This window comes from Mycobacterium sp. NGS57 (assembly GCF_059812405.1).
In genome coordinates this window covers 230687-285622 of record NZ_JCALCP010000008.1, presented here as the reverse complement: position 1 = coordinate 285622, position 54936 = coordinate 230687, and the positions used below count along the sequence as shown (strand labels likewise).

The 54936-nt window shown below is 70.6% G+C and carries 55 protein-coding genes, 3 pseudogenes and 2 riboswitches (2 of these 60 only partly in view); of the genes and pseudogenes, 24 read left to right on the top strand and 34 right to left on the bottom strand.

Translation table 11 applies throughout. The features are described 5' to 3' along the window. The 5 genes in view from AC5Y43_RS17400 to napA are tightly spaced (at most 51 nt apart) and all read right to left on the bottom strand, a layout consistent with a single transcriptional unit that may run on beyond the window. On the bottom strand, positions 1 to 271 hold the beginning of the coding sequence (locus AC5Y43_RS17400; protein WP_499974426.1) for an LON peptidase substrate-binding domain-containing protein. It extends 365 nt beyond the left edge of the window; 271 of the gene's 636 nt are visible here — the first part of the coding sequence; it begins with the start codon at positions 269 to 271; the stop codon falls past the left edge of the window. Next, positions 271 to 1422, bottom strand: coding sequence for a glutamate--cysteine ligase (locus tag AC5Y43_RS17395; protein WP_499974561.1), 1152 nt, complete (start codon positions 1420 to 1422; stop codon positions 271 to 273). Before AC5Y43_RS17395 ends, AC5Y43_RS17400 begins: the two co-directional genes overlap by 1 nt. Then, positions 1403 to 2095 carry a superoxide dismutase[Cu-Zn] gene (gene sodC, locus AC5Y43_RS17390; RefSeq protein WP_499974423.1) on the bottom strand — a complete coding sequence of 231 codons (693 nt, stop codon included), beginning with the start codon at positions 2093 to 2095 and terminating at the stop codon, positions 1403 to 1405. Before sodC ends, AC5Y43_RS17395 begins: the two co-directional genes overlap by 20 nt. 15 nt (positions 2096 to 2110) lie before the next feature. Continuing rightward, the gene (locus AC5Y43_RS17385) at positions 2111 to 2581 is read right to left on the bottom strand and encodes a LytR C-terminal domain-containing protein (RefSeq protein WP_499974421.1); all 471 of its coding nucleotides are present in this window, start codon (positions 2579 to 2581) and stop codon (positions 2111 to 2113) included. 51 nt (positions 2582 to 2632) lie between these two features. Continuing rightward, on the bottom strand, positions 2633 to 2941 hold the full coding sequence (napA, locus tag AC5Y43_RS17380) for a nucleoid-associated protein NapA (protein WP_066917645.1): 309 nt from the start codon (positions 2939 to 2941) through the stop codon (positions 2633 to 2635). 147 nt (positions 2942 to 3088) lie between these two features. Here napA and AC5Y43_RS17375 point away from each other — a divergent pair, with 147 nt between their 5' ends. The 5 genes from AC5Y43_RS17375 to AC5Y43_RS17355 all read left to right on the top strand — a co-directional run bounded on the left by AC5Y43_RS17375 (position 3089) and on the right by AC5Y43_RS17355 (position 10291). Further along, the gene (locus AC5Y43_RS17375) at positions 3089 to 3682 is read left to right on the top strand and encodes a peptide deformylase (RefSeq protein WP_499974418.1); all 594 of its coding nucleotides are present in this window, start codon (positions 3089 to 3091) and stop codon (positions 3680 to 3682) included. Beyond that, on the top strand, positions 3682 to 4443 hold the full coding sequence (locus AC5Y43_RS17370; RefSeq protein WP_499974416.1) for a GNAT family N-acetyltransferase, cg3035/Rv0428c family: 762 nt from the start codon (positions 3682 to 3684) through the stop codon (positions 4441 to 4443). The genes AC5Y43_RS17375 and AC5Y43_RS17370 overlap by 1 nt, the downstream gene beginning before the upstream one ends. 9 nt (positions 4444 to 4452) lie before the next feature. Beyond that, on the top strand, positions 4453 to 5283 hold the full coding sequence (locus tag AC5Y43_RS17365) for an exodeoxyribonuclease III (protein WP_499974413.1): 831 nt from the start codon (positions 4453 to 4455) through the stop codon (positions 5281 to 5283). A gap of 67 nt (positions 5284 to 5350) precedes the next feature. After that, complete coding sequence (locus AC5Y43_RS17360) at positions 5351 to 5806, top strand: hypothetical protein (protein WP_499974409.1); 456 nt, start codon at positions 5351 to 5353, stop codon at positions 5804 to 5806. Between the two features lie 21 nt (positions 5807 to 5827). Continuing rightward, a complete protein-coding gene (locus AC5Y43_RS17355) occupies positions 5828 to 10291 on the top strand; it encodes a cation-translocating P-type ATPase (protein ID WP_499974406.1) in 4464 nt (1487 codons plus the stop codon). Here the strand turns inward: AC5Y43_RS17355 and AC5Y43_RS17350 are convergent. Beyond that, a pseudogene (locus AC5Y43_RS17350) lies at positions 10203 to 10391 on the bottom strand (hypothetical protein); the annotation flags it as partial. The gene AC5Y43_RS17355 and the pseudogene AC5Y43_RS17350 overlap by 89 nt on opposite strands. Between AC5Y43_RS17350 and AC5Y43_RS17345 the strand changes: the two are divergent. After that, positions 10341 to 10616: a hypothetical protein gene (locus tag AC5Y43_RS17345; protein ID WP_499974559.1), complete on the top strand. Its 276-nt coding sequence runs from the start codon at positions 10341 to 10343 to the stop codon at positions 10614 to 10616. The pseudogene AC5Y43_RS17350 and the gene AC5Y43_RS17345 sit on opposite strands and share 51 nt — an antisense overlap. Here the strand turns inward: AC5Y43_RS17345 and AC5Y43_RS17340 are convergent. Genes AC5Y43_RS17340 through AC5Y43_RS17330 form a run of 3 tightly spaced genes read right to left on the bottom strand, consistent with a single transcriptional unit; the run spans position 10613 to position 15516 of the window. Beyond that, positions 10613 to 14431, bottom strand: coding sequence for a SpoIIE family protein phosphatase (locus tag AC5Y43_RS17340; protein WP_499974404.1), 3819 nt, complete (start codon positions 14429 to 14431; stop codon positions 10613 to 10615). The two genes, AC5Y43_RS17345 and AC5Y43_RS17340, sit on opposite strands and share 4 nt — an antisense overlap. Further along, positions 14428 to 14790: an STAS domain-containing protein gene (locus tag AC5Y43_RS17335; RefSeq protein WP_499974402.1), complete on the bottom strand. Its 363-nt coding sequence runs from the start codon at positions 14788 to 14790 to the stop codon at positions 14428 to 14430. Before AC5Y43_RS17335 ends, AC5Y43_RS17340 begins: the two co-directional genes overlap by 4 nt. 57 nt (positions 14791 to 14847) lie before the next feature. Then, on the bottom strand, positions 14848 to 15516 hold the full coding sequence (locus AC5Y43_RS17330; RefSeq protein WP_499974400.1) for a PAS and ANTAR domain-containing protein: 669 nt from the start codon (positions 15514 to 15516) through the stop codon (positions 14848 to 14850). A gap of 129 nt (positions 15517 to 15645) precedes the next feature. Further along, positions 15646 to 15756: riboswitch (TPP riboswitch) on the top strand. Between AC5Y43_RS17330 and thiC the strand changes: the two genes are divergently transcribed. The 5 genes from thiC to AC5Y43_RS17305 all read left to right on the top strand — a co-directional run bounded on the left by thiC (position 15750) and on the right by AC5Y43_RS17305 (position 19475). Continuing rightward, on the top strand, positions 15750 to 17378 hold the full coding sequence (gene thiC, locus AC5Y43_RS17325; RefSeq protein WP_499974399.1) for a phosphomethylpyrimidine synthase ThiC: 1629 nt from the start codon (positions 15750 to 15752) through the stop codon (positions 17376 to 17378). It overlaps the preceding riboswitch by 7 nt. After that, entirely contained in the window at positions 17375 to 18202 is an 828-nt protein-coding gene (gene thiD, locus AC5Y43_RS17320) for a bifunctional hydroxymethylpyrimidine kinase/phosphomethylpyrimidine kinase (protein ID WP_499974397.1), read from the top strand. Before thiC ends, thiD begins: the two co-directional genes overlap by 4 nt. Next, positions 18199 to 18825 carry an alpha/beta hydrolase family protein gene (locus tag AC5Y43_RS17315; RefSeq protein ID WP_499974396.1) on the top strand — a complete coding sequence of 209 codons (627 nt, stop codon included), beginning with the start codon at positions 18199 to 18201 and terminating at the stop codon, positions 18823 to 18825. The genes thiD and AC5Y43_RS17315 overlap by 4 nt, the downstream gene beginning before the upstream one ends. Positions 18826 to 18878: 53 nt before the next feature. Beyond that, entirely contained in the window at positions 18879 to 19103 is a 225-nt protein-coding gene (locus tag AC5Y43_RS17310) for a hypothetical protein (protein ID WP_499974394.1), read from the top strand. A gap of 69 nt (positions 19104 to 19172) precedes the next feature. Further along, on the top strand, positions 19173 to 19475 hold the full coding sequence (locus AC5Y43_RS17305; RefSeq protein ID WP_499974392.1) for a hypothetical protein: 303 nt from the start codon (positions 19173 to 19175) through the stop codon (positions 19473 to 19475). On the opposite strand, the gene AC5Y43_RS17300 is transcribed toward AC5Y43_RS17305, so the two are convergent. Then, positions 19463 to 20941 (bottom strand): neutral zinc metallopeptidase, encoded by a 1479-nt coding sequence (locus AC5Y43_RS17300; protein ID WP_499974391.1) that lies wholly within the window; start codon positions 20939 to 20941, stop codon positions 19463 to 19465. The genes AC5Y43_RS17305 and AC5Y43_RS17300 overlap by 13 nt on opposite strands. Positions 20942 to 21265: 324 nt before the next feature. On the opposite strand from AC5Y43_RS17300, the pseudogene AC5Y43_RS17295 reads away from it, so the two are divergent. Next, positions 21266 to 21473: pseudogene (locus AC5Y43_RS17295) on the top strand (adenylate/guanylate cyclase domain-containing protein); the annotation flags it as partial. Between the two features lie 15 nt (positions 21474 to 21488). On the opposite strand, the gene AC5Y43_RS17290 reads toward AC5Y43_RS17295, so the two are convergent. Genes AC5Y43_RS17290 through AC5Y43_RS17270 form a run of 5 tightly spaced genes read right to left on the bottom strand, consistent with a single transcriptional unit; the run spans position 21489 to position 26746 of the window. After that, a complete protein-coding gene (locus AC5Y43_RS17290) occupies positions 21489 to 23015 on the bottom strand; it encodes an HNH endonuclease signature motif containing protein (protein ID WP_499974389.1) in 1527 nt (508 codons plus the stop codon). Between the two features lie 21 nt (positions 23016 to 23036). Next, positions 23037 to 24506, bottom strand: a complete 1470-nt coding sequence (locus AC5Y43_RS17285) for a M28 family peptidase (RefSeq protein WP_499974387.1) — start codon at positions 24504 to 24506, stop codon at positions 23037 to 23039. Further along, positions 24503 to 26002: a M28 family metallopeptidase gene (locus AC5Y43_RS17280; protein WP_499974385.1), complete on the bottom strand. Its 1500-nt coding sequence runs from the start codon at positions 26000 to 26002 to the stop codon at positions 24503 to 24505. The genes AC5Y43_RS17285 and AC5Y43_RS17280 overlap by 4 nt, the downstream gene beginning before the upstream one ends. An 11-nt stretch (positions 26003 to 26013) precedes the next feature. Beyond that, positions 26014 to 26460, bottom strand: coding sequence for a DUF2752 domain-containing protein (locus AC5Y43_RS17275; protein ID WP_499974384.1), 447 nt, complete (start codon positions 26458 to 26460; stop codon positions 26014 to 26016). Beyond that, entirely contained in the window at positions 26417 to 26746 is a 330-nt protein-coding gene (locus AC5Y43_RS17270; RefSeq protein ID WP_499974382.1) for a CD225/dispanin family protein, read from the bottom strand. Before AC5Y43_RS17270 ends, AC5Y43_RS17275 begins: the two co-directional genes overlap by 44 nt. Positions 26747 to 27060: 314 nt before the next feature. On the opposite strand from AC5Y43_RS17270, the gene AC5Y43_RS17265 reads away from it, so the two are divergent. After that, a complete protein-coding gene (locus AC5Y43_RS17265; RefSeq protein WP_499974381.1) occupies positions 27061 to 27579 on the top strand; it encodes a serine/threonine protein kinase in 519 nt (172 codons plus the stop codon). A gap of 89 nt (positions 27580 to 27668) precedes the next feature. Next, positions 27669 to 28193, top strand: coding sequence for a serine/threonine protein kinase (locus AC5Y43_RS17260; RefSeq protein ID WP_499974379.1), 525 nt, complete (start codon positions 27669 to 27671; stop codon positions 28191 to 28193). 5 nt (positions 28194 to 28198) lie between these two features. On the opposite strand, the gene AC5Y43_RS17255 is transcribed toward AC5Y43_RS17260, so the two are convergent. From AC5Y43_RS17255 to thiO, 4 genes are all read right to left on the bottom strand, one after another. Continuing rightward, entirely contained in the window at positions 28199 to 28966 is a 768-nt protein-coding gene (locus tag AC5Y43_RS17255; RefSeq protein ID WP_499974378.1) for an SGNH/GDSL hydrolase family protein, read from the bottom strand. Continuing rightward, positions 28963 to 29730, bottom strand: coding sequence for a thiazole synthase (locus AC5Y43_RS17250; RefSeq protein ID WP_499974376.1), 768 nt, complete (start codon positions 29728 to 29730; stop codon positions 28963 to 28965). Before AC5Y43_RS17250 ends, AC5Y43_RS17255 begins: the two co-directional genes overlap by 4 nt. Further along, on the bottom strand, positions 29723 to 29920 hold the full coding sequence (gene thiS, locus AC5Y43_RS17245) for a sulfur carrier protein ThiS (protein WP_499974374.1): 198 nt from the start codon (positions 29918 to 29920) through the stop codon (positions 29723 to 29725). Before thiS ends, AC5Y43_RS17250 begins: the two co-directional genes overlap by 8 nt. Further along, positions 29917 to 30933, bottom strand: a complete 1017-nt coding sequence (thiO, locus tag AC5Y43_RS17240) for a glycine oxidase ThiO (protein ID WP_499974372.1) — start codon at positions 30931 to 30933, stop codon at positions 29917 to 29919. The genes thiS and thiO overlap by 4 nt, the downstream gene beginning before the upstream one ends. Beyond that, positions 30924 to 31034: riboswitch (TPP riboswitch) on the bottom strand. (Overlaps the previous gene by 10 nt.) 31 nt (positions 31035 to 31065) lie before the next feature. On the opposite strand from thiO, the gene thiE reads away from it, so the two are divergent. After that, entirely contained in the window at positions 31066 to 31743 is a 678-nt protein-coding gene (gene thiE / locus AC5Y43_RS17235) for a thiamine phosphate synthase (protein WP_499974371.1), read from the top strand. Here thiE and AC5Y43_RS17230 read toward each other — a convergent pair. After that, the gene (locus tag AC5Y43_RS17230; RefSeq protein WP_499974369.1) at positions 31715 to 32350 is read right to left on the bottom strand and encodes an NUDIX hydrolase; all 636 of its coding nucleotides are present in this window, start codon (positions 32348 to 32350) and stop codon (positions 31715 to 31717) included. The two genes, thiE and AC5Y43_RS17230, sit on opposite strands and share 29 nt — an antisense overlap. A 118-nt stretch (positions 32351 to 32468) precedes the next feature. Between AC5Y43_RS17230 and glnX the strand changes: the two genes are divergently transcribed. Genes glnX through AC5Y43_RS17215 form a run of 3 tightly spaced genes read left to right on the top strand, consistent with a single transcriptional unit; the run spans position 32469 to position 37053 of the window. After that, positions 32469 to 33788 carry a protein kinase G-activating protein GlnX gene (glnX, locus tag AC5Y43_RS17225; protein WP_499974367.1) on the top strand — a complete coding sequence of 440 codons (1320 nt, stop codon included), beginning with the start codon at positions 32469 to 32471 and terminating at the stop codon, positions 33786 to 33788. Further along, the gene (locus AC5Y43_RS17220) at positions 33788 to 34756 is read left to right on the top strand and encodes a glutamate ABC transporter substrate-binding protein (protein WP_499974365.1); all 969 of its coding nucleotides are present in this window, start codon (positions 33788 to 33790) and stop codon (positions 34754 to 34756) included. The genes glnX and AC5Y43_RS17220 overlap by 1 nt, the downstream gene beginning before the upstream one ends. An 11-nt stretch (positions 34757 to 34767) precedes the next feature. Next, complete coding sequence (locus AC5Y43_RS17215) at positions 34768 to 37053, top strand: serine/threonine-protein kinase PknG (protein ID WP_499974558.1); 2286 nt, start codon at positions 34768 to 34770, stop codon at positions 37051 to 37053. Between the two features lie 149 nt (positions 37054 to 37202). Here AC5Y43_RS17215 and AC5Y43_RS17210 read toward each other — a convergent pair whose 3' ends face one another. The 4 genes from AC5Y43_RS17210 to fgd all read right to left on the bottom strand — a co-directional run bounded on the left by AC5Y43_RS17210 (position 37203) and on the right by fgd (position 42343). Beyond that, a complete protein-coding gene (locus AC5Y43_RS17210; protein ID WP_499974363.1) occupies positions 37203 to 38054 on the bottom strand; it encodes a hypothetical protein in 852 nt (283 codons plus the stop codon). Positions 38055 to 38115: 61 nt separating this feature from the next. Continuing rightward, entirely contained in the window at positions 38116 to 39261 is a 1146-nt protein-coding gene (locus AC5Y43_RS17205; RefSeq protein WP_499974362.1) for an acetate kinase, read from the bottom strand. Then, positions 39262 to 41340, bottom strand: coding sequence for a phosphate acetyltransferase (gene pta / locus AC5Y43_RS17200; protein ID WP_499974360.1), 2079 nt, complete (start codon positions 41338 to 41340; stop codon positions 39262 to 39264). Beyond that, on the bottom strand, positions 41333 to 42343 hold the full coding sequence (fgd, locus tag AC5Y43_RS17195) for a glucose-6-phosphate dehydrogenase (coenzyme-F420) (RefSeq protein ID WP_499974358.1): 1011 nt from the start codon (positions 42341 to 42343) through the stop codon (positions 41333 to 41335). Before fgd ends, pta begins: the two co-directional genes overlap by 8 nt. A gap of 44 nt (positions 42344 to 42387) precedes the next feature. On the opposite strand from fgd, the gene AC5Y43_RS17190 reads away from it, so the two are divergent. Beyond that, on the top strand, positions 42388 to 43128 hold the full coding sequence (locus AC5Y43_RS17190; protein ID WP_499974357.1) for an MBL fold metallo-hydrolase: 741 nt from the start codon (positions 42388 to 42390) through the stop codon (positions 43126 to 43128). Here the strand turns inward: AC5Y43_RS17190 and AC5Y43_RS17185 are convergent. From AC5Y43_RS17185 to AC5Y43_RS17160, 6 genes are read right to left on the bottom strand one after another with little or no spacing between them, the layout of a single operon-like run. Then, positions 43125 to 44456 carry an NtaA/DmoA family FMN-dependent monooxygenase gene (locus AC5Y43_RS17185; RefSeq protein WP_499974556.1) on the bottom strand — a complete coding sequence of 444 codons (1332 nt, stop codon included), beginning with the start codon at positions 44454 to 44456 and terminating at the stop codon, positions 43125 to 43127. The two genes, AC5Y43_RS17190 and AC5Y43_RS17185, sit on opposite strands and share 4 nt — an antisense overlap. Further along, positions 44453 to 45571, bottom strand: a complete 1119-nt coding sequence (locus tag AC5Y43_RS17180) for an LLM class flavin-dependent oxidoreductase (RefSeq protein WP_499974355.1) — start codon at positions 45569 to 45571, stop codon at positions 44453 to 44455. Before AC5Y43_RS17180 ends, AC5Y43_RS17185 begins: the two co-directional genes overlap by 4 nt. Then, positions 45568 to 46677 (bottom strand): LLM class flavin-dependent oxidoreductase, encoded by a 1110-nt coding sequence (locus AC5Y43_RS17175; RefSeq protein ID WP_499974353.1) that lies wholly within the window; start codon positions 46675 to 46677, stop codon positions 45568 to 45570. Before AC5Y43_RS17175 ends, AC5Y43_RS17180 begins: the two co-directional genes overlap by 4 nt. Beyond that, complete coding sequence (locus tag AC5Y43_RS17170; RefSeq protein ID WP_499974352.1) at positions 46674 to 47162, bottom strand: GNAT family N-acetyltransferase; 489 nt, start codon at positions 47160 to 47162, stop codon at positions 46674 to 46676. The genes AC5Y43_RS17175 and AC5Y43_RS17170 overlap by 4 nt, the downstream gene beginning before the upstream one ends. A gap of 36 nt (positions 47163 to 47198) precedes the next feature. Further along, a complete protein-coding gene (locus AC5Y43_RS17165; protein ID WP_499974350.1) occupies positions 47199 to 48101 on the bottom strand; it encodes a class I SAM-dependent methyltransferase in 903 nt (300 codons plus the stop codon). Between the two features lie 6 nt (positions 48102 to 48107). Beyond that, the gene (locus AC5Y43_RS17160) at positions 48108 to 48479 is read right to left on the bottom strand and encodes a DUF3054 domain-containing protein (RefSeq protein ID WP_499974349.1); all 372 of its coding nucleotides are present in this window, start codon (positions 48477 to 48479) and stop codon (positions 48108 to 48110) included. A 71-nt stretch (positions 48480 to 48550) separates the two neighbouring features. Here AC5Y43_RS17160 and AC5Y43_RS17155 point away from each other — a divergent pair, with 71 nt between their 5' ends. Genes AC5Y43_RS17155 through AC5Y43_RS17135 form a run of 5 tightly spaced genes read left to right on the top strand, consistent with a single transcriptional unit; the run spans position 48551 to position 52925 of the window. Further along, complete coding sequence (locus AC5Y43_RS17155) at positions 48551 to 49297, top strand: SDR family NAD(P)-dependent oxidoreductase (RefSeq protein ID WP_499974348.1); 747 nt, start codon at positions 48551 to 48553, stop codon at positions 49295 to 49297. 16 nt (positions 49298 to 49313) lie between these two features. Beyond that, positions 49314 to 50498 carry an acyl-CoA dehydrogenase family protein gene (locus tag AC5Y43_RS17150; protein WP_499974346.1) on the top strand — a complete coding sequence of 395 codons (1185 nt, stop codon included), beginning with the start codon at positions 49314 to 49316 and terminating at the stop codon, positions 50496 to 50498. After that, positions 50498 to 51643 (top strand): acyl-CoA dehydrogenase family protein, encoded by a 1146-nt coding sequence (locus AC5Y43_RS17145; RefSeq protein ID WP_499974345.1) that lies wholly within the window; start codon positions 50498 to 50500, stop codon positions 51641 to 51643. The genes AC5Y43_RS17150 and AC5Y43_RS17145 overlap by 1 nt, the downstream gene beginning before the upstream one ends. Then, positions 51640 to 52314, top strand: a complete 675-nt coding sequence (locus AC5Y43_RS17140; protein WP_499974344.1) for a TetR/AcrR family transcriptional regulator — start codon at positions 51640 to 51642, stop codon at positions 52312 to 52314. The genes AC5Y43_RS17145 and AC5Y43_RS17140 overlap by 4 nt, the downstream gene beginning before the upstream one ends. Next, the gene (locus AC5Y43_RS17135; RefSeq protein ID WP_499974343.1) at positions 52311 to 52925 is read left to right on the top strand and encodes a hypothetical protein; all 615 of its coding nucleotides are present in this window, start codon (positions 52311 to 52313) and stop codon (positions 52923 to 52925) included. Before AC5Y43_RS17140 ends, AC5Y43_RS17135 begins: the two co-directional genes overlap by 4 nt. Before the next feature lie 85 nt (positions 52926 to 53010). Here AC5Y43_RS17135 and AC5Y43_RS17130 read toward each other — a convergent pair whose 3' ends face one another. The 4 genes and pseudogenes from AC5Y43_RS17130 to AC5Y43_RS17115 form a co-directional block, all read right to left on the bottom strand. Then, entirely contained in the window at positions 53011 to 53388 is a 378-nt protein-coding gene (locus AC5Y43_RS17130; RefSeq protein ID WP_499974341.1) for an STAS domain-containing protein, read from the bottom strand. Continuing rightward, the gene (locus tag AC5Y43_RS17125) at positions 53381 to 53857 is read right to left on the bottom strand and encodes a GreA/GreB family elongation factor (RefSeq protein ID WP_499974340.1); all 477 of its coding nucleotides are present in this window, start codon (positions 53855 to 53857) and stop codon (positions 53381 to 53383) included. The genes AC5Y43_RS17130 and AC5Y43_RS17125 overlap by 8 nt, the downstream gene beginning before the upstream one ends. A gap of 29 nt (positions 53858 to 53886) precedes the next feature. After that, positions 53887 to 54135: pseudogene (locus tag AC5Y43_RS17120) on the bottom strand (GreA/GreB family elongation factor); the annotation flags it as partial. A 26-nt stretch (positions 54136 to 54161) separates the two neighbouring features. Continuing rightward, on the bottom strand, positions 54162 to 54936 hold the 3' portion of the coding sequence (locus AC5Y43_RS17115; RefSeq protein ID WP_499974339.1) for an NAD(P)/FAD-dependent oxidoreductase. Its footprint extends 434 nt past the window's final position; 775 of the gene's 1209 nt are visible here — the last part of the coding sequence; its start codon lies beyond the right edge, outside the window; it ends in the stop codon at positions 54162 to 54164.

Sequence of the window (54936 nt, the reverse complement as noted above, 5' to 3'; positions counted from 1 at the left end):
GCTCGCCGGTCTGGCAGCGCAGCGCGTAGCGGCCCGCGCCGAGGTCGGCGTGCTCGGCGATGCGGGACAGCACGCCGACGTCGCAGCGCGCGTCGCCGCCGCCGACCTCGCGGCCCTGCGCGATCAGCACGACGCCGAACGGCTCGTCGCGCTCCAGGCAGCGTCGCACCAGCGCACCGTAGCGCGGCTCGAAGATGCGCAGCGGCAGCTCCTGGCCGGGCAGCAGCGCCGATTCGAGCGGAAACATCGCCAGCTCAACGGGATCGGTCATCAGGTTTCCAACTCGCCCACCAGCGCGTCGACGACCGCGCGCAGGTCCCCGTCGTGCTCCTCGGCCACCCGCCGCTGCCGCTGGTATGAGGCGCCCAGGCGCGGTATCTCGGCCACCGCGGCCAGCTCGTCGCTGCAGTGCAGCGACTTGGCAACGGGCTCAAGACGATTCAGCAGCTCGTCGAGGTCCTCGGTGACCAATCGCTCGTTGCTGTCGGCGTCCAGGATGATCACCGCGTCCAACCCGTAACGGGCCGCGCGCCACTTGTTCTCCTGGACGTGCCAGGGCGGCATGGTCGGCAGCGTCTCGCCGCCGTCGAGCCTGCGATCCAGGTCCACGATCAGGCAGTGCGTCAACGCGACCAGCGCGCCGAGCTCGCGCAGGTTGGACACGCCGTCGCAGACCCGCACCTCCAGCGTGCCCAGGTGGGGCGAAGGCCTGATGTCCCAACGAATCTCGTCCATGTGGTCGATGATGCCGGTCTTCTTCTGGTCGTAGACGAAGCCTTCGAACTCCGACCAGCGCCGAAAGTGAAACGGCAGTCCGGCGGTGGGCAGCTGCTGGAACATCATCGCCCGGTTGCTGGCGTACCCGGTGTCCTCGCCGCCCCACCACGGCGACGACGCGGACAGCGCCAGCAGGTGCGGGTAGTACTTGAGCAGCGAGGTCATGATCGGCATCACCTTGTTCGCCGAGGAGATCCCGACGTGCACGTGCAACCCCCAGATCAGCATCTGGCGGCCCCACCACTGGGTGCGTTTGATCAGCTCGGCGTAGCGCGGCGCGTCGGTCAGCTGCTGCGCGGACCACTGGGCGAACGGATGGGCCCCGGCGCAGAACAGCTCCATGCCGCGGTCGCGGACGACCTGGCGGGCCGGGCGCAGCGTCTCGCGCAGGTCCTCCATCGCCTCGGCGGTGCAGTCGCAGATGCCGCTGACCACTTCGACGGTGTTGCGCAGCAATTCCTTGTGCACACGCGGGTTTTCGCCGATCTCGGCGATGACCGCGGTGGCCTCGTTGCTCAGGTCGCGGGTCTTCGCGTCGACGAGCGCGAACTCCCACTCCACGCCGATGGTCGGGCGCGGTGAGGGCGCGAAATCGATACGGGCCCCGGGCTTTTTGACGGGCTCGCTAGCCGGCACCGATGACACCGCACGCCACCCGCTTACCGGCGTCACCGGTGGTCATCGTCGTGTGGTCGGGACCCGGCGTTCCGTTGGTCTGGCTGTAGCGCTCCGGCGGGATGTTGGCGAAGTTGTCGGCGCCGGCGTGAATGATGATCGCGGTCTTCTCGCCGGCGGTCAGGTCCTCCAGGGAGAACGCGTCCGTGGTGGTCACCAGCATCCCGACTCCGTCTTTGCGGACCTGCAGCGAGGTCAGGTCGCCGCTGGCGGGCTCGGCGGAATGCCCGGGCGCCTGGAAGTGCCCGCCCGCGGACAGGAAGTCGCCGGGCGCCCCGCCGGTCGGGGCGGTCGAATTGGCCTCGCACTTGCCCACCTTGTGGATGTGCACCCCGTGGAAGCCGGGCGCGAGGTGACCGGCACCGGAAGTCGCGATGGTGATGGTGGCGTAGCCGTTGGAAAAGTCGAACTTGGCGGTCGCGACCTCGACCCCGTCGGGTCCCTTCAGTCGGGTGGTCAGGCTCCGCGCCACGGGCTGCTGCTCGGCACCCTCGGTCCCCGACGCTGCCGTCGGCGCGTTCGACCCGGTCCACACCGCCGGCGTGGTGCCCGGCGACGACGACGCGTGCTGGGGCGACGAGCACGCGCTCACCAGGGTGACGGCGGACAGGGCGGCGGCAGCGACGTTGCGGTGCTTGGACATAACCGAAGCCTAACGTCAGCCGGTCACCAAAACGATGACGCCGGGCGGCTGGTCGTTGAGCGCGGGAATCCGGGGCTGCACGGGCGCGCCCAGCTTCTTGCCCACCGCGTCGGCGGTGGCATGCTCACCGTCGGCGTCGGTGTAGTACACCGTGGTTGCCGTGACATCCGGAACCGTCAGGTTGTCGGTTTTGGTGACGTTGAAACCCGCGGCCGTGAGCTCGTCCTTGGTGCGCGCGGCGACGCCCTCCTGGGACGAGATGTTGTAGACCCGCACCTCGGCCTGGTTCGCCGGCGCCTTCGAGGTGGCCGGCGCGCTGGTGGTGCTGGTCGCGCCCGAGACCGGCGACGCCGACTCGTCGTCGGAGTTTCCCGACGAACCCAGCGCCTGCCAGCCGAGCAGCAGGAAGATGACGCCCAAAAACAGCAGCACCATCACCATGGCCCGCAGTGGGAGGCCGGTGGAGTCGGGAACGCGCTCTTTCATCGAGCCCACTGTAGCCAGGAAAGCGCAAGAGCCGGCACAGGCACGGCCCGGTCAGGTCACCTCGAAGCCGAGGCGGCGCGCCGCGCGCGCCTTTTGCCGGCTGGCGCGCAGCCGCCGCAGCCGCTTCACCAGCATCGGGTCGGCGGCCAGCGCCTCGGGCCGATCGACGAGCGCGTTGAGCACCTGGTAGTAGCGCGTCGCCGACATCGAGAACAGCTCTTTGATGGCGTCTTCTTTGACCCCCGCGTACTTCCACCACTGGCGCTCGAACGCCAGGATGTCGTGTTCACGGCGGGTGAGGCCATCGGCGATGTCAGCGTCGTCCCCCGATCGATTTGCCCGCGCCATGGCGCTGTCCATATCGCTTCCCCTGGACCCTTCCGGCGATTCTCAACGTGCTCGAATGACTTGACTTATGTAGGGGCATGTTTCGGCGAATATTGAACCACGCCGAGAACCCTCAAGCCGTAATCCAGACCCGCGAGTCGGCCGATAAGCTAGCCGACCATGGCAGTCGTACCCATACGCATCGTCGGAGACCCGGTCCTGCACACCCCGACGACGCCGGTGGCCGTCGGCGCCGACGGCTCGCTGCCCGCCGAGCTGCCCGAGTTGATCGCCACCATGTACGACACCATGGACGCCGCGCACGGCGTCGGCCTGGCCGCCAACCAGATCGGGTACTCCCTGCGGCTGTTCGTCTACGACTGCGCCGAAGACCGCGGCCTGACCGACCGCCGCCGCGGCGTCGTCATCAACCCGGTCCTGGAAACCTCCGACATCCCCGAGACGATGCCGGACCCGGGCGCCGACGAGGAGGGCTGCCTGTCGGTACCGGGCGAATCGTTCCCCACCGGCCGCGCGAAGTGGGCGCGGGTCAGCGGGCTCGACGCCGACGGCAGCCCGGTCACCATCGAGGGCACCGACCTGTTCGCGCGGATGCTGCAGCACGAGACGGGTCACCTGGACGGCTTCCTGTACCTCGACCGCCTCATCGGCCGCTACGCGCGCAGCGCCAAACGCGCGGTGAAGTCCCACGGTTGGGGTGTCCCGGGCCTGTCGTGGCAACCGGGCGAGGGGCCGGACCCGTTCGGTCACTGATGGTCTCGTGGCCACCGCTGGGAACGCGGGTGATGGTTCGCTACCGGCGCGCGCAAGGGTCGGTGCCCCCGCTGACCGACGCGATAGGACACCTGCTGGCGGTCGATCCGGCGGTGCGGCTGCGGACCAAAACGGGTGAGGTGTTCGAATGTGCGCTCGCCGACGTCGTGGCGGTGCGGGAACTGACGTACGCGCCGGTGCGCACCTCGGAGATCCGGGCGCTCGAGCGCGCGGCCGCGGCGGCCTGGCCCACCGACGAGCACGCCTGGCTCGACGGCTGGCTGCTGCGGGTCCGCGCAGGTGCGGGCCTGGTCTTCAATTCGGCTATGCCGCTGGATATTTCGGCACGGCCGAGCGCGATCCCGGCGATCATCGCATGGTACGACGCCCGGGGCCTGACCCCGCGGCTGGCCATCGCCGATCGACTGCTGCCGGTCCCCCGGGGGCGGGTCAGCGAACACACCGAACGGGTGACGGTGCGCGACGTGTCGGGCGCGCCGGCGGCACGGCCGGACACCGGCGTGGCGCGGCGGCCGGGCGCGGCGGTGTCGGACGCACCGGACGGCACCCGCTGGGTGGGCCTGTCCCCGCAGGGGCCGCCGGTCACACCGGACGACGGCGAAGCCCTGTTGGCCTGGGGCGCGAGCCTGGGCGCGACCCGGGGCTACCTGCGCGTGCACGACGCCGGCAGCGCTGCGCTGGCCGAGGCGTTGGGGTTTCGGCTGCACCATCACACCCGCTATTTCCCCGCGCCGAGATAAGGAGCAAGCTTGCGGCTCGCCACCTGGAACGTGAACTCCATTCGCAGCCGGCTGACCCGCGTCACCGACTGGCTCGAGCGCGCCGACGTCGACGTGCTGGCCATGCAGGAGACCAAATGCGCCGACGGCCAATTCCCGACGCTGCCGCTCTACGAACTCGGCTACGAGGTGGCACACGTCGGCTTCAACCAATGGAACGGCGTAGCGATCGCCTCGCGCGTCGGCCTCGACGATGTGCAGGTCGGCTTCGAGGGCCAGCCCACCTGGTCGAGTAAGCCGGACGTCGCCGCCTCGGCCGAGGCGCGGGCGCTGGGCGCCACCTGCGGCGGCGTCCGGGTGTGGAGCCTGTATGTCCCCAATGGCCGCGCGCTGGGCGATCCGCACTACTACTACAAACTGGATTGGCTTGCCGCGCTGCGTGATACGGCCGCGGGCTGGCTGCGCGACGACCCGGCGGCGCCGATCGCCATGGTCGGCGATTGGAACATCGCCCCCACCGACGACGACGTCTGGAGCACCGAGTTCTATGCCGGCGCCACGCACGTTTCGGAGCCGGAACGCCGGGCCTTCGAGGCCATCGTCGACGCCCAATTCGCCGACGTGGTAAGGCCTTTCACCCCAGGCCCGGGCGTCTACACCTATTGGGACTACACCCAGCTGCGGTTCCCGAAGAACCGCGGCATGCGCATCGACTTCATCCTCGCCTCGCCGGCGTTGGCCGCGCGCGTGACCGGCGCGCAGATCGTCCGCGACGAACGCAAGGGCAAGACGCCCAGCGACCACGCGCCGGTGGTAGTCGATATCGATATAAAACTATTTGCAATGGATATGAATCCCTGACTTTCACATCGCCGCCGTCTTCCGACCGGCGTACTGTGATTACAGATCACGGGTTCAGGGAGTCATCATGAGTGTCGTTGGCGGAGCAGTCCGCAACGTAGGTCGAACGGTGAATCGCGCGGCGACGGCGACCACCAGCGTCGCCGGCGCCATCGGGGGCGCGGCGGTGAGCGGGGTCGTCGGCGGCGTCAAGGGAGCCGCCGACGGCATTCAGAGTGGGCTCGACTCCGGCAGGAAATCGACGGCGGCCGCCGCGCTGGCTATCAGCGCGCTCGGCGTGACCGGATTGGTCGAGTGGCCGGTGTTGCTCGCGGTCGGCGGTGGGGCCCTGGTGTTGCAGCGGCTGAGCCATCAGGACCGGGGGTCCACGCCACCGCCGAAGGCGAAGCTGACGACCGTGCCGACGCCGCCCGAGGCCCCGGCCAAGGCGCAGAAAGCCCCGGCGCGCAAGGCTCCCGGCAAAGCGGCCAAGAAGACGACCGGCCGCCGTGCCGGCGGTGCCGCGCTGCGCAGCACCAGCTGAGCGGGAACCCCTGATCGACTGTTGAGCATCCCGACTTTCATAAGACGTTCGCTGCCCGCGCGCGCTGTCTCCGCGGGTCTGCAGGTCGCCAGGACCGGCATCGAGATCGCCGCGATACCCGTGCGCGAAGGCGCCCGGGCGCTGTCCGGCGACCTGCCCCACGAAGCGCTGAGCCGGCACTGCTGGCGCGGGCCGAGCCGCGCCTGGATCGAGGTGCGCGGCCTCGCCGACGCCGCCGACGGTGAACTCGGCCGGGCGGTGCTCGACGCGATCCGGGGCCACCCCGGCGTCACATCGGCCAGCCTGAACTATCCGCTGTCGCGTGTCGTCGTCGCCATCGGCGACCCCGACACGTCGCTGCGGGACCTGTGCCGGCTGGTCGGGGAAGCCGAAAGGTCCTGCGGCACAAGCGAAGACAAACCAACACCGGTGGGTAACCTGCCCGGCGACGGCGTCGTGCTGGCGACCAGGGCACTGACGATGGCCGCCAACGCCGCCGGGCTGGGCATCGCGCTCACGGGCCGCGCGTTGCGCCGCCCGCCGCTGCCGCCGGTGGTCGGCGCGAGCCTGACGTTCTTCGACTACCAGCCCTGGCTGCGCCGCCTGCTCGAGGACGCCATCGGCGGGCCGGGCACCGACACCGTGCTCACGCTGGCCCACGCGACCAGCCAGGCCTTCTCCCAGTCGCTGTCGTCGTTGGCGATCGGGCTGACGATGCAGTCGCTCAAGGCCGCCGAGGTCCGCGCCGAGGCGCAGGCCTGGGAGCGCCACGAGCCCGAGCTGGCCCGGCACGCCGACCAACCGCCCGCCCGGCTGTCGCCGCGCCCGCAGCCGTCGCGGGGCATGGAGCGCAGCGTGCGCCGCTTCGCCCTGCTGCAGTCGCTCAGCGCCGGCGCGCTCGGCGCCGGCACCCGCAACCCGAACATGGCGGCCACCGCGGTGGCGGTCACCGCGCCCAAGGCCAACCGGACCACGCCGGAGGCGTTCGCCACCACCCTGGCGCGGGGGCTGGCCGAGCGGCACGCGGTGTTGCCGATGCGCCCGGAAAGCCTGCGCCGGCTGGACAAGGTCGACGCGATCGTCATCGATCCCCGGGTCTTGTGCACCGGCACCCTGCGGGTGGCCCGCATCCGCGGCGCCGCGGACCGCGAGCTGTCCGCGGCGTGGAACCGCGCCCTGCTCATGCTGGAGACAAACGGGCTGTCCCCCGGCTGGCGCCCGGTACCGGGTGGGTCCAACGGGCAGCCGGGTTCGAAGGTCGAGGCGCTCTTGCTTTCCGCGCACGACCCGTTGGCCTCGGCCGTGGTCGCCGAGGCGCACCGCAGCGGGGCGGAGCTGGTGACGGTCGACACCGACTCGCTGGGCGAGCTGCGGCCCGCGTTCGACGACATCCGCCCGCTGCGCGGCGCCACGAACGGGTCCTCGGACAAGGCGCTGGACAAGGCGCTCGCGCGCGCGGTCACCGATCTGCAGCAAGCGGGCCGCAGCGTGGCGGTGCTGTCTTCGGCCGGCGCGCAAGCGCTTTCGTCCGCCAACCTGTCGCTGGGCGTACTGGCCGCCCAGGGCCCGCCGCCCTGGCAGGCCGACCTGCTGCTGCCCGGGCTCGATGCCGCCTGGCGGGTGCTGCACGCGCTGCCGGCGGCGCGGACGGCCGTGCAGCGCGGCATCGGCATCTCGGCCGGCGCCACCGCGATGGGCTCGCTGTTCATGATCCCGGGCGTGCGGGGCAATCTCGGGTCCGAGACGGTCAACGCCGGCGCGGCGGCCGGGCTGGTGTCGGGGTACCTGCTCGCGCGCGGAATCCTCAACGCCGACACCCCACGGCCGGCGGCCACGCACGAATGGCACGCGATGTCCGTCGAGCAGGTCCGCAAAGCCCTGCCCGACCCCCACTCGGCCGCGGCGGCCCCGCAGCCCTACCATCCGGGCGTGCAGCCGGACGAGTCGCTCGCGCAATCGATCTGGCAGCTGGCCAAGGCCGTGCGCGCGGAGCTGTCCGACCCGCTGACGCCGGTGATGGCGCTCGGCTCGGCCGCCAGCGCGATCCTCGGTTCCCCCGTGGACGCCGTGCTGGTGGGCACGGTGCTGACCGGGAACTCGATCCTCGCCGCGGCCCAGCGGCTGCGCGCCGAGAAGCGGCTGAGCCACCTGTTGGCGCTGCAGATTCCGCCGGCCCGCCGGGTGCTCAGCGGCCCGGGCGGCCAACGGTCCTACGCCGACGTCGACGCCGCGCAGCTGCGGCCCGGCGACGTCATCGAGGTGCGCACGCACGAGGTGGTGCCCGCCGACGCCCGCATCATCGAGGAGATCGACGTCGAGGTCGACGAGTCGACGCTCACCGGGGAGTCGCTGTCGGTGGACAAGCAGGTCGAGGCCACGCCCGGCACCCCCCTCGCCGAGCGCCGCTGCATGCTGTTCGCCGGGACCACCGTGGTGGCCGGCACCGCGGTCGCGCTGGTGACCGCGGTGGGCGCCGACACCCAGCAGCGCCGCGCCGCCGACCTCATCTCCGGGGAGCTGTCCTCCGACATCGGCCTGCAGCACCAGCTGGGCCAGCTCACCACGCGGGCGCTACCGGTCAGCATCGCCGGCGGCGCGGCGGTCGGCGCGCTCGGGCTGCTGCGCCGCACCGGGTTGCAGCAGGCGGTGTCCAGCGCGATCGCCATCGCCGTGGCCGCGGTCCCCGAGGGGATGCCGCTGGTGGCGACGCTGGCGCAGGCGGCGTCGGCCCGCCGGTTGACGAAATTCGGTGCGCTGGTTCGCGTTCCGCGTTCGGTCGAGGCGCTCGGCCGCATCGAGGTGGTCTGCTTCGACAAGACCGGGACGCTGTCGGAGAACCGGCTGCGGGTGTCGGAGGTCCGTCCCGCGGCGGGCGTTTCACATGTCTCGGAGGCCGCCGAAGCCGAGGTGCTGCGCTGCGCGGCGCACGCCGCCCCGGCAGCCAACGGCGGCCCGCAGGCCCACGCGACCGACGTCGCCATCGTCGAGGCGGCGGAAAAATCCGGGGTGGCGAACGGCGCCGTTCCCAACGCGCACCTACCGTTCCGCTCCGGCCGGGCGTTCTCGGCCTCGGCGACCGGACCCGAGCTGACCGTCAAGGGTGCGCCCGAGGTGGTGCTGGCCGCGTGCGGCGACACAGCCGAGATGGACGGCACCGTCGCCGGCATGGCCGCCGGCGGGTTGCGGGTGATCGCGGTGGCGCGGCGCCGGCTGAGCCCGCAACAGGCCAGGGCGATCCGGGACGACCCCGACCGCATCGCCGAGTACTGCACAGACGGGCTGACGCTGACGGGATTCCTCGGGTTGTCCGACACCCCGCGCGCGGAATCCGCCGGCCTGATCGGCACCCTGCGCTCCCAGGGCGTGGGCATCAAGCTGATCACCGGCGACCACCCGATCACCGCCAAGGCGATCGCCGAGGAGCTCGGCCTGCCGGTGGCCGCCGGTCAGGTCATCAGCGGCGCGGAATGGGATTCGCTGTCCCGCAAGGAACAGGAGCGCGTGGTGACCGAACGCGTGATCTTCGCGCGAATGACACCCGAGAACAAGGTCCAGGTCGTCCAGACGCTGGAGAGCGCCGGGGTGCGCACCGCGATGGTGGGCGACGGGGCCAACGACGCCGCCGCCATCCGGGCGGCCACGGTCGGCATCGGCGTGGTCGCGCACGGCAGCGACCCCGCCCACCTGGTGGCCGATGTGGTCCTGGTCGACGGCCGCATCGAAGCGCTGCTGGAAGCCGTCGAGGAGGGGCGCCAGCTCTGGCGGCGGGTGCAGGCCGCGGTGTCGGTGCTGCTCGGCGGCAACGCCGGCGAGGTGATCTTCGCGATCATCGGCAGCGCGATCACGGGGACCTCGCCGCTGAACACCCGCCAGCTGCTGCTGGTCAACACGCTCACCGACGCGCTGCCGGCGGCGGCGCTGGCGGTCAGCAAGCCGCGCGGCACCGTGGACCCCAACCTGCGCGGCGCCGATCAGCCCGCGCTGTGGCACGCCGTGGCCGTGCGCGGCGTCACGACCGCGGCGGCGGCGACGGCGGCGTGGGCCATGGCCGGCGTCACCGGGCGCCCGCAGCGCGCGTCCACCGTGGCTCTGGTCGCGCTGGTGGGCACCGAGCTGGGCCAGACGGTGCTGGAGTCGCAGGCCCCGATGGTGGTGCTGACCGCGGCGGGCTCGCTCGCCTTTGTGGGGACGCTGATCAGCATTCCCGGGGTCAGCCAGCTGCTCGGCTGTACGCCGCTTGGCCCGTTCGGGTGGGTTCAGGGCCTGGGAGCCGCCGCTGCGGCGACCGTGGCCGTGGCCGTGGTGGGACCGCGGTTCGAAGCCCGGGATCGATCCGAGCCGCCTGAGCAGGCTCGACGACCTCAACCAGCCCCGCCCGCCAGGCCAGCGCGTAAAGCTCCCGCAGCGGCACGGCCAGCAGGGAGGCTAACGTCGAAACCATCGGATCGGTCAGGGCCTCGGTCCTCGACATACTCCACACGGTGACCGCACGACCCGGCCGAGCGGCAAATCCTGTGTTACCGGAAGGCAAATGATGGCAGAAAAGAAGGCTCGCCGGGGGACGTCCCAGCGCGACGCGGTGCAAAAAATCCGGGAAGGCGAGACCTTCGCCGTGAACCTGCCGGTTTTCGGTCAGCTGGGGATTCCGCGGCCCGAGCAGCTGGCCTACTACGGCGGCCTGGCCGCGCTGGCCGCGCTGGAACTCATCGACTGGCCCGTCGCCCTGGTGATCGCCACCGGGCACCTCCTGGCGAGCAACCACCACAACAAGCTGCTGGAGGAACTCGGCGACGCGATGGAGGAGGCCTAGGGCGCGGCGCGCTCGAACTCCAGCGTCACCCGGGTGCCCGAGGCAGTGCGCGCGGTGTCGACGCGGTCGGCCAGCCCACCGATCATGGTGAGCCCGCGCCCGCGACGCTGGGCGCGCATGCTGGCCGAGGAGTCGCCGACCCATCGGCCGGTGTCGCTGACGGTGACTGCGACGGTCTCGTCGCGCAGGAAGGCCTCGACCGACACGGTTCTGCGGGCTTCGCTGTGGCTGCCGTGTTCTATCGCGTTGGTGACCGCCTCCCCGGTCGCCAGCAGGATGTCGTGCTCGCGGTGCGCGTCGACGGGCACCCGGCCCAGCCAGCCGCGTAGCTGCCGGCGCGCGACGGGGATCTGCGCCGGCGCGGCGGGAAGCACGGTGGTGAAGCTGCGCGCGGCCGCGTGGCTCGGGCGCAGCGCGAGCACCACGACGTCGTCGCTGTAGCCGCCGGGCGGCCTCATTCGCGCCAGCAACTCGGCGCAGACCGATTCGACCGGCAGGTCGGTGCAGCCGGCGGCCGCCGCCTTCAGGCGGGCGAACCCGTCGTCGAGCGTCTCGCCGGCCCGCTCGATGAGTCCGTCGGTGTAGAGCAGGATCAGGCCGCCCGGCGCCAGATCGGCCGTCGCGGTCGCGCCGGCCGTTCCGTCCCCGTTCCCGTCGTGGACCGCGACCGGGGGCCGCCGGCCCGCCTCGAGGTAGACCGGCTCCCCGTCGGGGGGAACCAGCAGCGGGTACGGATGCCCCGCGCAGCTGTAGCTCACGGAGGCGCCGCCGGCACCGGTTCCTATGTCTATGAGGGCGTAGGCCACGGTCGCGCAGCGGGCGCCGGTGACGCTGGCCGCGTACCGGTCCAGCGCGGCCAGCACCGCGGCCGGTTCGGCGGCGGTGAGCGCCGAGGCGGCCACCGCGGCGCGCAGCCTGCTCATCACGATCGCGGCGGCCAGGCCGTGCCCGACGACGTCGCCGACCGATATCCCGATCCGGCCGGCGTGGCCCAGCGGGGTGACGGAATACCAGTCGCCGCCGACCCGCATCGCTTCCCCGGCCGGCTGGTAGACGGCCGCCACCACGCCCGCGGTCGAGCCGCGGTCCAGGTCGAGCAGGTGCTCCTGGAAGTCGACGGCGATCTGGTGTTCGCGCGCCATGACGCGGACCCGGTCCAGGGCCGCCTGGCTGAGCTCGGCCATCCGGGCGAAGGTGTCGAGGTCGCCGGCGCCGAACTGGCGCGGCGTGCGCCATAGGAACAGCAGCGCACCGACGACGCGACCGGTGTTGTCCCGCAACGGATGAGCGATGCAGGCGCGGACGTCGTCCGCGGTGGTGCGCACCGCGTGCTGATAGCGCGGTGGCAGGTCGAAGGTATCGGGAATGACCATCGGCTCGCCGCCGCTGATTACGTCGGCGCCGACCAGCGGCGCGTCCAGCGCGACCACGTGATAGCGGTCGCGCACTTCGGCGGGCAGGTCGCCGGCGTATTCGAACCGGGCGTGCTGCGCGGTGTCCAAGATGCCGATCCCCACCGCGTCGGCGTCGCCCGGTCCGCCTGGGTACTCGAGCAGGGCGGTTAGTATGCCCGCGACCGAGTCGGTGGCCTGCAGCGCCGAGTCGAGGTGCACCAGCTCGAGCTGCGCCTCCCGTCCCTGGCGGTCGCGCTCGCGGGCGACCGCGGACAGCCGTGACGCCACCCGGTCCACCAACTCCTGCGACCGGAACGGCTTCGGCAGGTAGTCGTCGGCCCCGCCGGCGAAGCCCTCGTCGACGGCCTCCGCGCCGGCGCGGGCGGACAACATCAGGACCGGGGTGGCCGCCAGCGCGGGGTCCGCGCGGATCGTCGCCAGCAGGTCGAAACCGTCGAGGCCCGGCATCATCACGTCCGTCACCACCGCGTCCGGGCGCAGCTGCCTGATCGCGGCCAACGCCGTCCGGCCGTCGCCCACCACCACCGTTTCCCACCGGGTCGACAGCACCCGGTCCAGGTGGGTGCGCATGTCGGCGTTGTCCTCGGCGATCAGCACCAACTGACGTCCTGGGTGCGCGGCGGCCGGCTCGGCGACCGGCGTCACCCATTGCCACGCCTCCGCCACGTAGGGGTTGGTCTCGTCGGGCGTCGCCGCGGGAGACGGCTCGACGGCCGGGCCCGCGACCGACAGCGGCAGCCGGACGGTGACCGCGGTGCCGCGATCCGGTTCGCTGTCGATCTCCACCGTTCCGCGTTGCAGCTCGACCAGCCCGCGCACCAGCGACAGCCCGATCCCGGTGCCCTCCACGCTGCGGCCGCGCAGGTTCTCGGCCCGGTAAAAGCGCTCGAACAGGCGGTCCAGGTCCTCCCTGGCGATCCCAACGCCGGTGTCCCGCAAGGTCATTCGGCAATGCGCGGCTTCGGCACGCACCTCGACCGAAATCGAGCCGCGCAGCGTGTATTTGACCGCGTTGGACAGCAGGTTGAGGACGACCGTCTCCCACATGCCCGGGTCGACCTCGGCCTGCGCGGGTCCGCAGTCCAACACGAGCTCGAGCCCCGCCCGCCGGCACAGTTCGGTGAAGGACAACGCGATGTGCTCCGTGAGCGCGCCGACGTCGGTGCGCACCAATTTCGCGTTTGCCCGGCCGGCTTGGAGGCGCGAAAAATCCAGCAGCGAGTCGACCAGCCGGTGCAGGCGACGCGCATTGCGGCCCGCCGTGGTCAGCCGGTCCGCCAGCACGCCGTCCGGCGGCGCATCGGACAGCGCGTCGTCCAGCGGCCCGAGCAGAAGCGTTAGCGGCGTGCGGAATTCGTGGCTGACGTTGGTCAAAAACGCGGTCTTGGCCCGGTCCAGCTCGGCGAGCGCGTCGGCGCGCTGCCGCTGCTGTTCGTAGGAGACGATCTGCGTGAACGCGGACGACAGCTGGTCGGCCAGCAGCCGGCAAAAGCCCCGGTACTGGTCGTCGAGCGGGCAGCGCGGATTGATCCCGACGACCAGCGCCACGGGAGTGCCCTCGCCCAGCGGCAACACCAGCGCCCGCTCGGGGCACCGCTCACCCAGGGCTTCCCCGAGCGCGGGCACCGCCGACGCGATGTCATCGATTTCGTGCGCGTCCGTGCGTGACCACGACGCCGGGTCGGACTCGATCAGCCCGGCGAGCGAGCGCGGCAGAACCGGCCGCGCCTGCGCCGTCGCGCCCCGCAACGTGACGTCGCCGTCCGCGTCGGCGACGTAGACGGCGATGAACGGCAGGTCCGCGCGTTCGGGTCCGCACACCTGCACGGCCGCGTCCACCGCGTCGTCGATGCTCCGGGTTTCCAGGACCGCGGACGCCACCGCGTTCAGCAGATGCAGGCGCCGCTCTCCCAGCACCCGCTCGGTGGTCTCGCTGACCGCACAGAAAATCCCGGAGACGCCGCCCGCGCCGCTGACCAGCGGGCCGTAGGTGAAGGTGAAGAAGCGGTCCCGCCGCCGGCCCTCCACCACCATGGTGAGCAGCAGGTCGTCGGACCAGGTGGCCTTGCCGGTGGCGACGACGCCCTCCAGCATCGGGCTGATCTGATCCCAGATGTCCCACCACACCTCCCGCCCGGGCTTCCCCAGCGCGGCCGGGTGCTTGTCGGCCAGCGCCGAGATGTAGGCGTCGTTGTAGACCAGGAACAGCTTTCGCGCGTCCAGCCAGAGCACGATCGGGAACCGCGATGTCAGCGCCGTCACGACCGCCGCGCGGAATTCGCTGGGCCAGTTTTCCGGCGGGCCCAAAGGATGGGCGGACCAATCGAATTCGGCAAACCGGCGGCCCATCTCCCCGCCCAGCTCGACCGCGGCGGCCAGGTCGGCGGGCAGCGCGCTCATCGCTGTCGGTCGCGCTGCACCGCGTCCGACAGGGTCGGGTACACCTCGAGGATGCGATCCAGCTCGGTCACCTGGATCGGCCGCAGCACCACGTCGTGGTCGGCCACCAGGCGAACCGGCGTATCGGTTGCCTGCCCCGACTCGTGGCAGTCGAGCACCGCGTTCAGGGCGGCGCTGCCGAAGAAGGTCACCGGCGTCAGGTCGACGACCACCAGCCGGGCCGGGTGCTTGGCGGCCACCTGCAGCGCGGCGGCCAGGTGGGGGGTGAGCTGGTCGACGGTGCTGGAGTCGACATCACCCTTGACGCGGACCAGTACGGCGTCCTCACGGGACTCGTGATCAACGGCCAACAATTGCATGCCTTTCACCGCCACGATGCGCAGAATGCCCAGGAAAGAGTGTTTCGAAGCCTATTCCTACCCGGACGGGTCGGGCGGAATCCGTTCGTGCACGGTCAGCAGCAAATGATCGAACTGATTTTGGGTGGCGGCCGTCGGGGCCGTCAGCGTCGAGACTTCGGCGAGTAATTGCTTTGCCAGCGCGCGCAGCTTGACGTTGGCCTCCTGGGACCGCCACTGCAGGACCCGGAAGGCCTGCTGGGCGCTGATCCGGTAGACGTACATCAGCACGCCCTTGGCCTGCTCGATCGCGGCGCGGTTCTCGAACAGCTCCGGCAGGGCCTCGTCGAGCACTTCCTGACGCGTCTCGTCGCGGGCTTCGTCGAAGGTGTGGGTGAGGTCGATGTAGTAACCGGCCGTGCCCACCACCACGCCGGAGTCGTCGAGCATCCGGTCGGCCACCACGATCGCGTCGTGCACGTCGCCCTTGGTGTCGAGGAAACGGTGCCGGCTGGAGAACGATTCCTCCGACTGCAGGGCGTAGTCGAGCAAGTCCTGGACGTGCGCGCGGTCGTCGGGATGTTTGTGCGACAGCAGCAGTTTGGTCGTCGGCACCACGCTTTCCGGTTCGTAGCCGTGCATCCGGGCCACCTCATCGGACCACTCCCAGCGTTGACCGACGAACCAGAACCGGAAGGCGCCGACGTTGGGGAACTCGGCCGGGGTGGGCGGCTGAGGGAGGTTCACGGCCGGTTTCACCGCGCCCCTGCTCGTGGGCTGTGGCACGTTTGCATCCTGCCATCACGCGGGTATTCCGGGCCACCGTCGTTATTCCGGCTTTCTGGGGTAACGTCGCGTGCGGACCATCCGACCAACAAATTCAGACGCGGGAGCGCACGCCGAGTGCGCTGAGAGGACGGCTCGGGGCCGTCGACCGTAGGAACCTGACCGGGTAATGCCGGCGTAGGGAGATGACACAAATGACCGTAACCATCGAGCCGTCGGTAACCACCGGACCGATCGCCGGCAGCAGCAAGGCCTACCTCGAGCTGGGCGGGGGTGCCCGCGTGCCGTTCCGGCGCGTGAACCTGTCCACGGGAGACCACTTCGACCTCTACGACACCTCGGGGCCCTACACCGATCCCGACGCGGTGATCGACCTGACGTCCGGGCTGCCGGCGCGTCCCGGCGTGGTCCGCGACCGCGGCACCCAGTTGCAGCGGGCCCGCGCCGGCGAGATCACCGCCGAGATGGCGTACATCGCCGCCCGCGAGGGCATGCCCGCCGAACTGGTGCGCGACGAGGTCGCCCGGGGCCGCGCGGTGATCCCGGCCAACCACAACCATCCCGAGAGCGAGCCGATGATCATCGGCAAGGCGTTCGCGGTGAAGGTCAACGCCAACATCGGCAACTCGGCGGTGACGAGCTCGATCGCCGAGGAGGTCGACAAGATGGTGTGGGCCACCCGCTGGGGCGCCGACACCATCATGGACCTGTCCACCGGCAAGAACATCCACGAGACCCGCGAATGGATCCTGCGCAACTCGCCGGTTCCGGTCGGCACGGTGCCGATCTATCAGGCGCTGGAGAAGGTCAAGGGTGACCCGACGGAGCTGACGTGGGAGATCTACCGCGACACCGTGATCGAGCAGTGCGAGCAGGGCGTGGACTACATGACCGTGCACGCCGGCGTGCTGCTGCGGTACGTGCCGTTGACCGCCAAGCGAGTCACCGGGATCGTGTCCCGCGGCGGGTCGATCATGGCGGCCTGGTGCCTGGCCCATCACCGGGAGTCGTTCCTGTACACGCACTTTGACGAGCTGGCCGACATCTTCGCGCGCTACGACGTCACCTTCTCGCTCGGCGATGGGCTGCGGCCGGGCTCGATCGCCGACGCCAACGACGCTGCCCAGTTCGCCGAGCTGCGGACCCTGGGCGAGCTGACGGGGATCGCGAAAGCCCATGGCGCACAGGTGATGATCGAGGGGCCCGGGCATGTCCCGATGCACAAGATCGTGGAGAACGTGCGGCTCGAAGAGGAGCTGTGCGAGGAGGCCCCGTTCTACACGCTGGGCCCGCTGGCCACCGACATCGCCCCGGCCTACGACCACATCACCTCCGCGATCGGCGCGGCCATCATCGCCCAGGCCGGCACCGCGATGCTGTGCTACGTGACCCCCAAGGAACACCTCGGGCTGCCCGACCGCAAGGACGTCAAGGACGGGGTGATCGCCTACAAGATCGCCGCCCACGCCGCCGACCTCGCCAAGGGGCACCCCCGCGCCCAGGAGCGCGACGACGCCCTGTCGACCGCGCGCTTCGAGTTCCGCTGGAACGACCAATTCGCGCTGTCGCTGGACCCCGACACCGCGCGGGAATTCCACGACGAGACGCTGCCGGCCGAGCCCGCCAAAACCGCCCACTTCTGCTCGATGTGCGGGCCGAAGTTCTGCTCGATGCGGATCACCCAGGACGTTCGCGATTACGCGGCGGCGCACGGCCTCGACAGCGAGGAGGCGATCGAGGCCGCCATGGCTGAGGGTATGGCGGACAAGTCGCGCGAGTTCGCCGAGCACGGCAACCGGGTGTATCTGCCGCTGACGCAGTGACGTTCCTGCCTGTCCCGCCGGCGGGCAACACGCCGTTGCGCGTGCTGACCATCGCCGGATCGGACTCGGGCGGCGGCGCGGGCATCCAGGCCGACATGCGCACCATGGCGCTGCTGGGCGTGCACGCGTGCGTCGCGGTCACCGCGGTGACCGTGCAGAACACGGTGGGGGTCAAAAGCTTTCACGAGGTGCCTCCCGACGTGGTCGCGGGGCAGATCGAGGCCGTGGTCACCGACATCGGCGTTCAGGCCGCCAAGACCGGGATGCTGGCGTCGGCGACCATCATCGGCGCGGTAGCCGCCGCCTGGAACCGGCTGCAGTTGACGGTCCCGCTGGTCGTCGACCCGGTGTGCGCGTCCATGCACGGCGACCCGCTGCTGGCGGCCTCGGCCCTGGATTCGCTTCGCGGTCAACTGTTTCCGCTGGCGACCCTGGTGACGCCGAACCTCGACGAGGTGCGGCTGCTGGTGGATATCGACGTCGTCGACTCGGCTTCGCAGCGCGCGGCGGCCGAGGCGCTGCACGCGCTGGGCCCCGAGTGGGTGCTGGTGAAGGGCGGGCACCTGCGTTCGTCCGGGCGCAGCTGCGACCTGCTGTATGACGGCGCCTCCTGGCGCGAGTTCGACGCCAAGCGGATCGCCACCGGCAACGACCACGGCGGCGGGGACACGCTGGCGTCGGCGGTCGCCTGCGCGCTGGCGCACGGCTTCTCCGTGCCCGACGCGGTCGGCTTCGGAAAGCGGTGGGTCACCGAATCCCTGCGCGCCGCTTACCCGTTGGGCCACGGCCACGGCCCGGTCTCACCGCTGTTCCGGCTGTCATGAACCTGGACCAGATCGCCGGTGTCGCCCACGAACCGTCCGGCACGCCATCCGGCGTCGTGGTGCTGACCCACGGTGCCGGCGGTGACCGGGAATCGCCGCTGCTGCAACAGGTTTGCGACGAGTGGGCGCGACGCGGGTTTCTCGTGGTGCGCTACAACCTGCCGTACCGGCGGAGCCGGCCCAAGGGTCCGCCGTCCGGCTCGGCGGCCGCCGACCGCGCGGGGATCGTCGAGGCGATCGCGTTGTGCCGCGGCCTCGCCGGCGGCCCGCTGATCGCCGGCGGCCACTCCTACGGCGGGCGCCAGACCTCCATGGTGGTCGCGGGGGGCGAGGCCCCCGTGGATCTGTTGACGCTGTTCTCCTACCCGGTGCATCCGCCGGGCAAGCCGGAGCGCCCCCGCACCGAGCACCTGCCCGACATCACGGTGCCGACCGTGTTCACCCACGGAACGTCGGACCCGTTCGGCACGCCCGGCGAGCTGCGCGACGCCGCCGCCCTGATCAACGCGCCGACCGAGGTCGTCGAGGTCGCCGGCGCTCGCCACGATCTGCGCTCGAAGACCCTCGACGTTCCCGCGCTCGCGGTCGACGCGGCATTGCGACTGGGGCAGAATCTCCATTAACATAATCACCACTTGGCGGGGCCACCCCTTGGCCCGGCCGAGGGGGATTGCACATGTTGGAGAAACTTCGCCAAGTGCTCGAGTTCCGGCTCAGCATCGCCCAGCTGATGGCCATCGGGATCATCCTCGGCACGCCGTACCTGCTGGTGGGGACCATCTGGTCGACGACGCACACCGAGCACCTGCACCAGCTGCACGGGGTCGACCTTGCGGTGTCGTTCCTCGGGTCGATCGTGTCGTGGCCGGTGCTGCTGTTCGCCAACGTCTGCATGACCTGAGACTCGCCTCTAGGGAACATCGACCGTTTACATAACTGGGGGGATGCGACAGCCGTGGACAATCGCCGGATGCTTCTCGGGGTGGCGGGCGTGGTGCTGGCGCTCATCGGGCTGGCAGCGCTGTGGTTCCCGGTCGCCCTCGATCAACACGACGCGTATGGCTTCCCCATCGAGTGCGGCAACGGCTTCACCGCCAAGGTGCCGCAGCTCGACGGCGGTGCGGTGGCCGACAAATGCGAGAACGCGCTGTTGCTGCGTCGCGCCTGGGCGATCCCTTCGGTCGCCATCGGCTGGCTGCTGGTAACCGCGTTCCTGGTCGGCTGGGTGCGCGAGTCACCATCCGCCCGCGCGGATGTGAGCTATCCCGGATAGCGCGAGTAGCAGGCGTCCATGTTGCCGGCCACGCCGCCCCGGAAGGCGGCGATCCGGGTAAAACCGGCCGGCACGCTGGTGCCGTCGGCGTCGCTGGCGACCAGGTGATTGGTGAGCAGCCCGGACACCGCTTCGTCGAGGTCACCAGCGGTCAGCACGAGCTGCTTTTGCGAGGGCAGCTCGATGGGCTCGGCCATCCTGCGGTGCACGACACCGGTCAGGCACGCGGTCCGCAGCGCGGTCCACGGGCTCTGCATCGGCATGCCGCGGTCATGCTGCACGGCCAGCGCGTACCTCGACATCACCATCGACAGGGCGGTGTCGTCGCCCTGGGGCAGCGTGCGCTCGTTCTCCGCGGCGACCTTGCCCGCCTTAGCCAGCGCGGGCAGCTCCACGGCGATGGTGTTGGTGGCCGGGCAGTACGACGCCGGCGGGCTGGGCCGGGCGTCGGGGCAACCGGTCGTCTGGTAGGACAACGTCGGCGGGTTCGCCGGGGAGAAGATCTTCCCGAGGAGCTCCATCAGCGTGGACAACGTGTCTTCGTCGATGGTGACCTCACCGGTCTCCGGGTCGCCGGTCGAATCGATCCGCAGGGCGGTCGGCAGGTCGCCGCGGCGCTGCTCGATTTCCTGCTTGTCGATGCCCGCGCACGCCGAGGCGCCATTGATGAAGCCCATCTGAAAGGCGCTGATCCGATCCAGGGCCGACCCGTGCTCGTCGTCGTTGACGGTATCGGAATCCTCGACCGGGTCGCGCGTGGTGATGATGCCGGCCAGCACGTGGTCGAGGCCGTCGGCGGTGCTCAGCGTGAAGCGCGGTGACTTACCGTCGGCCACCGAGAACAGGTAGACGCCCGCGAAGCAATCGGCCTGCTGTTCGCGGACGATGGTGGGGTCCCTCCTGGTCACCAGCTTCGCCATCTGCTGCAGGGCGTGCCCGAACTCGTGCGCCAACACCCCCGTCACGGACATGTCCCCGAAATAGCGTTGCGCGACGGGCATGAACACGCCGCGATCCCAGGCGATCAGGTTGCAGCGCGAGCTGAAGAAGGCGTTGGCGAGCTTGTACGTGTCGTTGCGGCAAATGATCGGACTGCGCGGATCCTCCGAGTCGTAGGAGACGATCTTGCCGACCGGAACGAAGGTGCCCTTCAGCGATTGGCTGTATTCCGACTTCCAGTACTCCTCGATGTCGTTGACCGAGAGCAACGACAGCTTGTCGATCGGCCCGTTGTTGGTGTTGACCACCGTGCCGGTGGCCCCCGGCGCGTTCGAGCGAGGCCCGCTGTGGCCGTTGGCCGCCGGCAGCCCGCCGACCCGGAACGGGTCATTGAGCATCGAGAGGGCGCGCCCGTCGACCATGGTGGTGCACCCGGCCACGACGAGTACCGCCCCCGCGCAGGCGATCGCCACCCGCAGACGTCGACTCATGACAGACCTCATCCCGGCCGGGCTGCAAGGCAGCATCGAAGGGCTCTCATTCTAGATGCCTTGGCTAACTCTGACAGCCCAAACGACAGCAGAGGATTACGGCACCGTGCGCGCGTGCGCTCAATGGTCACTCAAGGCGAAACACCAACGGGCGCGCTGGTATTCAAACCGTGAATTTGTGGTGCCCGAATATCCTCACGATTAGCGTCAAATGGCTGTGTCGTTTCGGTGGCTATTCGGCCTACACTTCCGCAATGTTCTCCGAGACGCGCTATGCGATGAACGGGGATTTGCGCGTCGCCTACCGCGCGTCGGCCGAGGGCGACCGTGACATCGTGCTCGTCTGTCCCCCGTTCACCAGGCGAGTGCGAGGTCCGCGGCGACGACATCGGCGGCATCGGCGTGCATATCGGCGGGTGAGCGCCCTGCAGGCCCCAACGAGGTGCTCGTGTCCAGCACGCTGCGCGACCTGGTGATCGGATCAGGACCCGAATTCGAAGACCGCGGCACTCACCCGCTCAAGGGTGTCCCCGGCGACTGGCGTCTGTTCGCTGCCGCCTCCGCGTAAAGCGTTGCCCGGCAATCAAAATGGCGGCGGCTCGTCGTCGTCGGTGCCGGGTGGGACGGGATCAAAGTAGCTGGGCCAGGCGACCCGGCGGGCCAGGCGGGCCTCGCGGTTGTGGTGGCGTTCGGTGGCGACGCGGGTGGCGCGGTCTTGGGCGCGGGTGCGCCGGCGACGCGGCATCATCGCGGTGCGCTGCCCGCAGTAATCCTGGGGCTCGGTGTCGGCTTCGGGGGCGGGCATGCCCCCGACGGCGCGGCACAGACTCGGGAACAGCAGCGCGCTGCCCGGGGTGGTGACATAGGTGTGCCCGGACGGGGCGGTCAGGATCAGCGTCCCATCGGCCAGCTGCTTTTCACTCCAGCCCAGGAACGTTTTGATCAAGTGATGCAGCGTGCAGTAGCACTTGAGATTGGCGGCATGGGTGGGCCCGCCCTGGGCATAGGGGATCGTATGGTCCAGCTCGCACTTCGCCGCGGGCGCATCACAGCCGGGAAAGCGGCACGTCAAATCCCGGCACCGCACGAAATCGGCCAACGCCTTCGACGGCGCATACCCGTTCTCCGGCGGGGCGTCGCACGGGTGAAACAGCGGCATCAGCGTGGCCGACTTGGCCAACTCGGCCACCACCTCCGGCGGGATCAACCCATCAGCACCCCACTCCGATCCCGGGGTGTCGCCGCGACCCTCGATCGTGGCCGGGTCGGCGATCACGTGGATGGCCACCGGCCCGGCCGCGCGGCGGGCGCCGGCGGTGCAATCGGTGCGCGCGCAGCGGCAGCCGAGCCGATCAGCGCCGGCGGCCAACGCGCCCAGCGCATCGGCGCGGCGCTGATCGCGGGTGCGCGGATCATGGCCGCACACCGTGGCCGCTAAGGCGTCCAGGCGCTGGTCCAGGGCGTGGGCATCGACGCTGAACAGGGTGCCGCTGATGTCGGCCAAACCCTCACCGACATCACCGATCCAGACCTCGCGATCAACCTGGCGCTCCTTGCGCCGGCGCACCGCATCGCGATCCGCGGTGGCCACGATCTTGTCCACCTGCCCGGCCAGCCGGCCCCGGGTCATCGACGGCCAGCGCGCCACATTCGCCGCCAACTGCGCATCAACGTTGGCCAGCACGTCGGGATCCACGATCAGATCGGTGCGATACACGACCGTCTGAAACAACCGCAAATCGATATCGCCGGCGCGAAACACATCAGCCACCCGCGGCAGGCGCTCACCCATCGCCCGCGCATAGCGCAACCGGCTGGCCGCCAGGCCCTGGCTGATCCGCAACGCCGCACCCACTTCCGCGGCGACGGCCTCCATGGTGTCGATCGCCCAATCCTCGTCCTCCGAACAGCGCGAGAGCCGATAGCGAAACAACTCCCCGATCGCCACCAGCTGCGCCGCGGCCTCCCGATTCTCCGCGCGCGCCGCCGCCGCGATCCGATTGACCAACGCCGCCGACTCCACTGTCTTCGACGGATAGCGACGCTCAAACTCCTCGTCGAAGCGCGCGATCACCTCAGCGGGCGAACCGGTACCAGATCCATCGAACATACGTTCGAGTCTACCAGGTTCCTACGACACCCGGGTGCGGTGCCGCTTGTCGTGCGGCGGGACGCCGTTGGCGCCGCCGATCGACTCGGCATAGGTGCCCACCGCGAACGCCGCGGCGGAACCCATGATCGCCAACGCCTCCCGGTTGACGGCGTCGACGGTATCCCGCGCGCTCTGGTAGTTGGGGTCGAAAGGGATACCGGCCTGGCCGCCCCAGAGTCGTGCCTGCACGGTGGTTTTCGTCTGCGTCGACCCCGCGGCCAGACCGCCGATCGGCACGCCCGCGACCATGAAGGGGTGGTAGTCGGTCATGGTGTTCAACGGCATGTCGGCGGGCCGCTTCCCGGACTGGTACAGGTAGGCGCCCAAGGTCCGCTCGATGCCGGCCGAGCCGTCGGGCACGTCGCCGAAGGCGATCCCGGCCCCCGGTGGACCGGACTGGTCGCCGTCGTCGGTGAAGTAGCCGGCGTTGGCCGAACCGATCATGGTGAAGTCCAAATACATTGCGACGTCGTTGAGCTGATCGGCGTCCATGCCGAAGACGTAGTCCATGGCGCCGTTGATTCCGTCCTCGTCGGCGCCCCAGAACGCGAACCGCACCGCGTTGTTCACCGGGGCCAGCGGCCCAAGTTGCAGCGCCGTTTCCAGCACCGCGGCGACGCCGGTCCCGTTGTCGTTGATGCCCGGGCCACCGCGCGGTCCGTCGAGATGCGCGCCGACCACGATCGCGTCGCGCGGGGAGCCGGTTTCGGTCTGCGCCAGCACGTTTCGCGAGGTGATCTTGGCGTTCTCCGCGTCCAGCACCAGGCGGACGGGCGCGGTGTCGTGCGCCAGCGCGGCGGCGCCGCTGCCGCCGACGACGGCCACCGGCACGCGCAGTTGCTTGAAGTAGCCGGGCCCGAACAGCGTCGGCGGGGCGCCCTGCCCGGCCGGCGTACTGAGCACGATCAGCGCGGCCGCGCCCTTGGTCACGGCGCTGTTCTGCTTGTCGACCACCGAGCAGCCCGTGTCGTCGACGACGGCGATGGCGCCCTTGGGCACCGCGGCCGGGTAGTCGCCGGGTGCGCAGCCCGACGGCCGCACCGGCCGGACCGGCGGCCCGGTCAGGCCGCCGGGCGGTGTCCGCACCAGCAGCGAGGCCTGGTCGACTGGATAGCTGCGGCCCGCCACCGTCAGCGCGGGCTTGCCCGGCGACACGGCGAGGAGCCGGTCGAACTGTGGAGTCGATACCTTGAAACCCCTGTCCCGCAACGCTTTCGTCACATACTCCAGGCTGGCGTCGTAGCCCGGCGTGCCGTCTGCGCGGTTGCCGTGGTTGGCATTGGCGATGTCCTGCAACGCACGCAGGTGGGCGACCAGCCGGTCCGCGGTCACCTTTGCGGCCAGGCTCCGTCCGAGGTCCGGGGGCCCAGCCGGGGCCGCCCGGTGCGACCCGGAGCATCCCGCCAGCAGGCCGATCAGCAGCAGCGCCGCGCCCAGCCGACGGCTCATGGCTTGGCGAGGACGTGGCGGGTGCGATCCGCCAGGACCGGAACGCCGTTACGGCCGCCAATGTCCTGCGCGTACAACGCCACCGCGTAACCAACGCCGGCGCCGTTGATGCCCAGAGCGGCACGGTCGATGTGATCGAGGGTGTCGCCCTTTTGGTGGTAGTTGGGATCGAACGGCTGGTCGGCGGTTCCGCCCCACAGCTTGGCCTGCTCGGGAGTCATCTTGACCTCGGCGCCGGAGAACAGGCCGCCGGCCGGGATACCGGCCAGCGTGAATCCGTCGTAGTCCGAACGGCCGTCGAACGAGGTGTCCTGCGCCGTCTTGCCGGCCGACTTCAGATAGGCCACCAGGACCCGCTCGATGCCGGCCGAGCCCTCCGGCACCACGGGCTGGCCGCGCGCATCCATCGGCAGCGATTGGTCGCCGTCGTAGGTGAAGTAGCCGGGGTTCGGGGAGGCGAGCATGTCGAAGTTCAGGTACAGCGCAATGTCTTTCAGCCCATCGAGGCTCAGCGACTCGACGTAGTTGCGCGACCCGATCAGCCCGAGTTCCTCGGCACCCCAGAAGCCGAACCGCACCGCGTTGTGCACCTGGGGCGAGTTACCCAGCTGTACCGCGGTTTCCAGCACGGCGGCCACCCCAGACCCGTCGTCGTTGATGCCCGGACCCTCCGGCACGCTGTCCAGGTGCGCCCCCACCATCACCACATCGGTGGGCGAGCCGGTCTTGGTCTGCGCGATGACGTTGCGCGCCTTGAACGTTTGGACGCTCGCGTTGAGCTTGATCGTGGTCGGTCCGGGTTGTCCGCGCAGCTGGATCCCGACGGATTTGGTGACGCTGACCACCGGGATCTTCACGTCGGTGTCGGCGCCGAGGGTGCCGCCCATCTGCTGCTCGTCGACGTTGTCGGCGACGATCATCGCGACGGCGCCCCGCTGCGCCGCGGCATCCTCCTTCTGGGCGAACGGGCAGGTGCCGCGGTCCACCAGCACCACCGCGCCCTGCACCCGCAGCCCGTCCAGATCGGAGGGCTTACAGCCCGGGCTGTCCCCCGGCGGCACCGCGACCAGTGGCCCGCTCACCCCGTCGGGCGGGGTGCCGCGGCTGAATTCCAGCGGTCGCGCCTCCACGGTCGCGCCGCCGACGGTCACCACCGGTTTGTCGCCGTGAAACACCCGCGCCGCGAATTCGGGCGTCTGCACGTCAAACCCGCTGTTGCGCAACGTATCCACCACGTAGTCGACGCTGGCTTCGTAGCCGGGGGAACCCACGGCGCGGTTGCCGTTGTTGGCGTTGGCGATGTCCTGGAGTTTCGACAGGTGCGCCATCATCGCGTCGACCGTGACCTTGTCGTGCAGCGCGGTGGCGAACGAGGCCGCGGCGGGGTTGGCAGTCGCCGGTTGCGCGTCAGGGCAGCGATGCGAGCAGCCGGCCAGGAATGCGGTAAGGGCGATGGCGGCGAGAACCGCCGGGATCGTCCGCGATTTTTTCACCATCGCGCCCCAGGTTAGACATATAACGCGCTGAATGGCGCAAAAGGAATGTTACGCACCACAAACCAGACCGCCACCAACACCAGCGCGACCGTCGCCGACCACCGCTGGTGCTGCCAGCCCCGGATCCGCCGGCCGGTCACGCGGCCGTAGGTCCACGCCGCGTACGCCCAGACCAACAACCCCAGCGCCACAAGGCCCAGCGCGTTGAACCTGGCTGCCGCCCCCACGTCGCCGTGCATCAGCGAATACAGCATCCGCGCGCTCCCGCAGCCTGGGCAGTCGATGCCCAACAGCGCCTTGGTCGGACACACGGGCAGCGGGCCGCCCGGCGTCGTCGGATCGCCCGCCCAGGTGGCGGCGCAGACCAGCGCGGCGGACGCGGCCACCAGCAGCGGCGCGCCGAGCGTCCCGCGCTCAGGACGTCGTGAGTGCGGAAAGCGCGTTCGTCGTGCCCGCATCGAGACCGCCCGCCACCGAGACGATGATCAGGACGACAACCCAGATGGCCCAGATGACGACCGACCAGATGACCCATTTCCTCGCGCTGGCGGCGGCCGCCTGCGCCTCGGCGTGCAAGCCCTGCGCCCACAATCCGTTGACCGAGGCCGCTTTCACGATGGCCACGATGCCGGTGATCGGGAAGCAGAACAACGTCGCCAAGATCGCCCAGACCAAGTTGTTGTTCGGTGCCGGGCCGGCGGGCGGTGGCGGCGGATATCCGGGCGGGGGTGGCTGCGCTGTCATGGATTCTCCAGGGGAAAAGAATTGAGCTGGCGTGAGGCGGTGCTTACCCTACCCGAGCCATGTGTGAACGACACTATCTCCACGCGTATTCGCATTTGCGGCGAGCGCGTCCGGCATTGGCCGCGGGCCCGACGAGCTTGAGAATCGCTGGTTTTCAACTACTTTGCCGATCAAGCGGCTCCGCCGCGGAATCGCGGCGACATTTCGCCCTCCGGCCGAAAAGATGCTCAAACAGACAATTTCTAGCGGAATGTGTTGCATTGACAGGACATAGCCCTACGATCCATTTAACGGTTCGACGTTAGGAGCCAACGATGCCTCATCTCATCAAGGCGCCGCGCGCGGCGGCGGCCACCGTGCTCGCGGCTGGTTTCGCATTCGCCGGCGCCGCCACGGCGACGGCGGACCCCACCGGCGATCCTGCCGACGTCAACACGCTGGCCGGGTCCCTGTCGAAGGGCTACGGCCTCAACAACTGCAACCCCGGAAACCTCGACGCCGGTGAGCTGGCCGTGCTCGCCTGCGGGCAAAGCCCCGATCCCGGCGGACCCGTCCAGGCCAGGTACATCCTGTTCGGCAACGCCGACAATTTGGCCGCCTCGTTCAAGACCAGCATCAAGGACGACATCCTGACCGCCTGCGGGGACAGCGGCCAATCCCCGACGACCTGGCACCAGGGCAACAGCGCAAACTCGGGATCGGTGGCGTGCGGCACGTACCAGAATGCCGCCGAGATCATTTGGACGACGGACTCCAAGAACGTCTTGGGCCTCATCCGCGGGCCCAACACCGATGTCCCGGCGCTCTACCAGTGGTGGCGCGCCAACGGCTAGCGTATCCGGCTGGGCCACATCGCATTTGGCTGCCGCAGCCCGAATCTGCTGGTTATGTTTGGTTTTCCGACACAACAAAGGAGTTCGAAATGTTCCCTCTGAGAAGTGCGCTTCGCGCCGCGACGGCGGTGGCCCTCATGAGCGGTTCGGCCCTGGTGGGCGCGGCCACGGCAGCCGCGGACCCCGGCACCGGCAGCTCGGCGGACGTCAACACGCTGGCCGGCGTGCTGTCGAAGGGCTACGGCCTCAACAATTGTCAGCCGGCCCAGTTGTCCGGCCCCGTGCTGGCCGAGCTCGATTGCGGGCAAAGCCCCGACGACAACGGACCGGCCGCCGGCGTCTACCAGCTGTTCAACAACGGCAGCGACCTGGGCGCCGCGTTCACCTCCGGGATCAACGGCGTGTCGTTGAGCCCGTGCGGGGACAACGGTCAGTCGCCGGGCACCTGGCACCAGGGCAGTAACGGTCAGACGGCCGGACAGGTGGCGTGCGGAACGTACAAGAACGCGGCGGTGATCACCTGGACCACCGACGCCAAGAACGTGTTGAGCCACATCCGCGCGTCCAACACCGACGTCAACGCGCTCTACCAATGGTGGCGCACCAACGGCTGACCCGCTTATAGCTGCGCGACAACCAAATCCGCGACCGCGCGCATCCCGGCGGCGTTGGGATGCACCGGCGCGGGCCGCCCCGGCAGCGGCACGCCGTAGCGCGCGGGCAGGGTCGTCCACGGCTCGGCCGACCACGCGTGATGGTGCCGGCTCGCGGCGGCGGCGCCGACGATCTCGCAGCCGGTTGCCGCGGCCGCCTCGGCGGTGTGGCGTTCCAGGGTGGCCGCGACGTGGCGGCCCAGCTCGGCATCGGCGTCGCGCAGCGGCGGAGCCGGTGCGCCCGCGGGGGGCAGGATCGTGAGGTAGTCCACGAAGAAAACCCGTGCGTCCGGGGCGCGCTGACGTATTGCGGTCCCGACCGCACACAGCGCATCGAACACGTCGGTTAGGGCCCGCTCGCGGGCGTCGCGGCCCAGCAGGCCGGAGATGCGCTGCCCCAGCAGCGGCAGGCGCCGCACGGCGCGCGGCAGCGATGCGGCCATCAACAGCGGTACGTAGCCGACGTCGTTGCCGCCGATGGTCACCGTGACCACGCTTTCCGAGCCGGCCAGCGCGTCGATCTGCGGCGGGCTGCCGCGCTGGTGCTCGGCGAGGACGTGGGCGGTGGTCGCGCCGGAGAAGGTGACGTCAACCAGCTCGAGCTTCAGGCGTTCGGCCACCAGGTGCGGGTAGTTGCGGGACGACCGGCCCGACCACCGCGGGGCACCCGCCGCGCCCGGCCGGATGCCGGGACCGGCGGCCATCGAACTGCCCAGGGCGACATAGCGTTTCATTCCTTCGAAAGCGCCGGGCTGGACGCCTGCGCCCAGAACCGCTTGGGGATCCGACCGGCGCGCCGCGCCAGCTGGCCCGCGGTGACGGCGGCCGCCATCGCGGCGGCCATCGCCGGCGGGTCGGCGGCGCGGGTCACCGCGGTCGCCAACAGGACGGCGTCGCAGCCCAACTCCATCGCCAGCGCGGCGTCGCTGGCCGTGCCGATGCCGGCGTCGAGCACCACCGGGACGCCGGCGCGCGCGACGATCATCTCGATATTGTGCGGGTTGGTGATGCCCAGGCCGGTGCCGATCGGGGCGCCCAGCGGCATCACCGCCGCGCAGCCGGCGTCCTCGAGCCGGCGGGCCAGCGCAGGGTCGTCATTGGTGTAGGGCAGGACCACGAACCCGTCGTCGACCAATTGCTCTGCCGCGCGGACCAATTCGACCGCGTCGGGCAGCAGCGTGCGTTCGTCGGCGATCACCTCGAGCTTGACCCAGTTGGTGTTGAGCGCCTCGCGCGCCAGCTGCGCGGTGAGCACCGCCTCGGCCGCGCCGCGGCACCCCGCGGTGTTGGGCAGCGGTGTGATGCCCAGCCGGTTGAGCAGGTCCAGCAGCCCGGTGCCGCCCTCGGCGTCGATGCGCCGGATCGCCACCGTGGTCAGCTCGGTGCCCGACGCGATCAGCGCCTCCTCGAGCACCGCCAGGTTCGTCGCGCCGCCGGTGCCCATGATGAGCCGCGAGGCGAAGCTGCGATCGGCGATCGTCAGTTTGGAATCAGCCACCTTGCACCGCCGTCACCACCTCTAGCCTTGCGCCATCGAAAAGCTTTGTGGCCCAAGCCGATCGCGGCAGGACGGACAGGTCCATCGCCACCGCGATGCCCCGGTCCGGAAACCCCAGCGATTCCAGCAGCGCCGCGACCGTGGTCGGCTCGTCGACCTCGACCCGTTGCTCGTTGACGGTGACGATCATGCGTGGGCTCCCACCGGGACCAGTTCGGACACAATCTGTTCGGCAGTCCAGGGCGCCAGGAGGAAACCGGACCGGCCGTGGCCGGCCGCCACCAGGGTCCGCCCGTCCAGGCGCTGCACGAGGGGCAGGTTGTCGGGCGTCATCGGGCGCAGCCCGGCGGCGCACTCGGCCAGCTCGTACTCGCCCAGCGCCGGCACCACCGCGCACGCGTCGTCGAGCAGGTCGCGCACGCCCGAGACCACCGGGGCGGTGTCGCGTCCGTGTTCGTACTGGGTGGCGCCGACGACCACCCCGTCGGCGCGCGGCACCAGGTACACCTGCCGTCCGTGCACGCGGGCGCGAATCACCCTGCCCAGCAACGGCATACATCCCTTGCGCCAGCGCAGGCGCAACACCTCGCCCTTCACCGGGCGCACCGGCAGGCCCGGCCACAGCGACGGCGCGTCGATGCCGTTGGCGATCACCACCGCGTCGGCCTCGACGCGGTGCAGGTCGTGCACGGGATCCGCCCACTCGACGCCGAGCCGCTCGCAGGCCGCGCCGAGGCCGTTGAGGACGGCGCGGTTGTCCACCGCCAGCTCGGTGGGCGCCCGAAAACCGTGCCGGATGCCTTGGGCCAGCAGGGGTTCCACGTCGCGGGCGGCCGGCTCCCACACCACCGGATGGCCCTGGCCGGACAGCCAGTCGGCGACGGTGCGCAAGTCGGCGACGTCGGCGCGGTCGACGGCCACCACCAGCGACTCGCGGGCGGTCACCACCCCCGGCGGCAGCCCGTCGGTGAAGCCGCCCTCGCGCCACAGCCGCAGCGACTCGCACCCCAGGCGCAGCAACCGCTCCTCACCGGGCCAGCCCTCGCTGTGCGGGGCGAGCATGCCGCCGGCCACCCAGGAGGCGCCCGGCTCGCCGGTGCGGTGCACCCGCACCGACCAGCCGGCCTGTGCGGCCCGGCGCGCCACGGACAGCCCGATGACGCCGCCGCCTATGACAGCGACCGAGCCGGCCATCGACATCATCCTCTGCTCCCTTCGCCGGCATGACCCGGATCAGGTTCGACGGTAAGGGCCGCGCGCCCACTCTCAGTCCCCGCTCGTTCGAGACTCCCGTGCTCTGCTACCCGTCCCACGCTAGCGCGCTAGCGTCGCGGTGTGCACCTACCCGGTCTAGCAGCCCGTCTCGCAACAGCCAGGCTGTACCTGTGTACCGACGCGCGCCGGGAGCGCGGGGACCTGGCCGGATTCGTCGACGCCGCCCTGGCGGGCGGGGTCGACATCGTCCAGCTGCGCGACAAGGGCTCGGCGGGCGAGCGGCGGTTCGGGCCGCTCGAGGCGCGCGACGAGCTGGCCGCCTGCGAGATCCTCGCCGAGGCCGCCCGCCGGCACAAAGCCCTGTTCGCGGTCAACGACCGCGCCGACATCGCCCGCGTGACCGGCGCCGACGTGCTGCACCTGGGCCAGGGCGACCTGCCGCTGCGGGCGGCGCGCGACATCGTCGGGCCGGACACGCTGCTCGGCCTGTCCACCCACGACCCCGGCCAGGTCGGCGCCGCCGCGCGCGGCGCAGCCGACTATTTCTGCGTCGGCCCCTGCTGGCCCACCCCGACCAAACCGGGCCGCCCCGCGCCGGGCCTGGACCTCGTCCGGGCGGCGGCCGGAATCGCCGCCGACAAGCCGTGGTTCGCGATCGGCGGCATCGACGCCGGGCGGCTGCCCCATGTGCTCGAGGCCGGCGCGCGGCGGGTCGTGGTGGTGCGGGCGATCACCGCGGCCGAGGACCCGCGGGCCGCGGCGCAGCGGCTCAGTTCAGCGCTTGCAGCAGCGAGCTGATCCGGGGGCTCAGCGGCGTCTCGTCGGCCTGAGGCGGATTGCCGGGCATGCACCACACGAAGACCCCGGCCTCGATCTCGATCGTGCGCGGCAGGTGCTGCCGCCGCTCGTCGCCGTCGGCCAGCGGCACCAGCGCCGGCGCGGTGCGCAGCCGCTGCCAGCTGGCCGCGAAGCCGGGATGCAGCGGCAGCTCGGCCACCTCGCTCTCGGCGACCCAGCGCATCTCGGCGCTCTCCCGGTTGGGGACGGTGTCCAGCGGCTCGGCCGCGTCGGCGACGACGGTGGTGTAGGTCCAGTGCGCGCCGCCGAGCCCGGAGACCTCGGCGGTGACCACCGTCGCCCGCACGGTCAGCAGCTCGGAAAGCAGGCCGGCCTCCTCGTGCGCCTCGCGGACCGCGGTTTGCTCGGGGGTTTCGTGGCTGTCCCGGGCGCCGCCCGGCAGGCCCCAGGTGCCGCCCTGGTGGCTCCACACCGCGCGATGCTGCAACAGCACCGCGGGCGTGCCGTCGGGCCGGGGCGCGCGCAAGAGCAGACCGGCCGCGCCGAAGCGGCCCCAATAATGAGCGCCGCCGTCGGATACCACCCACCCGTCACCGTCGCCCTGCACCGGTTCAGGATAGGCAGGCGACCGCGCCAATTGGGTCGCCTCCCCACATCTGCCCCCACATTCTCTTAGAATTCGCTTATCCGGGTTCGTGCAGCGAAGTTACAGGGGCTGATCAGACGTGACGGTTGAGCTGGCGCACCCGTCGACCGAGCCGAAAGGGTCGCGGTCGCCGGCCGAACCCGCGCATCCCCGTTGGTGGTTCATCGCGACGACGCCGGGGCGCATCCTGACCATCGGGATCGTGCTGGCGGCGCTGGGCGTCTCGAGCGCCTTCGCCACCTCGACGACGATCAACCACCGGCAGCAGGTGCTGTCCACGGTCCTCAACCACACCGAGCCGCTGTCGTTCGCCGCCGGCCGGCTCTACACCACGCTGTCGGTGGCCGACGCCGCGGCGGCCACCGCGTTCATCGCTCAGGCCGAACCGCACGGGGTCCGGCAGCGCTACGAGCAGGCCATCACCGATGCCGCGGTGGCCGTGACGAGGGCGTCGAGCGGGCTGACCGACGAACCGATGGTGCAGTTGTTAGGCCGGCTCAACGCCGAATTGGCCGTCTACACCGGACTGATCGAGACCGCGCGCACCAACAACCGCGAGGGCAACCCGGTCGGGTCGTCGTACCTGTCGGAGGCCTCGGGGCTGATGCAGTCGCGGATCCTGCCCGACGCGCAGCAGCTCTACCAGGCGACGTCGGAGCGTGTGGACGGCGAGACCACCGCGTCCACGCACTTCCCGGCGCCGGTGATCCTCGTCGTCGCCAGCACCGTGGTCTTCGGCGCGTTCTCGCATCGCTGGCTGGCCCGGCGCACCCGGCGCCGAATCAACCCGGGCCTGGTCGTGGGCGCCCTCGGTATCCTCGTCATGGTGGTATGGGTCGGAACCGCACTGACTATCTCGACGACCGCGAGTCGTAGCGCCAAGGACACCGCCGCGGAGTCGCTGCGGACCGTCACCAACGTCGCCATCACCGCCCAGCAGGCGCGGGCCGACGAGACGCTGTCGCTGATCCGCCGCGGCGACGAAGAGGTGCGCAAGCAGTCGTTCTACCAACGCATCGACGCCATGCACTCCCAGCTCGACCAGTACCTGTCGCGCAGCGACGCCGTCGACAAGCCGGACCTGCAGGGCGCCGACCAGCTGCTGCTGCGCTGGCGCCAGGCCAACGACCGGATCAACTCCTACATCTCGGTGGGCAACTACCGCGAGGCCACCCGGGTCGCGCTGGGCAGCGGCGAGGACGACTCCACCCCGGCGTTCGACAAGCTCGAGGACGAGCTGGGCAAGGCCATGGACCAGAGCCGCACCCACCTGCGCAACGACGTGCTCAACGCGCGCAGCGGGCTGTCCGGCGCGCAGGTCGGCGGCGTGGTGCTGTCCCTCGGCGCCGCCATCGCCGTCGCGCTGGGCCTGTGGCCGCGGCTCAAGGAGTACCGCTGATGTCGCGGGTGGCGCGGATGTGCGGCGCGCTGGCCGCGGCCGTCACGCTGGCCGGCTGCAGCCACACCGAGTCGCTGACCGTGGCCACCGTGCCGACGCTGCCGCCGCCCACGCCCGTCGGCATGCAGGAGTTGCCGCCGCAGCCGCCGCTGCCGCCGGACACCGCCAGCCAGGACTGCGACCCGACCGCCAGCCTGCGGCCCTTCCCCAACAAGGCCGAGGCCGACGCCGCCGTCGCCGACATCCGCGCCCGCGGCCGGCTCATCGTGGGGCTCGACATCGGCAGCAACCTGTTCAGCTTCCGCGACCCGATCACCGGCGAGATCACCGGCTTCGACGTCGACATCGCCGGCGAGATCGCGCGCGACATCTTCGGCGCCCCATCGCACGTGGAGTATCGCGTCCTGTCGACCGACGAGCGCATCACCGCGCTGCAGCGCTCGGAGGTCGACGTCGTCGTCAAGACCATGACCATCACCTGCGAGCGGCGCAGGCTGGTCAACTTCTCCACGGTCTACCTCGACGCCAACCAGCGCATCCTGGCCATGCGCGACGCGCCGATCGTCAAACCCGCAGACCTGTCCGGCAAACGGGTGTGCGTGGCCAGGGGCACCACGTCGCTGCGCCGGATCCAGCAGATCGACCCGCCGCCGGTGATCGTGTCGGTGGTGAACTGGGCCGACTGCCTGGTGGCCATTCAGCAGCGCTTGATCGACGCCGTCAGCACCGACGACTCCATCCTGGCCGGGCTGGTCGAGGAGGACCCGAACCTGCACATCGTCGGGCCGAACATGGCCACCCAGCCCTACGGCATCGGCATCAACCTGAACAACACCGGGCTCGTCCGGTTCGTCAACGGCACCCTGGAACGCATCCGCCGGGACGGGACGTGGAACACGTTGTACCGCAAGTGGTTGACGGTGCTGGGGCCCGCTCCCGGCCCGCCCACGCCGAGGTACGTGGACTGATGGCCGAGCCGATGGACGCCAACGAGCCTGTGGATTCGGGGACCGGGCCGCCCGACGTGCAGACGGGTGCGGCCGCCGAGTCGCGCCCCCAGGCCACTCAGGCGCTGTTCCGTCCCGACTTCGACGACGACGACGACTTCGGTCAGTTCCCGTTCATGCCGGGCATCGACACCGATGCGCCCGAACGGATGACCGCGGGCACGCGGGTGCTTCCGCCGACCCGGCAGCTCGGCGGCGGCCTGGTCGAGATCCCCCGGGTGCGCGACATCGATCCGCGCGAGGCGCTGATGACCGATCCGGTGGTCCCGGAGTCCAAGCGCTTCTGCTGGAACTGCGGGAAGCCGGTCGGGCGGTCCGGCTCGGACGGTCCCGACGGCGCCGACGGGAAGTCGGAGGGCTGGTGCCCGTCCTGCGGCAGCCCGTATTCCTTTCTGCCCCAGCTGAATCCGGGGGACATCGTCGCCGGTCAGTACGAGGTGAAGGGCTGCATCGCCCACGGCGGGCTGGGCTGGGTCTATCTGGCGGTCGATCACAACGTCAACGACCGTCCGGTGGTGCTCAAGGGCCTGGTGCATTCCGGTGACGCGGAGGCGCAGGCGATCGCGATGGCCGAACGCCAGTTCCTGGCCGAGGTGGTGCACCCGCAGATCGTGCAGATCTTCAACTTCGTCGAGCACACCGACCGGCACGGGGATCCGGTGGGCTACATCGTGATGGAGTACATCGGCGGGCAGTCGCTGCGCCGGGGGCTCAAAGACGGGAAGACCGAGAAACTTCCAGTCGCCGAGGCCATCGCCTATCTGCTCGAGATCCTGCCCGCGCTGAGCTACCTGCACTCCATCGGCCTGGTCTACAACGACCTCAAGCCGGAGAACATCATGCTCACCGAGGAGCAGCTCAAGCTGATCGACCTGGGTGCGGTGTCGCGGATCAACTCGTTCGGATACCTTTACGGCACACCGGGTTTCCAGGCTCCGGAGATCGTGCGCACCGGTCCGACGATCGCCACCGACATCTACACGGTGGGTCGCACGCTGGCGGCACTGACGCTGAGCCTGCGCACCCGCAACGGCCGCTACGTGGACGGGCTACCCGACGACGATCCCGTGCTGAAGACCTACGACTCGTTCGGCCGGCTGCTGCGCCGCGCCACCGATCCCGACCCGCGCCGCCGGTTCTCCACCGCCGAGGAGATGTCGGCCCAGCTGATGGGCGTGCTGCGCGAGGTGGTCGCCCAGGACACCGGGATCCCGCGGCCCGGCCTGTCGACGATCTTTTCCCCCAGCCGCTCGACGTTCGGGGTGGACCTGCTGGTCGCCCACACCGACGTGTACCTGGACGGCCAGGTCCATTCGGAGAAGCTGACCGCCCGGGAGATCGTGACCGCACTGCCGGTGCCGCTGGTCGATCCGACCGACGTCGCAGCCCCGGTGCTGCAGGCGACGGTGCTCTCCCAGCCGGTGCAGACGCTGGACTCGTTGCGCGCGGCCCGCCACGGGTCGCTGGATGCGGAGGGGATCGAGGTCGCCGAGTCGATCGAGCTGCCGTTGATGGAAGTCCGCGCGCTGCTGGACCTGGGCGACGTCGCCAAGGCCACCCGCAAGCTCGACGACCTGGCCGAGCGGGTGGGCTGGCGGTGGCGGCTGGTGTGGTATCGCGCTGTCGCGCAGCTGCTCACCGGCGACTACGACTCCGCCACAAAGCATTTCACCGAGGTGCTGGACACCTTCCCCGGCGAGCTCGCCCCCAAGCTGGCGCTGGCGGCCACGGCGGAGCTGGCCGGCGACACCGATGAGCACAAGTTCTACCAGACCGTGTGGAAGACGAACGACGGCGTGATCTCCGCCGCCTTCGGCCTGGCCAGATCACTTTCGGCAGAGGGTGATCGGGAGGACGCGGTGAGCACCCTGGACGAGGTGCCGCCCACCTCAAGGCATTTCACCACCGCCCGGCTGACCAGCGCGGTGACCCTGATGTCGGGCCGCTCGGCGGGTGAGATCACCGAGGCGCAGATCCGTGACGCGGCCCGGCGCGTGGAGGCGTTGCCGCCGACCGAGCCGCGCGTGCTGCAGATCCGCGCGCTGGTGCTGGGCGGCGCGATGGACTGGCTGGAGGACAACCGGGATCAGAAGAAAGCCAGCACCAACCACATCCTTGGCTTCCCGTTCACCGAGCACGGTTTGCGCCTGGGCGTCGAGGCGTCGCTGCGCAGCCTGGCCCGCGTCGCGCCCACGCAGCGGCACCGCTACACGCTGGTGGACATGGCGAACAATGTCCGGCCCACGAGTACGTTCTGAGTTTCGGGTTTCTTCGCTTCTTCGCGCGCGAGTGTGAATCCTCGGCTTCCAGTGTGAATCGTGGGCGGGAAAATCGCTCGACTGCCGCCATACGCTCACAGTCAAAGCCATAGGCCCACACTCGAAGTCCTGAGCTCACGCTCTGCGCGTCAACCGCCGTTCCAGCCGCGTTCCGCCATCGCGACGCCGACCCGCCGCACGATGTTGGCGCGGTGGTCCTCGGCGACGATGCGAACGATGAGCCAGCCTGCGCGCTCGATCCGTTCCAGGCGCCGAATGTCGTAGACATACCGCGCGCGATCGGTCTGGTGTTGTTCGCCCTCGTATTCCACGCCGACCAGGTACTCCTCCCAGCCGACGTCGATGTGCGCAAAGGGAATGCCGTCGGCGCCCAGCACCGGGATCTGGGTTTGCGGGCGCGGGAATCCCGCATCGATGAGCAGCAGCCGCAGGTAGCTCTGCCTGGGCGACTGCGCGCCGGCGTCGACGAGTTCGAGCGCGGTCTCCAATCGCCGCAGCCCGCGCGAACCGGGATGGCGCCGCGCGACACCCAGAACTTCGTCGACCTTGAAACCCGTTGCGGCCGCGAGCGCGTCCAGCCGGGCGACCGCGGAGTGGATTGCCCCGCCGCGGCCGATGTCGAACGCGGTGCGCTCCGGCGTGGTGACGGGTCGCCCGTCCAGGGTCTGCGCCTCACCGTCGAGCAGCCGGTACCGTCGCGTCAGCACGCCCGGCGGCGGCCGGGAGTTACCGTACACCAGCTCAATTGGGACGCCGTCGGGAATCCACTTGGTGCCGTGCAGCGCCGCGGCGGCCGCGCCGGTGAAGACCCCGCGCCCCCTCGACCACAGCCCCGCCGCGGCGATGCGCTGCTCGAGCGACGGCCGGATCCGCCTGGACAGGTAGACGTCGGGCAGGACCGCGCAGTATCGCGTGCGCAATTGATGCCGGCTCAGCGCGCCCGCGCCCACCGTCACGCTGCCGATGAAGGGTTCGCTCATGCAGCGAACGGTCGCACGACAACGGCGCCCCGCGCTCACCGTCATCCACACCCTGGGCTTCCTATAACACGCTCACGCAGTCGCGGGCGATGGCCAGCTCCTCGTTGGTCGGGATCACCAGCACGGCGATCGGCGACGAGTCCGCCGAGATCCGCCGCGCGCCCTCCCCCGTGCCAGCGTTGCGGCCGTCGTCGACCACGATGCCCAGCTCCGCCAGCCCGGCCAGCGCGTCGCGGCGCACCGCGGCGTCGTTCTCGCCGATCCCGGCGGTGAAGGTGATGACGTCGGTGTGCCCCAACACGGCCAGGTAGGCGCCGATGTATTTGCGCAGCCGGTGAATGAACACGTCGTAGGCCAATTGTGCCGCGTCGTCGCCGGATTCGATCATCGCGCGCAGCCGCCGGAAGTCGCGCTCACCGGCCAGGCCCCAGACGCCCGACTGATTGTTGAGCATGGATTCGATCTTGTCGACGCCCATCTTCGCGCTCCGCCACAGGTAGCTGACGACGCCGGGATCGATGTCCCCGCTGCGGGTGCCCATCACCAGCCCCTCCAGCGGGGTCAGCCCCATTGACGTGTCGACCGGCCGGCCGCGGCCGATCGCCGACGCCGACGACCCGTTACCCAGGTGCAGCACAATCTGATTCACGTCGCCCAACGGCCTGCCGAGGAATTCGACGGCCCGCTCGGCGACGTAGCCGTGCGAGGTGCCGTGAAATCCGTAGCGGCGGATCTGCCAGCGCTCGGCCAGCTCCCGGTTCATCGCGTACGTCGCGGACGCGGCCGGCAGGTCGTGGAAGAAGGCGGTGTCGAAGACCGCGACGTGCGCCACGTCCGGCAGCAGCTTGCGCGCCACCTTGATGCCCTGCACCGCGGGCGGATTGTGCAGCGGCGCCAGCTCCGACAACTTCTCGAGCTCGGCGATCCGCGCGTCGTCGAGGACGGTCGGTCGGTAAAACTCGTTGCCGCCGTGCACCACCCGGTGCCCGACAGCGACCAGGCCGCACGACTTCAGGTCCACGCCCGCCTCGGCCAGCTGGGCGAAGGCCACGTGCAACGCCTCCTCGTGGTCGGCCACCCGCGACGACGGCTCGCCGATCTGCTGGATGCCGCCACCGGTGCGCGTGACGCCGGAATGGGGCTCGACGAGCTGGTATTTCAGCGACGACGAGCCGGAGTTGATCACCAGCACCAAGCGATCGGCCATCTATCCACCCTGCGCCTGGATCGCGGTGATGGCGACCGTGTTCACGATGTCCTCGACCAGCGCGCCGCGGGACAGGTCGTTGACCGGCTTGCGCAGCCCCTGCAGCACCGGCCCGATCGCGATCGCCCCGGCGCTGCGCTGCACCGCCTTGTAGGTGTTGTTGCCGGTGTTGAGGTCGGGAAAGATCAGCACCGTGGCGCGCCCGGCCACCGGGGAATCCCGGAGTTTGGTCGCCGCGACCGACGGCTCGATCGCCGCGTCGTACTGGATGGGCCCCTCGACCAGCAGCCGCGGATCCCGCTGCCGCACCAGATCCGTTGCCGCCCTGACCTTGTCGACGTCCGCCCCCGAACCGGACTCGCCGGTCGAATACGACAGCATCGCCACCCGCGGCTCGACGCCGAACTGCGCGGCGGTGCGCGCGGAGCTGATCGCGATGTCGGCGAGTTGCTCGGAGGTGGGGTTGGGAACGATGGCGCAGTCGCCGTAGACCAGCACCCGATCGGGCAGGCACATGAAGAACACGCTCGAGACGGTGGACACGTCGGGGATGGTCCTGATGATCTCGAACGCGGGTCGCACGGTGTGCGCGGTGGTGTGGGCGGCACCCGACACCATGCCGTCGACCTCGCCGTTGTGGACCAGCATGGTGCCGAAATATGTGGCGTCGCGCATGATCTCGCGCGCGTGCTCAACGGTGACGCCCTTGGCCCGGCGCAACTCCGCGTACTGCTCGGCGAACTTCTCGCGCGATTCGCTGGTGAGGGGGTCGATCACCGTCGCGCCGTCCAGGCTCACGCCGAGTTCGGCCGAGCGCAGCCGGATTTGAGCCTCATCGCCCAGGATGGTCAGGTCGGCGACGCCGCGCTGCAGGAGGCGGCCGGCGGAGCGCAGGATGCGGTCGTCGTCACCCTCGGGCAGCACGATGCGCTTGCGCTGCGAGCGGGCCCGCAGCTGCAGCTGGTAGGTGAACATCTGCGGAGTTATCACGGTGGGGATCGGAATGGCCAGCCGCGCAAGCAGATCCGTGAGATCCACGTGGCGGTCCATCAGCTCCAGCGCGGTGTCGATCTTGCGCTGCGAGGCCGCGGTGACCCGGCCGCGGGCGGCGGCCGCGGCGCTGGCGGTGTCGTAGGTGCCCAGGGCGGTGGCGATGATCGGCAGCCGCAGCCGCAGGCCGGACACCAGGGCGGCGATCGACGGATGAAGCTCGAACCCGCCGTTGAGGACGATGCACGACAGCGCCGGAAACCCTTCGGCCGCATGGGCACTGGCGACCGCGAGCACGACGTCGGAGCGGTCGCCGGGGGTGATGACCGCCATGCCGTCGCCCAGCCGTTCCAGCACGTGGTCGGCGGTCATGCCGGCGACCATCACGCCCATCACCTCGCGCTCCCGCAACGACGCCTCGCCGCTGACCGCCGTCCCGCTGACAGCCGTCTCCAGTTCGGCCACCGTCGGGGCCGACAGCAGCGGCTCCTCGGGCAGAACGTAGCTATGTTGGGCGAGGCCGCGCAACGCTTTTCGGACGTCCGCCAGCTCCGCCGGCTCGCACCGGTTGGCCACCACCGCCGCGGTGTGCGCGTGCTGCGCGGTCAGCTCGGCCAGACAGACCTCGACGACTCCGGCGATCTCCTTGGCGTTCCGGCCCTTGCCGCTCACCGTCAGCAACACCGGCGCGCCCAGATTGACCGCGATCCGCGCGTTGACCGAAAGCTCGGCCGGCCGCACGACATCCGTGTAGTCGCTGCCGACGATCACCACCGCGTCGCAGGTCTGCGCCATCTCGTGATACGCGTCGACGATGGCGGCGATCGCGGCGTCGCCGTCGGCGTGCAACTGCTGGTAGGTCACGCCGACACACTGCTCGTAGGACAGGCCCGCGGTGGTGTGCTCCAGCAACAGCTCCAGGATGTAGTCGCGGTCCTCACCCAGACGCGTAATCGGCCGGAACACACCGACCTTGGCGACCGTCGCGGTCAACCGGTGCAGCAGCCCGAGCGCGATCGTGGACTTGCCGGTCTCGCCCTCGGGCGCGGCGATATATATCGCCTTGGCAACGGAGCCGGTATCAGCCAAGTCGCCGCAGCCTGGGCGCCAGGTCCTTTTCGAAGAGGTCCAGGAACCGGCGCTGGTCGTGGCCGGGCGCGTGGAACACAAGGTGGTTGAGGCCCCACGCGACGTACTGGCCCACCTTCTCGACCGCCTCGTCGGGATCCGAGGCCACGATCCAGCGCTTGGCGACCTGCTCGATCGGGAGCGCGTCGGCGGCCTTCTCCATCTCGATCGGGTCGTCGATGCTGTGTTTCTGCTCGGCCGTCAGCGACAGCGGCGCCCAGAACCGGGTGTTCTCCAGCGCCAGTTCGGGGTCGGGGTCGTAGGAGATCTTGATCTCGATCATCTTGTCGACGTCGTCGACGTTGCGGTCGGCGGCCGCGGCGCCCTCGCGCACCGCGGGCATCAGCTTCTCGGTGTAGAGCTCCTCGCCCTTGCCGGAGGTGCAGATGAAGCCGTCGCCCGCTCGCCCGGCGTACTTGGCCACCGCCGGGCCGCCCGCGGCGACGTAGATCGGGACGCCACCCTCGGGCACGTCGTAGATCGAGGCACCCTTGAGCCGGTAGTACTCCCCGTTGAAATCCACCCGGTCGCCGCGCCACAACTCGCGCATCAACCGCACCGACTCGCGCAGCCGGGCGAACCGCTCCTTGAACTCCGGCCAGTCGCCCTCGTATCCCGTCGCGATCTCGTTGAGCGCCTCGCCGGTGCCGACGCCCAGGAAGATGCGGCCGGGGTACAGGCAGGCCATGGTCGCGAACGCCTGCGCGACGACGGCCGGGTTGTACCGGAAGGTGGGGGTGAGCACCGAGGTGCCCAGCATGATCCGGTTGGTGCGTTCGCCGACGGCGGTCATCCAGGCCAGCGAGAACGGGGCGTGGCCGCCCTCGTGCCGCCACGGCTGGAAGTGGTCGCTGACGGTGGCGCTGTCCATGCCGTGCCCTTCGGCGGCGACGGCCAGTTCGACGAGCTCGCGCGGTGCGAATTGTTCGGCGGACGCCTTGTACCCGAGTTTCAGTTCAGCCACCCGTTATTTCTACTCCTCGCGCGATCGCTTCTACACTCGCGGCCATGGCACCGACCCTTGATCAGGTCACCGACACCGTGTACCTCGCCCACGGCGAGGCGGTCAACTGGACGCTGGTCGTCGACGGCACCGGCGTCATGCTGATCGACGCCGGCTATCCCGGGGACCGCGACGACGTGCTGGCCTCGCTGCGCCAGCTCGGCTACGACGCGGGCGACGTGCGCGCAATCCTGCTCACCCACGCGCACATCGACCACCTGGGCTCGGCGATCTGGTTCGCCCGCGAGCACGGCACCCCGGTGTACTGCCATGCCGACGAGGTGAGCCACGCCAAGCGGGAGTACCTCGAGCAGGCTTCGGTTTTCGATGTGGCGCTGCGCATTTGGCGACCGCGCTGGGCGGCGTGGGGGCTGCACGTGGTGCGCAGCGGCGGCCTGATCCGCGACGGCATCCCCTCGACGCTGGCGCTGACCGCCGAGGTTGCCGCCGGGCTGCCGGGCCACCCCACGGCCGTCTCCTCCCCCGGGCACACCAGCGGGCACTGCTCGTACGTGGTCGACGGCGTGCTGGCCAGCGGCGACGCCCTGATCACCGGACACCCGCTGCTGCGTCACCGCGGGCCGCAGCTGCTGCCCGCGGTGTTCAGCCACAGCCAGGAGGACTGCCTGCGCAGCCTGGGCGCGCTGGCCCTGCTGGACACCGAGGTGCTGCTGCCCGGGCACGGCGACGTGTGGCGCGGCCCGATCCGCGAGGCGACCGACGCCGCCCTCGCGCTGGCCGGCTAGTCCGCCAGGTGCTCGCGCAGCGTTTCCCCGGCGTACTCGGTGCGAAACGCGCCGCGCTCCTGCAGCAGCGGGACCACCCGGTCGACGAACTCGTCGAGGCCGCGCGGCGTCAGGTGTGGCACCAGGATGAACCCGTCGCAGGCGTCGGCCTGGACGTAGGTGTCGATCTCGTCGGCGATGCGCGCCGGCGTGCCGACGAACTGCTGGCGGCTGGTGACGGCGATGACCAGTTCGCGGATCGACAGGTTCTCGGCCGCGGCGCGTTCGCGGTAACCGCGGGCGACGGCCAGCGGATCGACGTGCCGGACCCGGCCCTGAGTCAGGCTGTCGCCGGTGGGCCCGACGTCGGGTAGCGGGCCGTCCGGGTCGTAGCCCGACAGGTCGCGCCCCCACACCTGCTCGAGCATCGCGATCGCCGTGGCGCCGCTGACCTGCTGGTAGCGGATGTGCCGCGCCCTGTCCTGCGCCTCGGCGTCGGTGTCGCCGATGACGAAGGTCGCCGCCGGAAACACCTTGAGCCGGTTGGGGTCCCGACCACAGGATGCGGCGCGGCCCTTGACGTCGGCGTAGTAGCGTCGGCCGTCCTCGAGCGAGGAGTGCAGGGTGAACATGGCGTCGGCGTTGCGGGCGCCGAACGCCCGGCCGACGTCGGAGTCGCCGGCCTGCAGCAGGATCGGATGGCCCTGCGGGCCGGCGGGCAGCGTCGCGAACCCGCGCACGTCGAACTGCGGGCCGCGGTGCGCGACGCTGCGGATCCGGTCGGGATCGACGTAGACCCCGGCTTCGACGTCGGCCCGAACGGCGCCGGGGGCCCAGCTGTCCCAGAATTGGCGGGCCACGGCGAGAAACTCCTCGGCCCGCGCGTACCGGTCGGCGTGGTCGAGGAAGCCGCCGCGGCGGAAGTTGGCGCCGGTGAAGGCGTCCGACGAGGTCACGATGTTCCACCCGGCGCGCCCGCCCGACAGGTGGTCGAGCGACGCGAATTGCCTTGCCACCTCGAAGGGTTCGTTGAAGGTGGTGTTGATGGTGCCGGTCAGCCCGATCCGCTCGGTGACGCCGGCCAGCGCCGCCAGCACGGTGAAGGTGTCCGGCCGGCCCACCACGTCGAGATCGTAGATGCGGCCCCGGTGCTCGCGCAGCCGCAGCCCTTCGGCGAGGAAGAAGAAGTCGAACAGCCCTCGCTCGGCGGTGCGGGCCAGGTGCACGAACGACTCGAACTCGATCTGGCTGCCCGCGTCCGGGTCGGTCCACACCGTGGTGTTGTTGACGCCCGGGAAGTGCGCGGCCAGGTGAATCGGTTTGCGCTGCTTCCCCGCCCGCACGTTCATCCGCCCAGCCATCGCTCGGCGATCAGCTCGTGCGAGCGCAACCGGTCTTCGCGGCGGTGGGTGACCGACGTGATGACGATCTCGTCGGCGCCGGTGACGCGCTGCAGCGCTTCGAGACGCCCGGCGACCTCGTCCGGGTCGCCGACGAATTGCGTTGCCAGCCGGTCGATCACGACCGCCCGCTGCTCGTCGGTCAGCGGGACGCAGTCGTCGGGGTCGGGATACGGGACGGCGCCGCCGCCGGCGCGGATCGAATAGACCCATTGGCCGTAGCTGGACGCCAGGTGCCTGGCGGTGGCGGTGTCGTCGGCGACCACGACGTCGGCCGACACCACGACGTAGGGCCGCGGCAGCGCTTGCGAACCGACGAACGCGTCCCGGTAGGCGTCGATGGCCTCCAGCGCGGTCGCCGGGGTGAGGTGGTAGCTCGCCACGAACGGCAGGCCCCGCGCGCCGGCCTCCCGGGCGCTGCGCCCCTTGCTGCTGCCGAAGATCCACGGCGTCAGCGCGGCGCCCTCGCCGGGCACCGCGTGCACGTCGAACCCGTCGACCTCGTAGGTGCCGGCCAGCATCGCCATGATGTCGCCGAGCTGCTCGGAGAAGTCGGGCGCGACAGCCTCGGGCTGCTGCAGGATCGCCATGGTCGCGCGCACCCGGCCGCTGCCCAGCAGCGCGCGCAGGTCGAACGGCGGCGGGATCACCACGCCGTCGACCTCGCGCCATTCCCGCGGGGGCTCGGGTGGCCGGGGCTTCCGTGCGCGCGGCTTGGTGATGCGCCGCTGCCCGGAGCGGCCCACCCCGAGGTCGATGCGGCCCGGGAAGAACGCGTCGAGCATGCCGAAGCTCTCGACCACCGCGGCGGCCGTGGTGTGGCTCAGCTGCACGGCCGCCGATCCGACGCGAATTGTGTTGGTGGCGGCCGCGATCTGGCCGATCAGCACCGCCGGCGCCGCGCTGGCGACGGCCACGAAGTGGTGCTCGGCGATCCAGAACCGCCGATAGCCCCACCGCTCGGCGTGCCGGGCCAGTTCGATCGTGTTGCGCAACGCCGTCGCCGCGTCGCCGCCGGCGCTGATCGGGGACAGGTCGAGGACCGACAGCGGCACCGGGGTCATCGGCGCACGGCCGCGTAGCGGTTGGGCGCCAGGGGCAGGCCGAGGCGCTCACGCAGCGTTTCGCCCGGCCGGTAGGCGTCGCGGAAGCGTCCGGCCCGCCGCAGTAGCGGCACCACCTCGTCGACGATCACCGGCAGGTCGGTGGCGTTGACGGCCGGGCGCAGGCGCGCGCCCTCGATGCCCAGGCGCTGCCAGGCCAGCAGCAGGTCCACCAATTCTGTTGCGCTGCCGGCGAAGACGAGCGTGTCGGAGCGGAAGTCACCCTGGCCGTGAAACGAAACCACCACGTCGGCAAGGGCTTTCAGGTGGCCGCCGCCGGCCGCGCGCACCTCGTCGATGATGGCGTGCGCCGACGGGCCGGTGTCGGTGGGCGTGATGAAGACGACGTCGGCGGCGGCCGCGGCGAACTCGTAGGCGGGGCCGGCGTGGGCCAGCGCGGCCACCACCGGCTGACCCTGCGGCGGCCGCGGCGTGATCGAGGGCCCCTTGACGGAAAGGTATTTCCCGGCGAAGTCGACGTAGTGCAGCCTGTCGACGTCGACGTAGCGCCCGGTGCGCGCGTCGCGGATGATCGCCTCGTCCTCCCAGCTGTCCCACAGCCGGCGCACCACGTCGACGTACTCGACGGCCTCGTCAAACAGCGGGATCTGCGTTGCGTCACGGCGACCGAACAGCGCCGCCTCGTGTGCGGTGGCGCTCACGCGCGGCCGCCACCCCGCCCGGCCGTGCGAGACGAAGTCAAGGGTGGCAATGGATTTGGAGACGTGGAACGGCTCGGTGTGGGTGACGGTGGCCACCGGGATCAGCCCGATGTGCCGCGTCGCGGGGGCGATGCGCGCGGCGACCAGTACGGCGTCGGCGCGCCCTGCCAGCCGCTCGGGACGGATGCGCTCGCCTCGCCCGATCTGCGGCATCAGGGTGTCGTCGACGGTGAGAAAGTCCAGCAGCCCGCGCTCGGCGGTCGCCGCGAGCCCGGCCCAGTACCGGCCGTCGAGCACCGACGGCGTGTCGGGCCGTCCCTTTTCCGGGGCCGGCGCGCCACGCCACGCCTGCGGGTGCCATCCGTAGCCGTCCAGCGCCAGACCCAGGTGGAACCGACCGCTCATGCCAGCCACTTCTCGAAGGCGATCGGGCGAAACGGCCCCCAGCCGGGCACCGGGTCGGCGGGGATGCGGGTGTAGCCGGTCGCGTCGTAGAGCGCCTCGGCCTCGGGCTGGCGGTTACCGGTGATCAGGTACAGCCGCCGGTACCCGCGCGCGGCGGCCTCGGTTTCCAGCGCCACCAGCAGCGCCCGCGCGTAGCCGCGGCGGCGGTGCGCGCTATCGGTCCAGACCCGTTTGAGCTCGGCGGTGTGGGCGTCGAAACGCCGGAACGCGCCGCCGGTGACCGGCGCGCCGTCCGCCACGCCGATGAGCAGTCCCCCGTCCGGCGGCGCCAACTCGGCCGCCGGCACGGGCAGCCAGGACAGGTGCGTGTCCGGGGTGCCGCCGTAGCGCTGCGCGTACTCGACGGCCAGCTCGGCCAGCAACGGCTGCGCGAGCGGGTCGTCGTGGGTGGCCGACACGAAGTCGAGCCGGGTCGTCGGGGCCACGTAACGATCTAACGCCTCCGACGGCACGGCATTCCATCACGTTCTCGACGCGGTGACGAAGCCGGGGACGACGGCCAGGTCGTCGGGGCCACCGCGCCACAGTTCGGACAAACCGATCACGGTGAGCAAATCGACGACGTTGCGTTCGACGGTCTGCCAGCCGTGGGACGCCAGATGCTCGGGCACGTAGCGGTATTCGCCCGGGTGGGTCAGGGTGGCCAGGTCGATGTCCAGGCCGTGGCGCCGCCACCCGTCGACGAATGCCCGGCCCGCCTCGACGTGCACCGGGGTCCAGGTGGGCATGTGGTCGGCGGCGAACCGGCTGCCGCCGGCGCTGGCCGCCGTGACCTCCTGGAGCAGCCGATTCTGCGCGTCGGGCGGCAGGTAGCCGACGAGCAGTTGCTCGGCGACCCACACCGTCGGCCGCGCGGCGTCGAAGCCGACCCGCCGCAGCGCGGCCATCCAGTCCAGCCGGAGGTCGGCGCCCACCGCGCACCGATTCGCGCCCAGCCGCGCGCCCAGAGCGCGCAGCTGGTCGGCCTTGAAGTCGAGCAATTGCGGGCGGTCGATTTCGTACACGGTCGTGCCGGGCGGCCACCACAGCCGGTAGGGGCGCGTGTCCAGCCCGGACCCCAAGATCACCACCTGGCGGATGCCCGCACCGACCGCCTCGGCGAGGAACTCGTCGACGAATCGCGTGTATCCGGCGAGGATGTCGATCAGACCGGCCATCACCGGGTCCGCGCCGCCGTCGTCCGAGAACAGGTCGTCGCCGATCACCCGGACGAAGTAGTCGGCCCCGACGGCGCGGACCAGCGGCTCGGCGAAGGGATCGTCCAACATCCCCTTGTTGGTCGCCACGGCCCGCACCACAGCGCCGAACGCCGCGTTGACCCCGGCGCCGCTGGCGGGATCCCACCCGTCGTCGGTCCCCGTCATCGCGCGTCAGCCGCCGACGCGGCGCCGCAGGGCCAGCCCCGCCACGGCGCGCCAACCCAATACCAGCACGGCGGTGACCGTCGCGGCCACCACCACGAAGCTCGCCGCGACGCCCGCCGAGGTGGCCTTACGCAACAGCATGCCGACGACCACGGTGCACAGCCACACGATCACCCCGGTGGGGGCCAGCGCGGTGGGCCGGCGCCAGCCGCGGGCAACCAGCCACCCGAGGACGGTTCCCGCGAGAAACGGCCACGCCGTGGCCGCCACGCCGGCGACGCCGAGCCCCTCGTCGTGGCTGCGGCGCCCGGCGGCGCAGAACACCAGCACCGCGATGACGTCGAGACCGAGCCAGGCCGGCCGCGGGAGCCTAAGCATGGCGTGAGACTACCCCGGCCGCGGCGGACGACCTTGACCCCGCGGCGGCGGTGAACCTAAATTCATCACCGATGAACGCTCATTCACAAGCCCGGCTGGCGGTGGTGACCGGCGCCGGGTCGGGGATCGGCAGGGCGATCGCGCTGGGCCTCGCCACGCAGGGGAACCGGGTCGTCGCCGCCGACCTCGACGAGGCCGCGGCCGCGGCCACCGCCGGCGAACGCCCCGAGCTGATCACCGCGCTGCCGGTCGACGTCGCCGATCCCGCGCGGGTCGCCGAGCTGCGCGACCGGACCCACGCCGCGCTCGGCGTCCCCGAGATCGTCGTCAACGCCGCCGGCTGGGATCGCACCGACCAATTCCTCAATGCCACGCCGGAATTCGCGCAGAAGGTGGTGGCGATCAACTACCTGGGGCCGGTGCACGTGTGCTCGGCGTTCCTGCCGGGCATGATCGAGGCGCGCGGGGGCGGGCGCATCGTCAACCTGGCCAGCGACGCCGGACGGGTCGGCAGCGCGGGCGAGACCATCTACGCCGGCGCCAAGGGCGGGGTCATCGCGCTGACCAAGTCGCTGGCCCGGGAGATGGCCCGCCACCAGATCACGGTGAACTGTGTGTGCCCGGGCCCGACGGACACGCCGCTGTTTCACGCGCAACCGGAGAAGCTGAAAGAAGCGCTGGTCAAGGCGATTCCGTTCCGCCGGCTGGCCCGGCCCGACGAGGTCGCCGCGCCGGTGCTGTTCTTCGCGTCCGACGCCGCGTCGTTCATCACCGGGCAGGTGGTCAGTGTGAGCGGTGGCCTCACGATGGCCGGTTAGTGGCAGGCTGACTCGTATGAGCACCGACGCGCCGCCCCCCTTCGACCGCGACGACCCCCTGGGCCTGGACGCCTCGCTGTCCGGCGACGAGCTCGCGGTGCGCGACACCGTGCGCAAGTTCTGCGCCGAGCACGTGCTGCCCCACATCGCCGAGTGGTTCGAGATCGGCGACCTGCCGGTGCGCCAACTGGCCAAGGGGTTCGGCGAGCTCGGCCTGCTGGGCATGCATCTGCACGGCTACGGCTGCGGCGGCGCGTCCGCGGTGCATTACGGCCTGGCCTGCACCGAGCTGGAGGCGGCCGACTCCGGCATCCGGTCGATGGTCTCGGTGCAGGGATCGCTGGCGATGTTCGCGATCTGGAAGTTCGGCTCCGAGGAGCAGAAGCGGCAGTGGCTGCCGGGCATGGCCGCGGGCGAGCTGCTGGGCTGCTTCGGGTTGACCGAGCCCGACGTCGGAAGCGATCCGGCCGCGATGAAAACCCGGGCGCGCCAGGATGGTTCGGATTGGGTGCTCAACGGCCGCAAGCTGTGGATCACCAACGGCTCGGTGGCCGACGTGGCGGTCGTGTGGGCCGCCACCGATGACGGGATTCGGGGATTTCTGGTACCCGCCAGGACGCCGGGGTTCGCCGCCAACCCCATTCACCACAAGCTGTCGCTGCGGGCGTCGATCACCAGCGAGCTGGTGCTCGACGACGTGCGGCTGCCCGCCGACGCGATGCTGCCCGACGCCACGGGCCTGCGCGGGCCGCTGTCGTGCCTGTCGGAGGCGCGCTACGGGATCATCTGGGGATCGATGGGGGCGGCGCGGTCGGCCTGGCAGGCGGCGCTCGCCTACGCCACCCAGCGCACCCAGTTCGGCCGCCCGATCGCCGGATTCCAGCTCACCCAGGCCAAACTCGTCGACATGGCCGTCGAGCTGCACAAGGGCCAGCTGCTCTCGCTGCACCTCGGGCGCCTCAAGGACGGCCCCGGGCTGCGCCCCGAGCAGGTCAGCTTCGGCAAGCTCAACAACACCCGCGAGGCGATCGAGATCTGCCGGACCGCCCGAACGATCCTGGGCGGTAACGGGATATCGCTGGAATACCCCGTCATCCGGCACATGGTCAACCTGGAATCGGTGCTGACCTACGAGGGCACGCCCGAGATGCACCAGCTCGTCCTGGGTCAGGCGTTCACCGGCAGCGACGCCTTCCGCTGATGGGCGGCCTGTCCTACACCCCCGAGCATCACCAGTTCCGGCAACTGGTCCGGGATTTCGTGCAGCGCACGGTGGTGCCCGCGCACGAGGACTGGGAGCGACGCGGCCAGTGGGACCGTTCGCTGTTCCTCGAGGCGGGAAAGCTTGGGCTGCTGGGCTTTTCGGTGCCCACACAGCTGGGCGGTCCCGGGGTCGACGACTTTCGCTACAACGCGATCGTGATCGAGGAGCTGCAACGGGCCGGCGCGGCGGCCGAGACCACCGCCTTCACGCTGCAAAACGACGTGGTGCTTCCGTATCTCACCGACCTGACGACACCCGAGCAGCAGCGGCGCTGGCTGCCCGGGGTGGTGACCGGCGAGACCGTGCTGGGCATCGCGATGACCGAGCCCGGCACCGGCAGCGACCTGGCCGGCATCCGCACCACCGCCGTGCGGGACGGCGACCACTACGTCGTCAACGGCGCCAAGACGTTCATCTCCAACGGGCAGAGCGGCGACCTGTTCGTGATCGCGGTGCGCACCTCCCCCGACCGGCACCAGGGCCTGTCGCTGCTGGTGGCCGACGCGGACACACCGGGCTTCGAGCGGGGCCGCAACCTGGAGAAGATCGGCCTGCACGCCCAGGACACCAGCGAGCTGACCTTCACCGACATGCGGGTGCCCGCCGCCAACCTGCTCGAGCGGGAGGGCATGGGGTTCTATCAGCTGATGCGCAACCTGCCGCAGGAGCGGCTCGCGCTCGGGGTCAGCGCGGTGGCCGCCGCCGAGACCATCTTCGCCGCGACGCTGGAATACGTGCAGCAGCGCAAGGCATTCGGCGCTCCCGTCGGAAGCTTCCAGAACAGTCAATTCGTGCTCGCCGAGCTGGCAACCGAACTCGACGTCGCCCGCACCTACCTCGACGACTGCCTCGCCGAACACCTCACCGGCTCGCTGACGTCCGCGCGCGCGGCGAAGCTGAAATGGTGGGCCACCGACCTGCAGGTCCGCACCGCCGACCGCTGCCTGCAGCTGCACGGCGGGTACGGCTACATGCGGGAGTACAGCGTGTCCCGCGCGTTCGTCGACGCCCGCATCCAGACCATCTACGGCGGCACCAACGAGATCATGAAGACCATCATCGCCAAGGATCTGGGCCTGTGACGAGCATCGACTACGCCTCCCTGCCCGTCGAGGACGCCGTGCGCGCCGCCCGGGCCAGCTCGCGGCGTCGGCAGGTGCTCGACGCCGCGGTGAAAGTGATGGGCCGGACCGGATTTCACCAGATGTCCATGCAGGAGCTGGCGGCCGAGGCGCGCGTCAGCGTCGGGTTGATATACAAGTACTTCGGCGGCAAGGAGGACCTGCTGCTGGCGACGATCGTGCGGATCCTCGACGTGTTCCGCGATCAACTGGCGCCGGTGATCGACGGCGCGGGCGACGACGCCGTCGACCGGCTGGTCGCCGGGATCCGGCGCTACATCGAGATCGTCGACGAGAACCTCGACGGTGTGGTCCTGACCTACCGCGAGAGCCGGACGCTGGCAGCCGACGACCGCGCGCAGATCAAGGAGCTCGAAATCGCTTCCGCCGCACCGTTGCGCGCGGTGCTCGAGTCGGGCATCTCGTCGGGCGTGTTCCGCGCCGTCGACGTCGACCTGACCGTCTACGACATCATGCTGCTCGCCCACGGATGGGCGCTCAAGCACTGGCACTTCGGGCCCACCTACACCGTCGGCGAATACATCGCGTTGCAGACCCGCCACGTGCTCAACTCGCTGGTTGCCGACGGCCGCCGCGCGCGGTACGCACGCCTACTGGGCGGTGGGTCATGACGTCCGTGGCGCTGCGGATCGTCGCCGTTCTCGTCGCGTGCGGCGTGTTTGCCGGCGCGCCGTTGGGTTCCGCCGACCCGGTGACGTTGCCGCCGATGACATCCGGCGGCGGCGGACCGATCATCGGGGGCGGCAGCAACACGGGGCTCGCGCAACAGCTGACCGGCCTCGGCAACCCGAACGTCCAGGAGGTCGACGGCTCGGACGCGGCCCAATTCATCACCGCCGCAGCCGCCGTCGCCAACCCGCAGCTCGCGGCGCCGTTCGGGCTGCTGCGCCGGGCGCTGGCGTGTCAGAGCAACGGTTCGGGATTCGGCGCGCGCGCCTTCCGGCGCAACGACGGTCGGTGGGGCGGCGCGATGCTCGTCGCCGCCAAGAGCGCCACCGCGAATGTCGACGCGCTGGCGGCCTGCGCCAAGACGAACTGGCGCAGGCCCACCTCGGGTTCGGACACCGCGATGTGCAACAGCGGGTGGACGACGCCGAACTCCTTCGAGAGCCGGCGCGGCGGCGGGGAGGCCTATTACATCCTGCTGGCGGGCACCGCGGACGACTTCTGCGCCCCGCTCACCGCAAAGTACCGGACCAACGCGAGCGCGTGGCCGTTCTAGGCCCGCCCGTGCGCGACGGCCATGCCCAGAAAGAACAGCGCCATCAGCAGCAGTACCGCCGCTGCCGGCTCGATGAAGCCCAAGATCATGCGATCACCCCGCTTGTCGTCAGCCGCCGCACCGCTTCCGTGACCGTGGCGGCGGTGGGAAGCCCACCGTCGCGGTCCGCGACGCGCAGCAGTCTGTCCACCGCGTCGCTGGGCACCAGAACCCAGCGCATGTTTGTCCGCCAACACTTTTCGTCGACTTCGGCCAGTGCATGGAAGCCGTCGCCGCCGAAGAAGTGCACTCCGCCGAGATCGACGACGAGCGGCCGGCCGTGGCCGGCCGCCTCGCCGATGCCGTCGCTCAGCCGGTCGGCGTTGCAGGCGTCGATCGCTCCGTATACCTCCACGAGGGTGATGTCCGGCCGAAGTTGTTTGCACAGCACGATGTTGGGGCGCTCAGCCCGGACGCTAGACATGTGCAGCCTCGGTCGCGTGCACGCTGTAGGGGACGGCCTTGAGCAGCGTGACGGTCAGCGTGGCACCGCTGGGCAGCGCATAGGTGCGCCGCTCGCCGGGGCGTGCCCCCGCGATGGCCGCCCCCAACGGCGACTGGATCGAGTAGACCTCCAGGTCACCGTGTTCCGCGTCGCGCACGCCGAGCAGGAACGTCTCTTCGTCGCCGGTGTCACCGGCGTCTTCGTAGCGGACGGTTAAAACCATGCCGGGCTCGGCGATTCCGTCGTCGGGCGGATCCACGCCGACGTCGGCATCCACCAGCAGTTCATGGATCCGTCGCATGCGCGTCTGCCAGGCGCGCGCGACGGCGGCGTTGCCGTCGTCGGTGCCGCGGGCGCGGGCGTCGCGCTCGTCCCTCAGGGTGGCCAGCTCCCGCTGCAGCCGCACGTAGGCTTGCGGCGAAATCCAGGTGCGTTGCCTGCTTCTCATCTCTGTTCCTCTCGCGTCGGTAGGGGTTGTCATGCGGCCGGGGCGACGCCGTGGTAGGGCACCGCCGTCAGCAGCGTCACGAGCCGGCCGGACTCATGGGGTATGGCGTAGATGCGTTGTTCGCCGGGGCGCGCGCCGGCGATCGACCGGCCCAGCGGCGACGCCATCGAGTAGACCTTCAGGCCGGCGCCTTCGGCATTGCGCCTGCCGAGCAGGAACGTTTCGGTTTCGCCGGTGGCGTCGTACCGGATGGTCAGCACCATGCCCGACTCGGCGAGTCGTTTCGTGTTTGTCATCAGCGCCGTCAGCGTCCTTTCGCGGCGAGTAGGGGTGTCGTCAGGGGCGGGCCGATCGGCAACCGTCCCTGACGACTGGGTGGCCCGTGACGGGCAAGCCTGCGGCGGCGCTGCGGATCGAACTGGGCCAGGGCGAGGGGTCGCTTGCCGGTGGCGATCTGCTCGGCCAACAGCCGGCCGGTCACCGGGCCGTGCGCCAGCCCCCACATGCCGTGTGCGCCGGCCACGTAGAGGCCGGCGGCGACCTCGCCGATCAGGGGGCGGCCATCCAGGGCCGCCGTGCATGCACCGACCCACAGGTTGGTGCGCACGTCCCAGCGGACGCCATCCAGCAGCGGACTTGCCGCGGCGGCAATGTCATTCGCCCGCTGGCGTGCCCGCGGACCGTTTGGCCGGCCGAATTCCAGGGCGCCCGAGACCCGCAGCGCGCCGCGGTAGGGCGTGCACGCGACGCCCACGTCCGGCAGGTAGATCGGGCCCAGTACCGGGCGATCCACGGGCACGGTGAACGAGTAGCCGCGACCGACTTCCAGCGGCACCCGCAGCCAACGGCGTACCAGGCCCGAAAGCCTTGCGCCGGTGGCGATCACCGCGGCGTCGGCGATCAACCGCTTGCCGCGGTGCGGGTACACCGCGACCCTGCCGTCCGCACTGAGGACCTCACGGATCTCCAGCCTGTGCATCGTCGCTCCGCGTTGCAGCACCGAGCGCCCGATGGCCTCCACAAACCGCCGCGGCTCGACGAATCGCTGGGCGTTGATGCTGAGCCCGGCGGTGACCGCG

Bases quoted from the DNA above. Each gene is read 5' to 3' on its own strand.
- napA (WP_066917645.1), bottom strand. From the start codon at position 2,941: ATGGACAGCGCCATGGCGCGGGCAAATCGATCGGGGGACGACGCTGAC.
- AC5Y43_RS17160 (WP_499974349.1), bottom strand. From the start codon at position 48,479: ATGCTTAGGCTCCCGCGGCCGGCCTGGCTCGGTCTCGACGTCATCGCG.
- AC5Y43_RS17155 (WP_499974348.1), top strand. From the start codon at position 48,551: ATGAACGCTCATTCACAAGCCCGGCTGGCGGTGGTGACCGGCGCCGGG.
- AC5Y43_RS17335 (WP_499974402.1), bottom strand. From the start codon at position 14,790: ATGCAATTGTTGGCCGTTGATCACGAGTCCCGTGAGGACGCCGTACTG.
- AC5Y43_RS17215 (WP_499974558.1), top strand. From the start codon at position 34,768: ATGGACGCCAACGAGCCTGTGGATTCGGGGACCGGGCCGCCCGACGTG.
- AC5Y43_RS17180 (WP_499974355.1), bottom strand. From the start codon at position 45,571: ATGACCCCGGTGCCGCTGTCGGTCCTCGACCTGTCCCCGATCAGCGCC.
- thiO (WP_499974372.1), bottom strand. From the start codon at position 30,933: ATGATGTCGATGGCCGGCTCGGTCGCTGTCATAGGCGGCGGCGTCATC.
- AC5Y43_RS17165 (WP_499974350.1), bottom strand. From the start codon at position 48,101: ATGACGGGGACCGACGACGGGTGGGATCCCGCCAGCGGCGCCGGGGTC.
- AC5Y43_RS17360 (WP_499974409.1), top strand. From the start codon at position 5,351: ATGAGTGTCGTTGGCGGAGCAGTCCGCAACGTAGGTCGAACGGTGAAT.
- AC5Y43_RS17285 (WP_499974387.1), bottom strand. From the start codon at position 24,506: ATGAGCCGTCGGCTGGGCGCGGCGCTGCTGCTGATCGGCCTGCTGGCG.
- AC5Y43_RS17305 (WP_499974392.1), top strand. From the start codon at position 19,173: ATGCTTCTCGGGGTGGCGGGCGTGGTGCTGGCGCTCATCGGGCTGGCA.
- AC5Y43_RS17280 (WP_499974385.1), bottom strand. From the start codon at position 26,002: ATGGTGAAAAAATCGCGGACGATCCCGGCGGTTCTCGCCGCCATCGCC.
- AC5Y43_RS17315 (WP_499974396.1), top strand. From the start codon at position 18,199: ATGAACCTGGACCAGATCGCCGGTGTCGCCCACGAACCGTCCGGCACG.
- AC5Y43_RS17175 (WP_499974353.1), bottom strand. From the start codon at position 46,677: ATGAGCGGTCGGTTCCACCTGGGTCTGGCGCTGGACGGCTACGGATGG.
- AC5Y43_RS17310 (WP_499974394.1), top strand. From the start codon at position 18,879: ATGTTGGAGAAACTTCGCCAAGTGCTCGAGTTCCGGCTCAGCATCGCC.
- sodC (WP_499974423.1), bottom strand. From the start codon at position 2,095: ATGTCCAAGCACCGCAACGTCGCTGCCGCCGCCCTGTCCGCCGTCACC.
- AC5Y43_RS17150 (WP_499974346.1), top strand. From the start codon at position 49,314: ATGAGCACCGACGCGCCGCCCCCCTTCGACCGCGACGACCCCCTGGGC.
- AC5Y43_RS17220 (WP_499974365.1), top strand. From the start codon at position 33,788: ATGTCGCGGGTGGCGCGGATGTGCGGCGCGCTGGCCGCGGCCGTCACG.
- AC5Y43_RS17300 (WP_499974391.1), bottom strand. From the start codon at position 20,941: ATGCTGCCTTGCAGCCCGGCCGGGATGAGGTCTGTCATGAGTCGACGT.
- thiS (WP_499974374.1), bottom strand. From the start codon at position 29,920: ATGATCGTCACCGTCAACGAGCAACGGGTCGAGGTCGACGAGCCGACC.
- AC5Y43_RS17185 (WP_499974556.1), bottom strand. From the start codon at position 44,456: ATGAACGTGCGGGCGGGGAAGCAGCGCAAACCGATTCACCTGGCCGCG.
- AC5Y43_RS17340 (WP_499974404.1), bottom strand. From the start codon at position 14,431: ATGAGCGCGCTGCCCGCCGACCTGGCCGCCGCGGTCGAGCTGGGCGGG.
- AC5Y43_RS17210 (WP_499974363.1), bottom strand. From the start codon at position 38,054: ATGAGCGAACCCTTCATCGGCAGCGTGACGGTGGGCGCGGGCGCGCTG.
- AC5Y43_RS17260 (WP_499974379.1), top strand. From the start codon at position 27,669: ATGTTCCCTCTGAGAAGTGCGCTTCGCGCCGCGACGGCGGTGGCCCTC.
- AC5Y43_RS17125 (WP_499974340.1), bottom strand. From the start codon at position 53,857: ATGAGAAGCAGGCAACGCACCTGGATTTCGCCGCAAGCCTACGTGCGG.
- AC5Y43_RS17130 (WP_499974341.1), bottom strand. From the start codon at position 53,388: ATGTCTAGCGTCCGGGCTGAGCGCCCCAACATCGTGCTGTGCAAACAA.
- AC5Y43_RS17345 (WP_499974559.1), top strand. From the start codon at position 10,341: ATGGCAGAAAAGAAGGCTCGCCGGGGGACGTCCCAGCGCGACGCGGTG.
- AC5Y43_RS17385 (WP_499974421.1), bottom strand. From the start codon at position 2,581: ATGAAAGAGCGCGTTCCCGACTCCACCGGCCTCCCACTGCGGGCCATG.
- AC5Y43_RS17145 (WP_499974345.1), top strand. From the start codon at position 50,498: ATGGGCGGCCTGTCCTACACCCCCGAGCATCACCAGTTCCGGCAACTG.
- AC5Y43_RS17205 (WP_499974362.1), bottom strand. From the start codon at position 39,261: ATGGCCGATCGCTTGGTGCTGGTGATCAACTCCGGCTCGTCGTCGCTG.
- AC5Y43_RS17270 (WP_499974382.1), bottom strand. From the start codon at position 26,746: ATGACAGCGCAGCCACCCCCGCCCGGATATCCGCCGCCACCGCCCGCC.
- AC5Y43_RS17190 (WP_499974357.1), top strand. From the start codon at position 42,388: ATGGCACCGACCCTTGATCAGGTCACCGACACCGTGTACCTCGCCCAC.
- AC5Y43_RS17255 (WP_499974378.1), bottom strand. From the start codon at position 28,966: ATGAAACGCTATGTCGCCCTGGGCAGTTCGATGGCCGCCGGTCCCGGC.
- AC5Y43_RS17135 (WP_499974343.1), top strand. From the start codon at position 52,311: ATGACGTCCGTGGCGCTGCGGATCGTCGCCGTTCTCGTCGCGTGCGGC.
- AC5Y43_RS17375 (WP_499974418.1), top strand. From the start codon at position 3,089: ATGGCAGTCGTACCCATACGCATCGTCGGAGACCCGGTCCTGCACACC.
- AC5Y43_RS17290 (WP_499974389.1), bottom strand. From the start codon at position 23,015: ATGTTCGATGGATCTGGTACCGGTTCGCCCGCTGAGGTGATCGCGCGC.
- AC5Y43_RS17275 (WP_499974384.1), bottom strand. From the start codon at position 26,460: ATGCGGGCACGACGAACGCGCTTTCCGCACTCACGACGTCCTGAGCGC.
- AC5Y43_RS17370 (WP_499974416.1), top strand. From the start codon at position 3,682: ATGGTCTCGTGGCCACCGCTGGGAACGCGGGTGATGGTTCGCTACCGG.
- AC5Y43_RS17265 (WP_499974381.1), top strand. From the start codon at position 27,061: ATGCCTCATCTCATCAAGGCGCCGCGCGCGGCGGCGGCCACCGTGCTC.
- thiC (WP_499974399.1), top strand. From the start codon at position 15,750: ATGACCGTAACCATCGAGCCGTCGGTAACCACCGGACCGATCGCCGGC.